55 protein-coding genes (1 of these 55 only partly in view) are annotated in these 48,571 nt (G+C 72.6%); 16 read left to right on the top strand and 39 right to left on the bottom strand.

Annotated elements, in window-relative coordinates; all coding sequences use genetic code 11:
• The 3 genes in view from AC2YHB_RS21290 to mshB are tightly spaced (at most 20 nt apart) and all read right to left on the bottom strand, a layout consistent with a single transcriptional unit that may run on beyond the window.
• A protein-coding gene (locus AC2YHB_RS21290; RefSeq protein ID WP_487354602.1) for a VanW family protein crosses the window boundary here: on the bottom strand, positions 1-141 show its start. The gene continues 1,656 nt to the left of window position 1, outside the view; 141 of the gene's 1,797 nt are visible here — the first part of the coding sequence; it begins with the start codon at positions 139-141; the stop codon falls past the left edge of the window.
• A 16-nt stretch (positions 142-157) separates the two neighbouring features.
• Positions 158-523 (bottom strand): hypothetical protein, encoded by a 366-nt coding sequence (locus AC2YHB_RS21295; protein WP_487354576.1) that lies wholly within the window; start codon positions 521-523, stop codon positions 158-160.
• A gap of 20 nt (positions 524-543) precedes the next feature.
• Entirely contained in the window at positions 544-1,467 is a 924-nt protein-coding gene (gene mshB / locus AC2YHB_RS21300) for an N-acetyl-1-D-myo-inositol-2-amino-2-deoxy-alpha-D-glucopyranoside deacetylase (RefSeq protein WP_487354577.1), read from the bottom strand.
• A 25-nt stretch (positions 1,468-1,492) separates the two neighbouring features.
• On the opposite strand from mshB, the gene AC2YHB_RS21305 reads away from it, so the two are divergent.
• Positions 1,493-2,530: a hypothetical protein gene (locus tag AC2YHB_RS21305; protein ID WP_487354578.1), complete on the top strand. Its 1,038-nt coding sequence runs from the start codon at positions 1,493-1,495 to the stop codon at positions 2,528-2,530.
• A gap of 12 nt (positions 2,531-2,542) precedes the next feature.
• On the opposite strand, the gene AC2YHB_RS21310 is transcribed toward AC2YHB_RS21305, so the two are convergent.
• Entirely contained in the window at positions 2,543-2,824 is a 282-nt protein-coding gene (locus tag AC2YHB_RS21310) for a hypothetical protein (protein WP_036548031.1), read from the bottom strand.
• A gap of 41 nt (positions 2,825-2,865) precedes the next feature.
• Here AC2YHB_RS21310 and AC2YHB_RS21315 point away from each other — a divergent pair, with 41 nt between their 5' ends.
• The 5 genes from AC2YHB_RS21315 to AC2YHB_RS21335 all read left to right on the top strand — a co-directional run bounded on the left by AC2YHB_RS21315 (position 2,866) and on the right by AC2YHB_RS21335 (position 7,538).
• Positions 2,866-3,906, top strand: coding sequence for a hypothetical protein (locus AC2YHB_RS21315; protein ID WP_487354579.1), 1,041 nt, complete (start codon positions 2,866-2,868; stop codon positions 3,904-3,906).
• Positions 3,907-4,031: 125 nt separating this feature from the next.
• Positions 4,032-5,135 (top strand): ABC transporter substrate-binding protein, encoded by a 1,104-nt coding sequence (locus AC2YHB_RS21320; RefSeq protein ID WP_036548027.1) that lies wholly within the window; start codon positions 4,032-4,034, stop codon positions 5,133-5,135.
• A 2-nt stretch (positions 5,136-5,137) separates the two neighbouring features.
• Complete coding sequence (locus AC2YHB_RS21325) at positions 5,138-5,923, top strand: ABC transporter ATP-binding protein (RefSeq protein ID WP_179649998.1); 786 nt, start codon at positions 5,138-5,140, stop codon at positions 5,921-5,923.
• Positions 5,920-6,729: an ABC transporter permease gene (locus tag AC2YHB_RS21330; protein ID WP_036548021.1), complete on the top strand. Its 810-nt coding sequence runs from the start codon at positions 5,920-5,922 to the stop codon at positions 6,727-6,729. The genes AC2YHB_RS21325 and AC2YHB_RS21330 overlap by 4 nt, the downstream gene beginning before the upstream one ends.
• Positions 6,726-7,538, top strand: a complete 813-nt coding sequence (locus AC2YHB_RS21335) for an ABC transporter permease (RefSeq protein ID WP_487354580.1) — start codon at positions 6,726-6,728, stop codon at positions 7,536-7,538. Before AC2YHB_RS21330 ends, AC2YHB_RS21335 begins: the two co-directional genes overlap by 4 nt.
• Before the next feature lie 34 nt (positions 7,539-7,572).
• On the opposite strand, the gene AC2YHB_RS21340 is transcribed toward AC2YHB_RS21335, so the two are convergent.
• From AC2YHB_RS21340 to AC2YHB_RS21350, 3 genes are all read right to left on the bottom strand, one after another.
• Positions 7,573-9,384: a CocE/NonD family hydrolase gene (locus tag AC2YHB_RS21340; protein WP_487354581.1), complete on the bottom strand. Its 1,812-nt coding sequence runs from the start codon at positions 9,382-9,384 to the stop codon at positions 7,573-7,575.
• Between the two features lie 70 nt (positions 9,385-9,454).
• The gene (locus AC2YHB_RS21345; protein WP_179649994.1) at positions 9,455-10,105 is read right to left on the bottom strand and encodes a LysE family translocator; all 651 of its coding nucleotides are present in this window, start codon (positions 10,103-10,105) and stop codon (positions 9,455-9,457) included.
• 55 nt (positions 10,106-10,160) lie between these two features.
• Entirely contained in the window at positions 10,161-11,150 is a 990-nt protein-coding gene (locus AC2YHB_RS21350; protein ID WP_487354582.1) for an SDR family NAD(P)-dependent oxidoreductase, read from the bottom strand.
• 52 nt (positions 11,151-11,202) lie between these two features.
• Here AC2YHB_RS21350 and AC2YHB_RS21355 point away from each other — a divergent pair, with 52 nt between their 5' ends.
• Positions 11,203-11,562 (top strand): hypothetical protein, encoded by a 360-nt coding sequence (locus AC2YHB_RS21355; RefSeq protein ID WP_487354583.1) that lies wholly within the window; start codon positions 11,203-11,205, stop codon positions 11,560-11,562.
• Positions 11,563-11,581: 19 nt separating this feature from the next.
• On the opposite strand, the gene AC2YHB_RS21360 is transcribed toward AC2YHB_RS21355, so the two are convergent.
• The gene (locus AC2YHB_RS21360; RefSeq protein WP_179649990.1) at positions 11,582-11,932 is read right to left on the bottom strand and encodes a VOC family protein; all 351 of its coding nucleotides are present in this window, start codon (positions 11,930-11,932) and stop codon (positions 11,582-11,584) included.
• A 9-nt stretch (positions 11,933-11,941) separates the two neighbouring features.
• A complete protein-coding gene (locus AC2YHB_RS21365) occupies positions 11,942-12,823 on the bottom strand; it encodes a LysR family transcriptional regulator ArgP (RefSeq protein WP_487354584.1) in 882 nt (293 codons plus the stop codon).
• Between the two features lie 80 nt (positions 12,824-12,903).
• On the opposite strand from AC2YHB_RS21365, the gene AC2YHB_RS21370 reads away from it, so the two are divergent.
• Positions 12,904-13,518 (top strand): LysE/ArgO family amino acid transporter, encoded by a 615-nt coding sequence (locus AC2YHB_RS21370; RefSeq protein WP_487354585.1) that lies wholly within the window; start codon positions 12,904-12,906, stop codon positions 13,516-13,518.
• A gap of 9 nt (positions 13,519-13,527) precedes the next feature.
• On the opposite strand, the gene AC2YHB_RS21375 is transcribed toward AC2YHB_RS21370, so the two are convergent.
• Positions 13,528-14,160 carry a hypothetical protein gene (locus AC2YHB_RS21375; protein ID WP_487354586.1) on the bottom strand — a complete coding sequence of 211 codons (633 nt, stop codon included), beginning with the start codon at positions 14,158-14,160 and terminating at the stop codon, positions 13,528-13,530.
• A 48-nt stretch (positions 14,161-14,208) separates the two neighbouring features.
• Here AC2YHB_RS21375 and AC2YHB_RS21380 point away from each other — a divergent pair, with 48 nt between their 5' ends.
• On the top strand, positions 14,209-15,408 hold the full coding sequence (locus AC2YHB_RS21380) for a hypothetical protein (protein ID WP_487354587.1): 1,200 nt from the start codon (positions 14,209-14,211) through the stop codon (positions 15,406-15,408).
• A 41-nt stretch (positions 15,409-15,449) separates the two neighbouring features.
• Here AC2YHB_RS21380 and ychF read toward each other — a convergent pair whose 3' ends face one another.
• From ychF to AC2YHB_RS21395, 3 genes are all read right to left on the bottom strand, one after another.
• Positions 15,450-16,523, bottom strand: coding sequence for a redox-regulated ATPase YchF (gene ychF / locus AC2YHB_RS21385; protein WP_036547993.1), 1,074 nt, complete (start codon positions 16,521-16,523; stop codon positions 15,450-15,452).
• Between the two features lie 68 nt (positions 16,524-16,591).
• Positions 16,592-17,413 (bottom strand): zinc metalloprotease, encoded by an 822-nt coding sequence (locus tag AC2YHB_RS21390; protein WP_036547990.1) that lies wholly within the window; start codon positions 17,411-17,413, stop codon positions 16,592-16,594.
• 147 nt (positions 17,414-17,560) lie between these two features.
• Positions 17,561-18,646: an oxygenase MpaB family protein gene (locus AC2YHB_RS21395; RefSeq protein ID WP_487354588.1), complete on the bottom strand. Its 1,086-nt coding sequence runs from the start codon at positions 18,644-18,646 to the stop codon at positions 17,561-17,563.
• Between the two features lie 73 nt (positions 18,647-18,719).
• On the opposite strand from AC2YHB_RS21395, the gene AC2YHB_RS21400 reads away from it, so the two are divergent.
• Positions 18,720-19,352: a TetR/AcrR family transcriptional regulator gene (locus AC2YHB_RS21400; RefSeq protein WP_207009442.1), complete on the top strand. Its 633-nt coding sequence runs from the start codon at positions 18,720-18,722 to the stop codon at positions 19,350-19,352.
• A 7-nt stretch (positions 19,353-19,359) separates the two neighbouring features.
• On the opposite strand, the gene AC2YHB_RS21405 is transcribed toward AC2YHB_RS21400, so the two are convergent.
• Genes AC2YHB_RS21405 through AC2YHB_RS21425 form a run of 5 tightly spaced genes read right to left on the bottom strand, consistent with a single transcriptional unit; the run spans position 19,360 to position 23,353 of the window.
• Positions 19,360-20,049: a RibD family protein gene (locus AC2YHB_RS21405; protein WP_487354589.1), complete on the bottom strand. Its 690-nt coding sequence runs from the start codon at positions 20,047-20,049 to the stop codon at positions 19,360-19,362.
• The gene (locus AC2YHB_RS21410) at positions 20,022-20,921 is read right to left on the bottom strand and encodes a lysylphosphatidylglycerol synthase transmembrane domain-containing protein (RefSeq protein WP_487354603.1); all 900 of its coding nucleotides are present in this window, start codon (positions 20,919-20,921) and stop codon (positions 20,022-20,024) included. Before AC2YHB_RS21410 ends, AC2YHB_RS21405 begins: the two co-directional genes overlap by 28 nt.
• 9 nt (positions 20,922-20,930) lie before the next feature.
• Positions 20,931-21,953 carry a glycosyltransferase family 4 protein gene (locus tag AC2YHB_RS21415; protein ID WP_487354590.1) on the bottom strand — a complete coding sequence of 341 codons (1,023 nt, stop codon included), beginning with the start codon at positions 21,951-21,953 and terminating at the stop codon, positions 20,931-20,933.
• Positions 21,950-22,363 carry a 6-pyruvoyl trahydropterin synthase family protein gene (locus tag AC2YHB_RS21420; protein WP_487354591.1) on the bottom strand — a complete coding sequence of 138 codons (414 nt, stop codon included), beginning with the start codon at positions 22,361-22,363 and terminating at the stop codon, positions 21,950-21,952. The genes AC2YHB_RS21415 and AC2YHB_RS21420 overlap by 4 nt, the downstream gene beginning before the upstream one ends.
• Entirely contained in the window at positions 22,364-23,353 is a 990-nt protein-coding gene (locus tag AC2YHB_RS21425) for a zinc-dependent alcohol dehydrogenase (protein ID WP_487354592.1), read from the bottom strand.
• A 123-nt stretch (positions 23,354-23,476) separates the two neighbouring features.
• Here AC2YHB_RS21425 and AC2YHB_RS21430 point away from each other — a divergent pair, with 123 nt between their 5' ends.
• Positions 23,477-25,618, top strand: a complete 2,142-nt coding sequence (locus AC2YHB_RS21430; RefSeq protein WP_487354593.1) for a CDP-alcohol phosphatidyltransferase family protein — start codon at positions 23,477-23,479, stop codon at positions 25,616-25,618.
• A gap of 66 nt (positions 25,619-25,684) precedes the next feature.
• The gene (locus AC2YHB_RS21435; protein WP_179649964.1) at positions 25,685-26,074 is read left to right on the top strand and encodes a hypothetical protein; all 390 of its coding nucleotides are present in this window, start codon (positions 25,685-25,687) and stop codon (positions 26,072-26,074) included.
• On the opposite strand, the gene AC2YHB_RS21440 is transcribed toward AC2YHB_RS21435, so the two are convergent.
• Positions 26,047-26,730, bottom strand: coding sequence for an anti-sigma factor family protein (locus AC2YHB_RS21440; protein WP_179649962.1), 684 nt, complete (start codon positions 26,728-26,730; stop codon positions 26,047-26,049). The genes AC2YHB_RS21435 and AC2YHB_RS21440 overlap by 28 nt on opposite strands.
• Complete coding sequence (locus tag AC2YHB_RS21445) at positions 26,727-27,239, bottom strand: sigma-70 family RNA polymerase sigma factor (RefSeq protein ID WP_179649960.1); 513 nt, start codon at positions 27,237-27,239, stop codon at positions 26,727-26,729. Before AC2YHB_RS21445 ends, AC2YHB_RS21440 begins: the two co-directional genes overlap by 4 nt.
• A 71-nt stretch (positions 27,240-27,310) precedes the next feature.
• Here AC2YHB_RS21445 and AC2YHB_RS21450 point away from each other — a divergent pair, with 71 nt between their 5' ends.
• Positions 27,311-28,093 carry an exodeoxyribonuclease III gene (locus AC2YHB_RS21450; protein WP_179649958.1) on the top strand — a complete coding sequence of 261 codons (783 nt, stop codon included), beginning with the start codon at positions 27,311-27,313 and terminating at the stop codon, positions 28,091-28,093.
• A gap of 3 nt (positions 28,094-28,096) precedes the next feature.
• Here AC2YHB_RS21450 and AC2YHB_RS21455 read toward each other — a convergent pair whose 3' ends face one another.
• The 8 genes from AC2YHB_RS21455 to AC2YHB_RS21490 form a co-directional block, all read right to left on the bottom strand.
• Positions 28,097-28,882: a glucosamine-6-phosphate deaminase gene (locus tag AC2YHB_RS21455; RefSeq protein ID WP_179649956.1), complete on the bottom strand. Its 786-nt coding sequence runs from the start codon at positions 28,880-28,882 to the stop codon at positions 28,097-28,099.
• Positions 28,882-29,985 carry an N-acetylglucosamine-6-phosphate deacetylase gene (nagA, locus tag AC2YHB_RS21460; RefSeq protein ID WP_179649954.1) on the bottom strand — a complete coding sequence of 368 codons (1,104 nt, stop codon included), beginning with the start codon at positions 29,983-29,985 and terminating at the stop codon, positions 28,882-28,884. Before nagA ends, AC2YHB_RS21455 begins: the two co-directional genes overlap by 1 nt.
• A complete protein-coding gene (locus AC2YHB_RS21465; protein ID WP_036547953.1) occupies positions 29,978-30,883 on the bottom strand; it encodes an ROK family protein in 906 nt (301 codons plus the stop codon). The genes nagA and AC2YHB_RS21465 overlap by 8 nt, the downstream gene beginning before the upstream one ends.
• Positions 30,880-32,295, bottom strand: a complete 1,416-nt coding sequence (locus AC2YHB_RS21470) for a glycoside hydrolase family 3 protein (RefSeq protein WP_179649953.1) — start codon at positions 32,293-32,295, stop codon at positions 30,880-30,882. Before AC2YHB_RS21470 ends, AC2YHB_RS21465 begins: the two co-directional genes overlap by 4 nt.
• Complete coding sequence (locus tag AC2YHB_RS21475; RefSeq protein WP_487354594.1) at positions 32,292-33,134, bottom strand: carbohydrate ABC transporter permease; 843 nt, start codon at positions 33,132-33,134, stop codon at positions 32,292-32,294. The genes AC2YHB_RS21470 and AC2YHB_RS21475 overlap by 4 nt, the downstream gene beginning before the upstream one ends.
• A complete protein-coding gene (locus AC2YHB_RS21480) occupies positions 33,134-33,991 on the bottom strand; it encodes a carbohydrate ABC transporter permease (RefSeq protein ID WP_487354595.1) in 858 nt (285 codons plus the stop codon). Before AC2YHB_RS21480 ends, AC2YHB_RS21475 begins: the two co-directional genes overlap by 1 nt.
• Positions 33,992-34,285: 294 nt before the next feature.
• Positions 34,286-35,557: an extracellular solute-binding protein gene (locus AC2YHB_RS21485; protein WP_487354596.1), complete on the bottom strand. Its 1,272-nt coding sequence runs from the start codon at positions 35,555-35,557 to the stop codon at positions 34,286-34,288.
• Positions 35,558-35,634: 77 nt separating this feature from the next.
• Complete coding sequence (locus AC2YHB_RS21490; RefSeq protein ID WP_487354597.1) at positions 35,635-36,759, bottom strand: ROK family transcriptional regulator; 1,125 nt, start codon at positions 36,757-36,759, stop codon at positions 35,635-35,637.
• A 92-nt stretch (positions 36,760-36,851) separates the two neighbouring features.
• Between AC2YHB_RS21490 and AC2YHB_RS21495 the strand changes: the two genes are divergently transcribed.
• Positions 36,852-37,970 (top strand): ABC transporter ATP-binding protein, encoded by a 1,119-nt coding sequence (locus AC2YHB_RS21495; protein ID WP_179649945.1) that lies wholly within the window; start codon positions 36,852-36,854, stop codon positions 37,968-37,970.
• Positions 37,971-37,979: 9 nt separating this feature from the next.
• Complete coding sequence (locus AC2YHB_RS21500) at positions 37,980-38,399, top strand: DUF6542 domain-containing protein (protein ID WP_179649944.1); 420 nt, start codon at positions 37,980-37,982, stop codon at positions 38,397-38,399.
• Positions 38,400-38,527: 128 nt separating this feature from the next.
• On the opposite strand, the gene AC2YHB_RS21505 is transcribed toward AC2YHB_RS21500, so the two are convergent.
• Positions 38,528-39,148 (bottom strand): L-threonylcarbamoyladenylate synthase, encoded by a 621-nt coding sequence (locus tag AC2YHB_RS21505; RefSeq protein WP_036547942.1) that lies wholly within the window; start codon positions 39,146-39,148, stop codon positions 38,528-38,530.
• Complete coding sequence (locus tag AC2YHB_RS21510) at positions 39,148-40,164, bottom strand: 4-hydroxy-3-methylbut-2-enyl diphosphate reductase (RefSeq protein WP_179649942.1); 1,017 nt, start codon at positions 40,162-40,164, stop codon at positions 39,148-39,150. Before AC2YHB_RS21510 ends, AC2YHB_RS21505 begins: the two co-directional genes overlap by 1 nt.
• Positions 40,165-40,258: 94 nt before the next feature.
• On the opposite strand from AC2YHB_RS21510, the gene AC2YHB_RS21515 reads away from it, so the two are divergent.
• Entirely contained in the window at positions 40,259-40,942 is a 684-nt protein-coding gene (locus AC2YHB_RS21515; RefSeq protein WP_487354598.1) for a hypothetical protein, read from the top strand.
• An 80-nt stretch (positions 40,943-41,022) separates the two neighbouring features.
• Here AC2YHB_RS21515 and rplQ read toward each other — a convergent pair whose 3' ends face one another.
• The 9 genes from rplQ to AC2YHB_RS21560 all read right to left on the bottom strand — a co-directional run.
• Complete coding sequence (rplQ, locus tag AC2YHB_RS21520) at positions 41,023-41,598, bottom strand: 50S ribosomal protein L17 (RefSeq protein ID WP_487354599.1); 576 nt, start codon at positions 41,596-41,598, stop codon at positions 41,023-41,025.
• Positions 41,599-41,864: 266 nt separating this feature from the next.
• The gene (locus AC2YHB_RS21525) at positions 41,865-42,887 is read right to left on the bottom strand and encodes a DNA-directed RNA polymerase subunit alpha (protein ID WP_036547935.1); all 1,023 of its coding nucleotides are present in this window, start codon (positions 42,885-42,887) and stop codon (positions 41,865-41,867) included.
• Positions 42,888-42,999: 112 nt separating this feature from the next.
• Positions 43,000-43,608, bottom strand: coding sequence for a 30S ribosomal protein S4 (gene rpsD / locus AC2YHB_RS21530; RefSeq protein ID WP_036547932.1), 609 nt, complete (start codon positions 43,606-43,608; stop codon positions 43,000-43,002).
• Positions 43,609-43,640: 32 nt separating this feature from the next.
• Positions 43,641-44,045 (bottom strand): 30S ribosomal protein S11, encoded by a 405-nt coding sequence (gene rpsK, locus AC2YHB_RS21535; protein WP_028656371.1) that lies wholly within the window; start codon positions 44,043-44,045, stop codon positions 43,641-43,643.
• Positions 44,046-44,106: 61 nt separating this feature from the next.
• On the bottom strand, positions 44,107-44,481 hold the full coding sequence (rpsM, locus tag AC2YHB_RS21540) for a 30S ribosomal protein S13 (protein ID WP_036547929.1): 375 nt from the start codon (positions 44,479-44,481) through the stop codon (positions 44,107-44,109).
• A gap of 172 nt (positions 44,482-44,653) precedes the next feature.
• Positions 44,654-44,767: a 50S ribosomal protein L36 gene (gene rpmJ / locus AC2YHB_RS21545; protein ID WP_004008316.1), complete on the bottom strand. Its 114-nt coding sequence runs from the start codon at positions 44,765-44,767 to the stop codon at positions 44,654-44,656.
• 111 nt (positions 44,768-44,878) lie between these two features.
• Positions 44,879-45,100, bottom strand: coding sequence for a translation initiation factor IF-1 (gene infA, locus AC2YHB_RS21550; RefSeq protein WP_028656368.1), 222 nt, complete (start codon positions 45,098-45,100; stop codon positions 44,879-44,881).
• Between the two features lie 176 nt (positions 45,101-45,276).
• Positions 45,277-46,323 carry an LLM class flavin-dependent oxidoreductase gene (locus AC2YHB_RS21555; protein WP_487354600.1) on the bottom strand — a complete coding sequence of 349 codons (1,047 nt, stop codon included), beginning with the start codon at positions 46,321-46,323 and terminating at the stop codon, positions 45,277-45,279.
• A gap of 109 nt (positions 46,324-46,432) precedes the next feature.
• The coding region (locus tag AC2YHB_RS21560; protein ID WP_487354601.1) for an ATP-binding cassette domain-containing protein at positions 46,433-48,571 on the bottom strand (2,139 nt) is incomplete at its 5' end.

A 48,571-nucleotide genomic window follows, 5' to 3' on the forward strand; every position in this document is an offset into this window, starting at 1 on the left:
CTTGTCGGCGGCCACGGCGTGCGCGGCGGCGTACCCGCCGCCCACCAGGAGGAGGAGCACCACGACGACCACGGCGACCAGGCGGCCGCCCGGGCGCTCCCGCTTGGTGCTGCCGGCGTCCTGCGCGACGTCCTCCCACATGCCCACGGGCGCCATCCTAGGGAGCCGTCTCCACTCCTCCTGAATCCCCGGCGGGGCGGCCGCGGCGCACCAGACCCACGAAGCCGCCCGCCAGGACGACCATCCCCACCAGCAGCAGGGCGTAGCCGGACGCGTCGGACGACACGAGGTAGTCCCCCTCGGGACGCTCGGTGGTCGCCTGCCACAGCACGACCACCCAGCCGACCGCGAAGGACAGCCGCGACCACCAGCCCGGCGGCAGGGCGACCAGCAGCGCGAAGGTGGTCACCACGCCCAGGACCAGGCCCCACGCGTAGTCGTGCAGCAGCACGGCGCAGGTCGAGACGGCCGCACCGCCGAGGAGGCACAGGACGGCGAGCGGTGCGCGCCGCAGGTGCGCCATGGCGTCGTACCGGGTCCGGGTCAGGCGGGGATGCCCGCGAAGAGGTCCGTCTCCCAGCCGCGCTCGGCGTCGGTCTCGCCGGCCGCGCCCTTGACGAGGCGGTACTGCTCGCGACCGAAGGCCTCCGCGCCCTTGTTGTTGGACAGCGCGAAGAAGGGCCCGTCGGTGGTGATCTGGGTGGCGTGCGCGCGCAGCGCGTCGAGCTTCTGCGGGACGTAGGCGCTCGCGTCGACCTCGCACGAGATGTCCTCGTCGGGGCGGAAGATCGGCGGCAGGTCGCCGTCGGGGTCCATCCCCTCGAAGGTCGTCGTGTCACCGGCCTCGCGGAGGCGGCGCAGGCTCTCGCGGACCCGGCTCTCCGACATCGCGCCCCAGTAGATCTTCGCGATCTCCCAGGCCTCCCCCAGGTCGCGCCGGTACGACGGCGCGGCGGCCAGCTGGGCGGCGTACATCGCGACCCGGTGGGCCTGGATGTGGTCCGGGTGGCCGTAGCCGCCGAACTCGTCGTAGGTGACGAGCACCTGCGGCCGGACCTCACGGATGACGGCGACGAGGTGGTTGGCGGCCTCGGTGAGGTCGGCGTTCCAGAAGGCGTTCTCGTGGACGTCGTCGGCAGCGACGGCGTGGCCCTTCTCGTGCCACTTCATCCCGGAGTCGCGGTAGGTGCCGAAGCCGCCGAGGAAGCGGTGGTCGGTCACGCCCAGCGCCTTCATGGCGGCGTCGAGCTCGTCCCGGCGGTGCTCGCCGAGGCGGTCCTCCTGGTCCGCCGCCAGGTGGACCAGCTCGGGCACCAGGACCTCGCCCATCTCCCCCGCGGTGCAGGTGACCAGGGTGACGCCGCGACCCTCGGCGACGTACTTCGCCATCGTGGCGCCCTGGCCGATCGACTCGTCGTCGGGGTGGGCGTGGACGAGCAGCAACCGGTGGGCCGGGGTGTCGGTCATGAGATCGAGCGTAATGATGGTCTCCATGACGCACTCTCTCGGGCGCCTCGCCGTGGTCACCACCGCGCTCACCCTGCTCTCGAGCGGCCTCGCCGGCTGCGGGCTGCTCGACGGGAGCACGCCCGTCGAGGACGCGCTGGAGTACCTGCCGGCGTCCACGACCGCGCTCACCTTCACCGACCGCGCGGCCATGGACGACCGGCTGGACCTCGACGACCTGGCGACCCCGGCCTCCGAGGACGAGCTGGCCGACTGGGGCCGGGCCCAGCAGGACGAGGGCTACGGCACCGAGCTCAGCGCGTGGGTCGCCGTCATGCAGGAGGCCGCGTTCAGCGACCTGGACGTCGAGTGGGAGGCATCCGGGACCTCCGTCGACGACGGCCGGGTCCGGGTCTGGAAGCTGGACGACGACGTCGACTTCGGCAAGATCGCCGACGACCTCGAGGACGCCGGCTACGAGCACGGCACGTCGGGTGACGTCGAGACCTTCGAGACCTCGCTGGAGAGCGCCGACGAGAGCGGCCTGTACGGCGGCCGCTACCCCGGCATCCTGACCTCGCTCGCGCTCGTCCCCGACGAGCACCTCGTGCTGTCCGGCGCCGTCGAGCTCGCGATCGACGTCGCCAACGACGACGAGGACTCGCTGTCCGACGAGGGCAGCTTCGACGACCTGCTCGACCGTGCCCCGGACGCCGGCGACCTCGAGTTCGCGGCGCTCAGCCTCGAGGGGCTGTGCGGTCTCGGTGACCGGGTGACGCCCGAGCAGGCCGCCCAGGAGTTCGAGGGCCTGTCCCACCCCGACCGCGGCGAGGCACTGTTCGCCGACCCGGACGCAGTGACGGCCGTGCGCCTCTTCGGCGACGACAACGACGCCGAGAGCGACGCGAAGGGGCTCGAGACCTATCTCGACGAGCGCGCCTCGACGCGGGGCTTCGACGTCGGCCTCGACGTGCAGGCCGACGGCGACGCCGTGACCGCCGAGGGCTCCTTCGACGACCGGCGGGCGATGGTGCAGGCGTGGTCCCGGGCCGACGGCCCGTTCGCCTGCCCGCTCGGCAAGTGACCCGCCCGGTGACTACTCCGGGCGCTTGATCCGCTTCGGCTGGTCGGGGAGCGGCAGGACGAGCGGCGGTGCCGCCGGCTCCGCCTCGTCGTCGTAGTCCAGCCAGCCGTCGTACATCTCGACCAGCATGTCGAGCTGGATCTCCGGGGCGTCCGTGACGACGGCCCACGGGTGGTCCTCGTCGTCGTCCTCGCCGGCCAGGCGCTCGCGGACCACCTCGGCGGCGTACCCGCCCCGCACCAGCGCCGCGGCGGCCGAACGCGCCTGCTCCTCGTCGAAGAAGATGCCCCTCACGTGCCCATGATGACGCAGGCACCTCGGCTACCGTGACGCCCGTGGCCGGACTGCACCTGACCCGCACCGAGGAGAACGTCGCCGAGATCGACGCCCTGGCCGCGGCCCTCGCCGCGGACGGCGGCGGACGGGTCGGGATCAGCGGCCTCGCGCCCGACCTCGCCCGGCGGCTGCGCCGCACCTTCGCGCCGACGCCGCGCCTGCTCGGCCGCAAGGTCTCCCGTGCCTACACGTGGGAGGGCCACGACCGGCGCGACCCGACCTGGATGCCGCAGGGCATCACCACGTCGGTGGCGACGGGCTTCCGCGAGCGGCACGGCCACGACGTGCTCGCGACGTCGTGGTACTCCAAGCAGGGCCAGGGCTCGCGGATCAGCATCGTCGACGTCGAGCGCCGCCGCTACGCGCACGTGCTGCTGGTGACGCCGACGCTGAAGGACGGTGTGCCCGGCCTCGGCCCGCTGAAGGTGCACGCGGGCGGCATCGTGTGGCACGGCGGCTACCTGCACGTCGGAGGCACCGGCAAGGGACTCTTCACCTGCCGGATGGACGACATCCTGCGGGTGCCCGCCGGGTCGTCGTACGAGACCTTCGGGCACCGCTACGTGCTGCCCGTGCGCTTCGTCTACCGCGGCCAGAACGAGGAGGGTACGACGCGGCTGCGCTTCTCGTTCTTCACCGTCGACCGCAGCGCGGCCGACCCGGCGCTGGTCGTCGGCGAGTACGGCTCGCTGAAGCAGACCCGGCGGATCGCCCGCTTCGCCCTCGACCCGGCGACGCAGCTCCTCGTCGGCGACGCGGAGGGACGTTACGTGCCGGAGATCGACGACCGGGGCCAGGCCCGGATGCAGGGCGTCTCCGTCGTCGACGGCACCTACTACGCGACCGCCTCGCGCACGCCGCTCTTCCCGGGCTCGATGTTCGTCGGCGCCCCGGGCCGCTTCCGCGAGCTGCGGTGGGCCACCCCGATCGGCCCCGAGGACCTGGTCTGGTGGCCGGAGACGGAGTCGCTGTGGTCGGTCACCGAGCACCCGCACCGGCGCTGGGTTTTCGCGATGAGGCGCAGCAGCCTGGGGCGCTGACACCGGGAACTTAACCTCCCCGAAACCGTCCGACCCGGCGCTGAAATCCCGGTCTCCTAGCGTCGCCGTGCAGGCAACGTCCCCGTTGCTTCTCGGTGGCAGGCACCAGCCCACAGGAGACCCCCATGACCCACGCGTCCACCCGTTCCCGCCGCGGCCTCCGCGCCCTCGCCGCCGCCACGGCATCCGTCGTCGGCCTGGTCGGCCTCGCGGCGTGCGGCAGCGACGACGCCTCGGACGGTGGCGGCGACGGCCACGGTGACATCAGCGTCCAGTACTCGTGGATCAAGAACGAGGAGTTCGCCGGCGAGTTCTACGCCGAGGACAAGGGCTACTACGCCGACGCCGGCTTCTCGAAGGTCAGCGGGATCTCCGGCCCCGACACCGGTGTCGCCAAGCTGCTCAGCGGCACGGTCCAGGTCGCGCTCAGCGACGCCGCGTCGATCGGCGCCGCGATCGCCAACGAGGACGCACCGCTGAAGATCATCGGCGCGACCTTCCAGAAGAACCCGTTCACCATCCTGTCCCTCAAGGACGGCGCGGACATCAAGACGCCCGCCGACCTCAAGGGCAAGAAGATCGGCGTCCAGGACTCCAACGCCAGCGTCTTCGAGGCGATCCTCAACGCCAACGGCATCTCCAAGGACGAGGTCGAGGTCGTGCCCGTCGACTTCGACCCGACCCCGCTGATGGAGGGCAAGGTCGACGGCTTCATGGCCTACCTGACCAACGAGGCGATCACCGTCGAGCTGGCCGGCCACGAGGTCACCAACCTGCCGTACGCCGACAACGGGGTCCCCTACGTCGCCGAGACGTTCAGCGTCACCGACCAGTACCTCGCCGAGAACAAGGCGCTCCTCAAGGACTTCCTGATCGCCGAGATCAAGGGCTGGACCGACGTCTTCAAGAACTCCACCGACGACACCGTCGGACTGATCACGGAGTTCTACAACAGGGCCGCGTCCGACAACGCCGACGGCCTCGAGGCGACCTTCGGCGCGCTCGACCCGAAGAAGACCGGGATGGGCCTGGAGGCGGAGAAGCTGCTGATCTCCACCGCCGACACCGAGGCCAACGGACTGTTCACGATCACCGACGAGCTCAAGGAGCAGACCGTCGCCTCGCTGAAGGCGGCCGGCTGGGAGGTCAGCGTCGACGACCTCTTCGACACGAGCATCATCGACGAGATCTACGAGGAGCAGCCCGAGCTGAAGAAGTACCTCCCCTGACGATGGCGACCGGCATCCACGTCTCCGGGCTCTCGAAGACCTTCAGGGCGGGCCGCGGGCGCACCGTGACCGCACTGGAGGGCGCCGAGCTCCACACCGGGCAGGGCTCGTTCCTGGCCCTGCTCGGTCCCTCGGGGTGCGGCAAGTCGACGATCCTGCGCATCCTCGCCGACCTCGAGCACCCGACGTCCGGCACCGCGCTCGTCGACGGCCGCACCCCGGCCGAGCTGCGCCGCGACAGCGAGCTCGGCATCGCCTTCCAGGACCACGCGCTGCTCCCGTGGCGCAGCGTCACGAAGAACATCCGCCTCCCGTTCGAGGTCGCCGGGCGCGACGTCGACAAGGAGTACGTCGACGAGCTGATCGCGCTCGTCGGGCTCCGCGGCTTCGAGGACAGCAAGCCGGCCCAGCTCTCCGGCGGCATGCGCCAGCGCGTCTCGATCGCCCGGGCGCTCGCCCTCAAGCCGTCGGTGCTGCTGCTCGACGAGCCGTTCGGGGCGCTCGACGACATGACGCGGCAGAACCTCAACCTCGAGCTGCTGCGGATCTGGACCGAGAAGCCGGCGACCACGCTGCTGGTCACGCACGGCATCTCGGAGGCGATCTTCCTCTCCGACCAGGTGGCGGTGATGTCGCCGCGGCCCGGCCGGATCAAGGCGATCATCGACGTCGACCTGCCGCGGCCCCGCACGCCGGACCTGATGCGCACGCCGGAGTTCCACGCCCTGGTGGACCAGGCGTCCGAGCTGCTGTTCGGCGCCGACGGCCGCGCGGACGCCGAGTCGTGAACCCGTCGCGCCGGGTGCCGGGCTGGCTGGCCAGCATCCTCGGCACCGTCGGCCTGGTCCTGGCGTGGTGGCTGTTCTCGGTGCTCGCCTTCCGGCCCGACCCCGGGACGACGTACGACCCCGTGCCGTCGCCGCTCGCGGTCGGCCGCCAGATCCTCGACGACGGCCTGTCGGCGTACTGGGACTTCTTCTCGGTCACCGTTCACGAGGCGGCGGTCGGCTTCCTCTGGGGCAACGGGCTCGCCCTGCTGCTCGCCGCGACGGTGCTGCTGGTGCCGCGGATCGAGCCGATCGTGGTCCAGGTCGCCGTCGTGTCCTACTGCCTGCCGCTCGTGGCGGTCGGCGGCATCTCGATCGTCGCCCTCGGCGGCGCCACGGAGCCCGGCGACCCGTCGACGACGGCGATCTTCCTCGCGGCGCTCTCGGTCTTCTTCACCACCGTCGTCGGCGCCCTGCTCGGCTTCAAGGCCGCCGACCGGGCGAGCCTGGACGTCGTCCGGGTCTTCGGCGGCGGCCGGGTGCGGCAGCTGGTGAAGGTGCGCCTCGTCGCGGCGCTGCCCGCGGTCCTCAACGCGCTGCAGGTGGCCGTGCCGACCTCGCTGCTCGGCGCGGTGCTCGGGGAGTACATGGGCGCGACCGACCGCAGCGTGGGCATCACCCTGATCCGGCTGCAGGGCCAGCTCGACTCGGTCCGGGTCTGGGCGGTCTTCCTGCTGTGCGCCCTCGTTGCGCTGGCGGGCTACGCCGCCTTCGGCCTGCTGGCCCGGCTGGTCACCCCGTGGGTGTCGGGACGGGGCACCGCATGAGCCGCGCGATCGGGCGCTCGCTGCTCAACGCGCTGGTCACCGTGCTCGTGGTCCTCGCGCTCTGGCAGGCCGTGGTCAGCTTCGCCGGCGTCTCCCCGTACGTCGCCAAGGGACCCCTGGACGTCTTCCGGTTCCTGTTCGTCGACGAGGCCGGCGCCGCGCCGGGCCGGCTGGCCGCGGACCACCGCGACGCGCTGCGCCCGCTCACCACGCAGACCCTGCGCGACGCGGGGCTGGGCTTCGGCGTCGGCATGGCCATCGCCGTCGCGCTCGCCGGGGCGTTCTCGCTGTCGAAGACCGTCGAGGCCGGGGTGCTCCCCCTCGCCCTGCTCCTGCGCAGCGTCCCGCTGGTGTCGATCTCGCCGGTCATCATCCTGATCACCGGCCGCGGCACGACCGCCTCGGTGGCGGTCATCGGCAGCATCGTGGTGCTCTTCCCGGCCCTCGCCTCGGCGCTCTTCGGGCTCGGCCGGGCCAGCAGGGAGAGCCTCGACCTGGTCCACGTGTACGGCGGCGGCAACGCCACCGCGCTGCGCAAGGTCGCGATCCCCGGCGCCCTGCCCTCCCTGTTCGCCGCCGCCCGGGTCTCCGTGCCCGGCGCGGTCACCGGCGCGCTGCTCGCCGAGTGGCTCTCGACGGGCAAGGGCATCGGCGGCTCGATCCAGAAGTTCAGTGCGGCGGCGAAGTTCGACGACCTCTGGGCGTCGGTCGCGATCATCACCGCGATCACGCTGCTGCTCTACAACCTCGTGCAGCTGCTCGAGAACGTCGTGCTGGCGCGGATGGGGATGTCCCAGCAGCAGCCCTGACCGCTCCAGCCCGGACCGCTCCAGCCCGGACCGGTCAGGGGACGATCGGCAGGCTGAGCGTCTGCGCCGAGCCGGACGCGATGGACACCGGCGTCGCCACCAGGCCACCGCGGTAGTTGACCGAGCCGCCCGCGACGACCAGCCGCAGCCGGTGGCCGGCCGCGAACTCGTGCACGATCGCGGGCACCTGCACCGTGAACGGCCTGGTGACGTCGGGGACCCGCACCGGCGCCTCGAGCCCGTTGATCAGCCGCGCGGTGCCGTCGGGGGCGACGTCGACGACCTTCACGAAGAGCACCAGCTGCCCGGCCGGACCGAGCGCCTGGGTCAGCGCCGCGCTCGGGGCGCCGACCTGGATCCGCACCGTCGGCGAGCCCGCGACCCGCAACGGCGCCGTCAGGGCCGGTGTCGACCAGCTCGCGAAGGTGCCGGGCTGGTCGGTGACGAGATCGGTCACCGGGGCGGTGAAGCTGCCGAACACGTCCATCTCGTCCAGCCGGGTGGGCAGGCCCGCCGCGGTCGTGACGAACGACTGCGAGCCCGGAGCGGTCGCCGTCGTACCGGTCACGAGGGAGCCGGCGCCCGACAGGCGCCAGGTCCGTCGTACTCCCACGGGGAAGGCGGACGACGTCGCGTAGGCGGGCGTGGCGTTGCCGGAGTAGGCGACCCAGTCGCGGAAGTAGGCGAACTCGGGACCGGTGCTGACCGCCTTGCCCTTGAGGTGGCGCTCGTACCACTGCAGCACCCGGGTGCTGAGGTAGCCGGCGGACGGGTCGTCCCAGCTGACCTCGCCGGGTGCGCTCGCGCCGGAGTGCCCGCCGAGCATCCAGATCATCTTGGTCTCGGTGCCCTGCGCCTGCAGCGCGCGGTAGGTCGCCGTGGCCTCGTTGAGGTTGAAGAGGGTGTCGCGCTGGCCCTGGACGAGCAGGGTCGGCACCCGCACTTTCGCGACGTACGACGCCACGGACGCGTGCCGCAGCGAGGCGATGTCGCCCGGCTGGAGGTAGCCGGTGGTCCCGGCCGTGACGAGCGCCGGGCAGACGAACGCGGCGAAGTTGGGGCAGGGCACCGCGTCCGGCGGGACCTGCTGGTTCTGCACGTCGCCGGTGGCGCCCGTCGCGGAGAAGCCGAGGGCCCACATCAGCTTGGCCGCGCCGGGGGTCGAGGTGGAGACGCCCGAGGTCTGCGCGGTGTTGTTGGGGTCGAGGCTGTAGCTCAGGTCGTTCCAGGTGATCAGCGGGACGAGCGCGTCGACCCGGGCGTCCACGGATGCGACCGCGAACTGGAAGCCGCCGCCGTACGAGCCGCCGAAGGTCCCGACGCGCGGGTCGTCGGTGCGCGCGACGCCCTTGTGGTCGCGGGCGTCCTTCTGCACGACGGTGAGCGCCGGCGCGGGCTGCGTGTGCTCCTTGTCGAGGAAGGCGATGCCGGTGCGGCCGCCGAGATAGCTGACCAGCTGGCTGGCCGCCTTGCCGTCGACGTCGGGGTCGTCGAGCGTGATGACGCAGCTCGAGCCGCCGAAACCGAGGCCCGAGTACGACAGCACGGCGTACCCGCGCGAGGCGAGCGCCTTCGCCGTGGGCGCCTGGTCGTTCTTCGAGCCGTTGAAGCCGTTGGTCGTCAGCACCGCGGGCACCCGGTTGAGGCTGCTCGCACCGTTGGGGACGTAGACGTCGCCCACGATGTCGCAGGTCGTGCCGTTGTCCGGACCCACCATGACCTTGAAGTGCAGCGTGGTGACGGTGAACGGGTCGGCCGCGTGCGCCGACGGCGCCGGGACGAGCAGGCCGGCGGCGACGAGCACCGCGGCGAGGGTGGCGACCAGGGCTGATGTGACGCGCTTCACACCGGGAGAACGAGGCGTACGACGGCGTGGTTACGCGCCAGTAGCCTCCGGGGCCGCGCCCCCGGTCTGCTCAGTGGTTGTTCGTCGTCACCAGCGCGGCGCCGAGGCCGACCATCATCACGCCGCCGGCAGCCCCCAGGCCGTCGAGGCGCTGCGGCTTGCGGGCGAACCAGTCGCGCGCCCGGCCGGCGACCAGCGCCCAGCAGGCGTCGGAGCACACCGCCATCGTGCCGAACAGGACGCCGAGGAGGAGCAGCTGCGGCGCGGCAGGGGCCCCGTCGTCGATGAACTGCGGCAGGAAGGCGACGAAGAAGACGATCGTCTTGGGGTTGGTGGCGCCGACGAGGAAGCCCGTGCGCACCGACGCCAGGCTGCTGCTCGGGCGCGACACGTCGGCGCCTTCGTCGGCAGCCGCCAGCGCGGCCCGGGCGTCGCCACGGTGCCGGATCGCCTGGATGCCCAGGTAGGCGACATAGGCCGCGCCCGCGAGCTTGAGCACGGTGAACGCGGTCGCCGACGCAGCGACGACCGCCCCGAGGCCGACCGCCACGAGCACGACCTGGGCGACCAGGCCGAGCGCGTTGCCCACGACCGACAGCAGCGCGTCGCGACGACCGACCGTCAGCGCGCGGCCGATCGTGAACAGCAGGCTCGGCCCCGGCACCTGGATGAACAGGAACGAGGCGACCGCGAAGGCGGCGAGCTGGCTGGTCGACGGCATGCAGGCATTGTCCGACAACAGCCGGCCCTCGCGCGAGCCGATTCGCGCCGCCTGCTCACAGCACGAAGGGCGCCCCGGCCGCGTCGGTGACGTGCTCGGCCAGCCGTCGTACGGCCTCGGCCGGAGGCGGACGCTGGCCGGGGAACACGACCGGACGCAGCGCACGGTCGTGCCAGAAGTGCGGCGGACGGGAGTCGGGCCGGGTCGCCACCAGCCACACGGCGGTGTCCGCACCCTCCTCGGGCGTGCGGAGGAGCGGGCGCGTGAGCCGCTCGAAGCGCGGGAGGTGCTCGCTGACCCCCGGGGTGGCGGCCCACCCGGGGTGCATGCTCGCGAACAGGACCGGGTGCTCCGCCGTGCGCCGCGCCCACTCCTGCGCGAGCACGACCTGCATCCGCTTGGTGCGGGCATAGGCCCGCACGCCGTCGTAGGCCCCGGTGCGGTACTCGATGTCGTCGGCGTCGTCGGCGTGCAGGCGCGCGCCGTACATGCCGCCCGAGCTCATCCACACCACGCTCGGCGCCTCTGACGCCAGCAGCGCTGCCCCGAGCAGCGAGGTCATCAGGTGCGGTCCGAGCACGTGGACCGCGAGGGTGAGCTCGTGTCCCTGCGGGCTCGTCTCGCGGCGATCACCGGTCATCGTGCCGGCGTTGTGCAGGACCGCATCCAGCCGGTCCACCCGTGCGAGCAGCCCTGCCGACCACTGCCGGACGTCGTCGAGGTCGCCGACGTCGCAAGTCTCGCCCACCACCTCTCCGGACGGGACGACCGAGCGCAGGTCGGCGACCGTGGCGGCGACCTTGGCCTGGTTCCGCCCCAGGAGGTGGACGGTCGCGCCGAGCCGGAGGTAGCCCACCGCAGCAGCCCTGCCGATGCCCGAGGTGCCACCGGTGACGAGGACCCGGCGCCCCTCGAGCGCGCCCGGCTCGGGGTCGGCCGGCCACCAGGCGGCGCGCAGGCCGGCGCCCACCCGCGTGTAGCCGAGGAGCACCGTCCGGTCGAGCGAGGCGTCCGCCACCTTGGCGAGGGTCGAGCCGATTCCCATGTCCCGACCCTAGAGAGGTCAACAAGGCCTCCGGGCTGCCGATCAGGCAGGCATGGACCCGGCCGACCCGTCGCGCACGACCAGCGCCCCCGACTGCCCGCCGTGGTGCGTCACCAGCGCCGCCGAGCACGCGTACGACGACGCCGGCGCCTGGCTGCACGAGGGGCCGCGCTTCGGGCTGATCCGGACCTGGTGCCTCGACGGGGCGGAGCCGGTGTTCAGCGCCACCCTCGACGCCGGCGACGGGGACGCGGGCGAGCTCGATGCCGACGAGCTGCGCCGACTGGCGACCGACGCGCTGGACGCGGCCATGTGGATCGACCTGCAGAAGCGGCTCGGCCTCACCCGGATCGGCCGCTCCGTGGTGGAGCTGGTGCGCGAGGCGCACGACCGCGCCACCCGCAGCGCCTGAGCCCGACCGCCATCCACGCTCAGGCGGCCGCGGACTCCCCGCCGAACCCGATCTCGTTGCCGTCGGGGTCGCGGTAGGTCACCTTGCGCACGCCGTTGTCGTAGGTCTCGCTCGTGGCGGCCTCGATGCCACGGTCCGCGATCGCGTCGACCCAGCCGTCGAGGTCGTCGACGAACAGCGTGTGCCGGGCGTGGCCGGCGTGCTCGGGCAGGAGCTCGGTGAAGACGTAGCGGTGGTCCGCGAGCTCCCACACCGCCTCGATGTCGTTGGGCAGGAAGGACGGCGGCTCGCCGAGGAGCCGCGTGTACCAGTCGACCGCACGCTCGTGGTCGGTGACGGGGATGCCGGCGAACAGGTCGACGCTTGCCATGCCGCCACCTTAGGGACGCCGCGGCCCGAGGCCCAGAGCCGCGGCGGCGCGGACCTCGTCGGACAGCGCGGCGAGCGCCGGGCTGTCGAGGCGCCACCGCTGCCAGAAGAGGGGTACGTCGACCGGCCGCCCGCCGGGCAGCCGCACCAGCAGGCCGTCGGCCCGGTCGGGCTCCAGCTGTGGGGCCGGGATCATGCCCCAGCCCAGCCCCGCGCGGACCGCCTCGTGGAAGTCGGCCGTGCTCGGCACCCGGTGCACGACCGGCGGCCGGGTGGCGCCGTGGGCCGCCAGCACCTCGTCCTGGAGGTGGTCCTTCTCGTTGAACACGACCATCGGGATGCGCGCCCAGTCGACCGACCGCCCGCGCCGGTGCCGGTCGACCAGCCAGGGGGCGGCCGCCGGGGTGTAGCGCAGCCGGCCCAGCGGCTCGACCGCACAGCCCTGCACCGGCGCCCCCTCGGCCGTGACCGCGGCGAGCACGTCACCACGCCGCAGCAGGTCGTGCGAGTAGCCCTGGTCCTCGATCCTCAGCCGCAGCGCGACCGTCGGCAGGGTCGCCACGGCGCGCAGCACCGGGCGCAGCCAGGTCGCCAGCGAGTCGGCGTTGACCGCGACGGCGAGCTCGACCACCTCACCGGCGCCCAGCGTGGCAGCGGCCTCGGACGCCAGCAGGCGCAGCTGCCGGCCCAGCCGGACGAGCGGCTCCCCTGCCGCGGTCACGGTGGCGGGCGTCGTACGGCCGACGAGGACCTGGCCCGCCGCCTGCTCGAGCGCGCGCACGCGCTGGCTGACCGCGCTCGGCGTGACGTGGAGCCGCCGGGCCGCGGCCTCGAAGGTCCCCTCCTCCGAGATCGCGACGAGCGTCTCCAGCTGGGCGGGGTCGAAGCGCATGCTGATCAGGTTAAGCGCTGCTTCATCTTCCTTAGGAAGATTCGCTGGCCTGCATCCGATGACGCACCTACGGTCGAGCCGTGATCGCCCCTGCCGTCGCGGGCCTCCTGACCGCGCTCTCCCTCATCGTCGCCATCGGCGCGCAGAACGCGTTCGTCCTGCGGCAGGGCCTGCTCCGCTCGCACGTCGGCGGCGTCGTCCTCGTCTGCGCGCTCTCGGACGCCGTGCTCATCGCCGCCGGCATCGCCGGCATCGGCACCCTGGTCGACCACGCAGGCTGGGTGATCGACGTGGTCCGCTGGCTCGGCGTCGCCTTCCTGGTCTGGTACGCCGCCAGCTCCCTCCGCCGCGCCCTCCACCCCGAGTCGCTGGCGCCCCAGAACGGCAACCGTGACGAGACCCGGCGCAGCGTGCTCGCGCGGACCTTCGCGCTCACCTGGCTCAATCCGCACGTCTACCTCGACACGCTCCTGCTCATCGGCTCGGTCGCGGCCGCCCACGACGGCGGCGAGGTCGCCGGGCGCTGGTGGTTCGGCGCCGGGGCGGCGCTCGGCAGCGTGCTGTGGTTCTGCAGCCTCGGCTTCGGCGCCCGGCTCCTCGCTCCCCTGCTCGCCCGCCCGCGGGCGTGGCAGCTGCTGGAGGTCGCGATCGCGGTGACGATGCTCGTCGTGGCGTGGAAGCTCGCGACGGGGTGATCGGTCGGGTCAGCGCTTCACGTGCGGCGAGATCAACGCCGTGCGGACCGACATCCCCAGCTCGCGGGTGCGCAGGGTCGTGATCCGCCGGCCCGGCTGGACGGCGTCCTTGACCGCCGCGGCGTGCTCACCCAGCAGCGCGGCCGCGGCGTCGATGTCGGCGACCGTGTGGGTGAGGCCCCAGATCGTGGCCGGGCCCTCCCCCGTGACACCCGGAGCACCGACCACCTCGAGGATCACCTCGCCCAGCCGGTAGAAGACCTGGCGCACCGGGCCCCCACCCAGTTCGCCGTCACGCTCACGGCGCGGCTCGAGGCCGATGTCGCCGAGCGCCGCGACGGTTCGGGTGAGGTCCGGCGCCAGCAGGACGACGTGGTCGATGTGCGTCGTACCGTTGGGGTGGCCGGCCGGCTCTGCCGCGGGCTCGTCCGTCGCGGTCGTGGGTACGCCGTCGACGTCGGCCCGCTCCTCCGGCAGCCCACGCAACGCCCAGCCCACCACGCCCTTGCCGGCCGCGTCGCCGAGCAGCCGGATGCGGACCGACCCGACCCGGCAGGTCCCGTCGTCGTCGACGGTGAAGCCGGCTGCCCGCCAGGCCTCGGGCGGGTCGGCGACGAGCAGCTCGGCGAGGGTCACGGGCACGAGGCGACCCTATCCGCGATCCCAGCCCCGCTGGCCTACGGTTCCTGCATGCAGCCGTGGGCCACTCGGAGCCGCCTTCCCCTCCTCGTCGACGTCCTCGGCGGCACGGAGGCGGACGACGCCGTACGCCGCCTCCTCCACGCCTTCGGTGACGATCCCGTCCACGTCACGGAGCACCGCCTCGGCGTACCCGCGACCGAGGTGCGCAGGCTGCGCTTCGCCTCGGGCGGCGAGATCGTGCTCCAGGACGGCGCGGTGCTCGCCGTGATCCTGCACGCCAAGCCGCCCTCCGACGGTGCGGGGGTGGTCGACCTGTCGACGTGGGTCGACGGGCTCACGAACGCGGCGACGTTGAAGCAGGTCGAGACCGCGTTCGGCCTGAAGGACCAGTTCTCCGGGTTCCGCAGCCCGTACTTCAAGGTCGGCGCCGGCTTCGCCCAACTCCGCTTCGGCGACGCCGGCGACAAGGGCTCGTGGAAGGAGCCCGGGCACCTCGTCAGCATCGTCGTCACCGCCGGGCAGCCCGGACGGGTGCGTCCGCCGGATGCCGACGAGTGCCCGGCCTGCAGCACGCTGCCCGCGATCGACGAGCAGGGCGGCCTCGACCTGGCTGCGACCCTGGAGCGGCTGCGGACCGCCGTGGCGGCGGAGCAGGTCAAGCAGGACCCGGCGTGGGTGCCGCTCGACGACCTCGAGGAGCTCCACGCCTCGGGGCTGATGAGGCTCGTGGAGAGCCAGCTGACCTGCCGGACCTGCCACCGGGTCATCTGCCTGACGCTGCACCGCGACGGGCCGCCGACCTTCGGCTACCACGGACCGAACGAGGCCAGGGAGCGGCCGATGGAGCGGATCCCGCCCGTCGAGCAGTGGGCGTCACGGGCCCGGCAGGAGCAGGCGAGGGAGGCGATGCAGTACGTCGACCACCGTCCGGGCGGCTGGTTCCTGGTCCGCCAGGGCGACGCCCTCTACCTGGACGCGCGCTACTCCTACAGCGCGATCATCGACGACTCCGCGTTGATCGAACTGGGCGCCGTCGAGCGCGAGGACTACCGCAGGCGTGGCCACCAGTACCTCGACGAGCTCGCCGAGCGGATCCACATGAGCGCGCCGTACCAGCCCGAGTCGCCGTACCACGCCCGCGACCTGTACCGCCGCGGCGACGGCACCGGTCGCGACTTCCGCGCCGAGGTCGGCGCGGCGATCAGCAACCACACCTGGCTCGCCGAGCAGCGCTCGCGCGAGCAGTGAGCTGACGCGCGGCTGGCCAGACGTCCGGGCAGAGGCGGTCCTCAGACGTTGAAGCGGAACTCCACCACGTCACCGTCGGCCATGACGTAGTCCTTGCCCTCCATGCGGACCTTGCCGGCCTCCTTGGCCTTGGCCATGGAGCCCGCGGCGACGAGGTCGTCGAAGGAGACGACCTCGGCCTTGATGAAGCCCTTCTCGAAGTCGGTGTGGATCACGCCGGCGGCCTGCGGGGCGGTGGCGCCCTTGGGGATCGTCCAGGCGCGCGACTCCTTGGGGCCGGCGGTGAGGTAGGTCTGCAGGCCGAGGGTGTCGAAGCCGACCCGGGCGAGGACCTCGAGGCCGGGCTCGGTGACGCCGGCCTCGGCGAGGAACTCGGCGGCCTCCTCGTCGTCGAGCTCGATCAGCTCGGACTCGAACTTGGCGTCGAGGAAGATCGCCTCGGCCGGCGCGACGAGCTCGCGCATGCGAGCCTTCAGCTCCTCGTCGGCCAGCTCGTCGGCGTCGCAGTTGAAGACGTAGATGAACGGCTTGGCGGTGAGCAGCGAGAGCTCGCGCAGCAGGGTCCGGTCGATGTCGGTGGCGATGATCGGCGTACCGGCCTCCAGCGCCTCCTTGGCGGCCTTGGCGGCCTCCAGGTTGGCGACCAGCTCCTTGACCTTGCGCGACTCCTTCTCGAGGCGTACGACGGACTTCTCGACCGTCTCGAGGTCGGCGAGGATCAGCTCGGTCTGGATCGTGGAGATGTCGTTGCCGGGGTTGACCTCGCCGTCGACGTGGGTGACGTCCTCGTCGCGGAAGACGCGGGTCACCTGGCAGATGGCGGCGGACTCGCGGATGTGCGCGAGGAACTTGTTGCCCAGGCCCTCGCCCTGCGAGGCACCCCGGACGATGCCGGCGATGTCGACGAACTCGACGGTGGCGGGCAGCTGGCGCTCGGAGCCGAAGATCTCGGCGAGCTGCGCGAGCCGCGGATCGGGCACGCCGACGACGCCCACGTTGGGCTCGATGGTGGCGAACGGGTAGTTCGCCGCGAGGACGTCGTTCTTGGTCAGCGCGTTGAAGAGCGTCGACTTGCCCGCGTTGGGGAGACCGACGATTCCGATGGTGAGTGCCACGGGCGGCGATTCTATGGCCGTACGACGAGGCGGCCCGAATCAACGATCGGGCCGCCTCGCCGGCAGGATCACGAACCGTAGAGCGCGCGGACCCCTGCGGCGTCGGACGCCTGGAACTCCAGGTCGCTCGAACCGCCGTTGCACTGCGGGTAGTGCATGATCGAGGAGGAGTCGTACGGCGTCAGCGGGCGCCAGTTGTTGTCCTCGAAGCAGGTGCCCGACTCGGGGCGGGTGTGCTCGTGGCGGAAGCCGAGCGTGTGGCCCAGCTCGTGGCCCAGGATGTCGCCGGGCTCCCAGTTGCCGGAGGTCCAGATCGAGTCGTCGACGAGGACGTTGCGCTGGCGCTTCGACGTGCTCGGGAAGAACGCCCGGGCGATGTACTGCGACGTCTGGACCGGCTCCACCGAGAACAGCACGCTGTTGTTGCGGGTGGTGCAGCTGCCGTCCTGGGCCGCGACGTAGACGAAGTTGACCTTCGACGAGGCGGCCTCCCAGAGACCGGCGCCGGCAGCCATCGCGTTGACGATGTCGTCGTGGCGGGTGCCGAACTTGGTGCTGACGCAGTAGGTCAGGTTGGCGACCTGGGACGCGCTCCACTTGTCGTCGACGCCGCCGACGGTGTTGACGATCAGGCCGTCGGCCTGGGTGTCCTCGGGCCCGACGAGGCGCTCGTAGAACTTCTTGAGGTCGCCGTCGGTCGAGATCGCCTCGTCACCGTTGACGACATAGGCGCCGTCGACGTCGACGTACGTCGAGGCCTTGAACTCCTTGTAGGTCGGGATCGCCGACCCGTCGCCGTTCGCCGATGCGGCGGAGACGGTGGCACCGGCGAACGCGGCCACGAGACACGCTGCGCCGGCGGAGATCCTGCTGGTCCGGGTAGAGAACATCCAAGAACCTTTCTTCCGAGAGTGGAACTGCCACATCGAAACGCCGATCGACTCCCGCCGACAAGAGATCTTGCGGTTCAGAAACGCGCAGGGTCCGTGGCTGCACGAATGTGAGCCACGGACCCTGCGTCCGTCGTACGGGTGCGGTCAGGCGGTCTGCATCGTCCCGATGTGCTGCTCGGACTCGACCAGGCCCTCGTCGGACGGCTTCACGCCCTGGTTGAAGACGCGGTCGCGCTGCTTCTCGCGGACGTCGTGGTGCGCCTCGGCCGGGATCGCGAAGCCGAAGTGCTCCTGGGCCTCGCGCACGCCCCAGACCCGCGGGCTCCGCGGGGGGATCCCGAGGATCGCGGGCGCGGCGATCTCGACGGCTTGCGGCGCGAGCAGGTCGAACAGCGCCAGCCGGGCGTTCATCGAGCGCTCGAAGAGCTTGTGCAACGCCTTGTTGCCGACCAGCGCGACCAGGTCGACGACCCGACCCTGGCGCAGGTTGGCCATGTCGCGCATGTACCGCGGGTACGTCGAGATGACGCCCTTGCTCATCAGCCACATGGCCGGGGCGAGCGCCTTCTTCTGCCAGCCCGGCATGCTCGGCGGCAGCGCGACCGACAACGGCATGATGAAGTGGATCATGTCCTGCGCGGCCTCGGACGCGGCCAGCCGCGGGCGCCACTCCTCGAAGTAGCGGTGCACCTCGGCACGGTTGGCCGGCACCTCCGCCGGGTCGATCGTCTGCAGCTTCGCGATCTCGGCGCACTCCGCCCAGAACTGGTCCTCCTCGGCGGGCGTGAGCCTGCCGGGGCCGAACATCTCGTAGCACTTGAGGATGGAGTGCCACGCCGTGACGTGGATCCACAGCTGCGACGAGGCGCTGTTGGCGTCGTACGTGCTGCCGGTGACGGGGTCGTGGCCGACCGCCTTCGAGTGCACCTTGACCAGCACGTCGGCGGCCCTCGCGGTCTGCTCGGCGCCGCCGAAGAGCTGCATCGCGAAGTAGCGCAGGGTGCGTCCGTAGCGGGTCGAGGGCCGGTACTTCACGCCGCCGGACTGCACGACCGCGGCCGCCAGGTTGGGGTCGAAGTGCTCGATCGTGACGGCACGCGCGAAGCCGAGCACGTACGACGTCGGGTGCGACCACACCTTCCACGAGACGGAGTCGGGGCCGAGGAAGCCGTAGTCGGCCATCGGCTCGTACTTCGCGAGCATCTGCTTGCGGGTCTGGACACCCAGCATCGGGCTCTCCTCATCTGATTGCTACACCTGCGTAGGTTCACGAACTTTACACCAGTGGAATATTGTCAACCACGTGAACGACGTCACGCCGGCTCCCAAGCGGCGCTACGCGAAGCGGCTCCCCGTGGAGAAGCGCCGCGAGCACCTGCTCGACGCCGCGCTGCGCGTGCTGGTCCGCGACGGCTACGACCGGGTCACCATCGAGGCGATCGCCCGGGAGGCCGACGTGACGCGGCCCGTCGTCTACGCGGCGTACGACGGCCTGGAGCCCCTGCTCCACGCCCTCCTCGACCGCACGCAGCGCCGAGCGCTGGCCTCGGCCCTGCAGCTGATGCCGGCGCGCACCTTCGAAGGAGACGTCGACGACTGGGTCCTGGCGGCCGCCGGCGGGCTGATCGACGCCGTGCAGCACGAACCCGACGTGTGGCGCCCGGTCCTCGGCCTGACCCAGAACGCACCGGCGATCGTGCGGGACCGGATCGACTCGACCCGCGAGCTGATCCGCGGCTACGTCGCCGACGCGCTCCAGGTCGGCCTCGAGCGGCGCGGCGGCCCGGACGTCGACGTCGACGTGCTCGCGCACCTGGTGATGATCACGGCCGAGCACTTCGGGCGGCTGGTGCTCGACCAGCCCGAGAGGTACGACAAGGAGCGCCTCGTCGGCGCGCTCGAGGGCCTGCTGAGCGCCACGCTCCCCCAGCCCTGAGCGGCGCTCAGCCCGGGAACCGCTCCGACAGCGCGTAGCGCAGCAGCGCCACGTCACCGATCGCGCGCGTCTCCACCAGGCTCGCCCGTCGCCCCGCGTGCCACGGGAAGCCGCCGTCGCCGACGAACCGGGGCGCGCGGGAGTCGCCCACGAAGAAGGGCGCCACGACGAGCTGCAGCTCGTCGGCGAGGCCCGCCGAGAGGAACTGGGTGTGCACGGTCCCGCCGCCCTCGACCATCAGCCGGCGCACGCCCCGCGAGCCGAGGTCGGCGACCAGGTCGGCCATCCGCACCTCGGCGCCGAGCCCGACCACCTTGGCCTGCGAGCCGACCCGGCTCTCGAGCCCGGGCACCGTGGCGTCGGGGCAGTACACGAGCTTCTCGCCGTCGCCGGCGGCGAAGAAGCGCGCCTCCGGGGAGAGGTCGCCGCCCGAGCTCAGCGTCACCTTCGTGGGCCCCTCGGGCCGGCCCTCCGCGACACGTCGCCGGCGCCGCTCCTCCGAGCGAACCAGCAGCCGCGGGTCGTCCCTGCGGACCGTGCCCGCACCGACCAGGATCGCGTCACAGCCGGCCCGCACCGCGTCGACGCGGTCGAAGTCGGCGTCGTTCGAGAGCAGCAGCCGCTCGCCGCCGGCGCTGTCGAGGTAGCCGTCGAGGGAGATGCAGCAGCTCAGGAGGATGTAGGGGTGCTCGCCCATGTCCGACCTCCCTTCGCCCGCTCCGGGCCGGTCGTCGGCACGCTCCGCAGGACCAGCAGGCCGGGCAGGGTCGCCACCAGCGACAGGATGCCGAAGACGACCGCGACCTCCACCCCGGTGGCCGCCCCCAGGCCGGCGGCGCCGAAGGCCGCGGCGGCGGCACCCTCACGCGGCCCCCACCCGGCGATGCCGAGCGGGATCGCGGAGGCCAGCAGCACGACCAGCGCGAGCGCGGCCAGGTCCGCACCGGGTGCCGTGACGCCTGCCGTCCGTGCGGCGACGACGAACACGGACAGGTGGCCGGCGGCGGCGAGCGCCGAGAGCAGCACCACCTCCGGCCAGACCCCACCGAGCACGGCGCGGGCCTCGCGTCGGGCGGCGACCAGCACCACCACCGCGGCGAGCACGACGAACGCCAGCACCCCGAGCACCCACCCGCGCAGCGCGTGCGGCAGCAACGGGACGCACGCGACGGCCAGCGCGACCTGCACCGCCTGACCGCTCGCCCGGTCCCAGACGACCGAGCGCAGCCCGCGGCCGAGCGCGCCGGCGTCCCGGCCGTGCCGGTACCCACGGTGGACGTCGCCGGCGACCCCGCCGGGCAGGGTCGCGTTGAGCACCTGCGCCCGGTAGCAGGCCCGGTAGGCCGCGCCGATCGGGAGTCCGACCCCCAGTCCTCCCGCGACCAGGCTCCAGCGACGCGCGCAGCAGGCGGTCGTGGCGGCGGTGACGACCAGGGCGTACGCGATCGCCCGGGGATCGGTGCGGGCGAGCCCGTCGAGGAAGGGCTGGGGTCCCACGCGCAGCAGCAGCACGGCCAGCACCGCAGCGCCCGCCAGCAGCCGGATCCTCGTCCCGCGCGTCCCGTCGATGGCCGCCTCCTACCCCTCACCCACGTGTACGACGCCGGGCCCGATCCGGTTCAGCACGCCCGCCACGCACGCCGCGGTGCGGCCCCAGCCCGGCAGCTGCCCGCGCCGCTCGGCCGCGGCCGATCGCCAGTGGTGCCGCAGGGCGGCGTCGGTGAGCCAGCCGCGCAGGGCGCCCGCCAACGCGGCCGGCCGGTCGAGCGGGACCACCGCGCCGGGCAGGCTCCCGTCGGGGGCGGTGCCGAGCGCCTCGGGGTGCCCGCCGACGTCGGTGACGACCGCGGGGAGACCGCACGCGAGGCCCTCGGCGAGCGCCATGCCCCAGGACTCCCGTCTCGACGGGGCCACCACCAGGTCGCTGTCCGCCCGCACCGCGTCGAGGGCGGCGGGCGCGAGCGGCCCGGTCAGCTCGAGGCGGTCGGCGATCCCCAACGTGCCGGCCCGCTCGACCAACGCGTCGACGAACGACGGCGCCAGGTCGAGCGCGCCCACCCACCGGCACCGCCACTCGAGGTCGCGGAGGTCTGCGAGCGCGGCCAGCAGGTCGTCGTACCCCTTGGCGGGGGTGACCGGGCCGACGGTGAGGAGCCGGCCGCCGGCCGGGGACCCGGCCGCGAGGGGTCGCGGGTCGACGCCCGGGACCGCCACGTGCACCCGGTCGGGCGGCGCCTCGGTGTGGTCGAGCACCCAGCGGCGCGACCACGCGCTCGTGGTCACCACGGCCCGCGCCGCGCCGAGCACGTCCGGCTCGAAGGGCCCCGACCCGGGCATGTGCAGCAGAACCACGAGCCGCAGCCGGTCGCGCTCCGCCAGCAGCGCCCGGGTCGTCGACGCGACCAGGCCGTCGACCAGCACGAGGGCATCGTCCGGCAGCCCGGCGAGCGCCCGGCCCGGCCCGTCGTCGCCGACCCGGTGCTCGCGCACCGTCCACCCCCGCGCGACCAGCGCGGAGGCGAGCCGGCGGTCGTAGACGTTCCCGCCGCTGGGTCGCTGCGGGTCGTCGATGCCGGCGGGCACGAGGAGGTGCAGGGTCACAGGGACCGCTCGTAGCTGGCCCACGCGACGTGCGACTCGTGCAGGGTGACCTGGATGCCGGTCAGGGCCCTCCCACCCGGACCGAGGTCACCGGCTGAGGCGCGGTCGGCGAGCCGGTCGGCCACCCAGCGCGCCAGCACCTCCGTCGAGGTGTTCTGCCCGGCGAGGCCGACCTCGTCGTCCGCACGCTCGTCGTCGAGGTTGCGGTAGTGGAGGCGACCGAGCACCTCGTGGAGGACCTCCGTGGCGCGGCCGATGTCGACGAGGATGCCGTCGACATCGAGCTCCGGCCCGGCGAAGGTCGCGTCGACGACGAAGGTCGCGCCGTGCAGCCGTTGGGCCGGTCCGAACACCTCGCCTTGCAGGCTGTGCGCCACCATGATGTGGTCGCGGACGGTCACCCGGAACATTCAGTCCTCCTGGCCATGGTCGGAGTAGTCGATCGAGTGGCACAGCCCCGGCAGGTCGCCGGACGCGATCCGCGCCATCACCCCGGGCAGCTCCGCGAACGGCGACGAGCCGGTCAGCAGCGCGTCGAAGGCCGGGTCGCGGAGCAGCTCGAGGGCCAGCGCGAGCCGGTCGCGGTGGGTGCGCGAGCCCCTCCGGGCCGGGGCCACCGCCCCGACCTGGCTGCTGCGCAGCGTGAGCCGCCCGGAGTGGAACGCCTCCCCCAGCGGTACGGCGACCGGCCGGTCGCCGTACCAGGACAGGTCCAGCACCGTCCCCTCCGGCTCGACGAGCTCGAGCGCCCGGCGCAGCCCGGCCTCGGTCGCGCTGGCGTGCACCACGAGGTCGCTGCGCCCGGGCTCCTCGTCCGGCCCCGCGAAGCCGGCACCGAGGGCGGCGGCGACCTCGGCACGGGTGGGGTCGGTGTCGACGAGCGTCACCGTCGCGCCGGGCACGCGCGCCGCCAGCCGGGCGACGCAGCACCCGACCAGCCCGGCCCCGACCACGGTCACGTGGTCGCCCAGCAGCGGCGGGGCGTCCCACAGCGCGTTGAGCGCCGTCTCGACCGTGCCGGCGAGCACCGCACGCCCGGCGGGGACGCCGTCGGGCACGGGCACGACCGCGGCAGCCGGCACGACATAGGCCGTCTGGTGGGGGTGGAGGCAGAAGACGGTGCGCCCGAGCAGGTCGTCGGGCCCACGCTCGACCACACCGACGCTGAGGTAGCCGTACTTGACCGGCCCCGGGAAATCACCCTCCTGGAAGGGCGCGCGCATCGTGGCGTGCTGGCTGGGCGGGACCCGGCCGGCGAGGACCAACGACTCGGTGCCGCGACTGATCCCGGAGCGCAGCGCGCGCACCAGCACCTCGTCCGGCCCCGGCTCGGGCAGCGCGGCCGAGCGGATCTCCCCCCGTCCCGGCTCCGTGACCCAGTAGGCCAGCGCGTCGACCACCCTCAGCTCCCTTCCCGGTCCGTTGAACCCAGGTCCCCGGTCCGTCGTACCACTCCTTGCGACCTAGGACACGGAGGTGCGATGGATCGGGTTCACCTTGCCCTTCGCGGACCGGCGGACCGGGTGACCGCGGTGCGCGCGGTGCTGGCGCTCGGGGTGGCCGTGCTGACCCTGCGCGGGCTCGTCACGCCGCTGGACGGGCGGTGGACGGCGGTGCTGGTGGGCACCAGCGCCGTGGCGCTGGTGCTGGACGCGGTGGACGGGTACGTCGCGCGTCGTACCGGCACCGTGAGCGCCTCCGGTGCGCGCTTCGACATGGAGACCGACGCCTTTCTGATCGCCGTCCTGAGCGTGCACGTGGCTCCCCTGCTCGGCTGGTGGGTGCTGGCGATCGGAGCGATGCGCTACGCCTACGTCCTCGCCGCCCGCGCCTGGCCGTGGCTGCGCCGGCCCACCCCACCGCGCTACTGGGCGAAGGTGGTCGCCGCGGTGCAGGGCATCGTGCTGACCGTCGCCTCGGCGACCCTCCTCCCCGACCCGACGGCCCGCTTCCTGCTGGCGGCCGCGCTGCTCCTCCTCGTCGAGTCCTTCGGCCACGACGTCGTGTGGCAGTGGCGGCACCGGTACGACGCCAAGGACGCGCCGCTGCCGGCCGGCACCACCGGCCCGACGCCCCGGATGCTCACCCTGGCGGCGGTCGCCGTCCTCTGGGTCACCCTGGCCCCGCCCCGGGTCGTCGACGGGGTCACGCCCGGCGACTTCGCCCGGATCCCCGTCGAGGGCGTCGCGCTGGCCGCGCTCGCGATCGTGCTGCCGCGCCGCGGGCGGCGGGCAGCGGCGGTGGTGGTCGGCGTGGTCGTGACCGCGCTGGCCGTGCTCCGCGCGCTCGGGCTGGGCTTCGACCTCTACCTGGGCCGCTCCTTCCACGTGCTCGGCGACTGGTCCTACCTGCCGAAGGGCGCCGAGGTCGTCCGCGACACCGAGGGCCTGCCCGTCGCCGTCCTCGCGGTCGTCGGCGTGGTGGCGGTCGTCGGGGTGCTGGCCGCGGTGCTGACCTGGTCGGCCGCCCGGGTCGCGCGGACGGCCGCCGAGCACCCGCGCCCGACCGCGCGCACGCTGGTCGCGCTCGGCACCGCGTGGCTCGTCTGCGCGGCCGTCGGCGGCCCGGTCGGCGGCGTCAACGCGGCCGGCTCGGCGGGGCTCGTCGTCGACACCGTCGACCAGGTGCGCGCCGACCACCGCGACACCGGGGTGTTCGCGCGCGAACTGCGCTCCGACGCCTTCGCCGGCACGCCCGGCGACCAGCTGCTGCGCGGCCTGCGTGGCAAGGACGTGCTGCTGGTGTGGTTCGAGAGCTACGGCCGGGTGGCCCTGGAGGGCAGCTGGTTCGCGCCGTCGGTCGTCGACGTCCTCGAGGAGGGCGGGCGCGAGCTGTCCGCCGCCGGCTACCGGTCCCGCAGCGCCTTCCTCACCTCCCCCACCTTCGGCGCGGGCAGCTGGCTCGCCCACGGCACCTTCCAGTCGGGCGCGTGGGCCGACGGCGAGCGCCGCTACGGCCAGCTCCTCGACAGCGACCGGCTCAGCCTGACCCGCGCGTTCTCGGCCGCGGGCTGGCGCACCGTCTTCGACGTCCCGGCCAACACCCGCGACTGGCCCGAGGGAGCGGCGTACTACGGCTTCGACCAGCTCTACGACTCCCGCAACGTCGGCTACCGCGGGCCGGAGTTCGGCTACGCCTCGATGCCCGACCAGTACACCCTCGACCACCTCCGGCGCACCGAGCTCACCCCCGGGCAGCGCCCGCGCGTCTTCGCCGAGGTCGACCTCGTCTCCAGCCACCACCCGTGGGCGCCGGTGCCGGAGCTGGTGCCGTGGTCGGAGGTCGGCGACGGCTCCGTGTACGACGGCATACCCGACCGCGGCGGGGAGGCGGTCGACGGCCACCGGGACCCCGGGGGTGCGCAGCGCAACTACGCCGCCTCCGTCCGCTACACGTGGCGCACGCTGATCTCGTTCCTGATGACCTACCCGGACCCCGACCGGGTCGTGATCGTCGTCGGCGACCACCAGCCGCACTCCTTCGTCACCGGCCGCGACGCCGGGCGCGACGTGCCGATCTCGGTGATCGCGCAGGACCCCGACGTGCTCCGACGGATCGACGGCTGGGGGTGGCAGGCCGGCGTGCTGCCCGGGCCCGACGCGCCGGTGGCGCGGATGGACACGATGCGCGACCGGATCCTGACCGCCTTCGGGCCGGGACGCTGAACCGGGAGCCGCGTGCCGTCGTACTCCCATCGTGAGGCTTTCGGCAATCGAGGATCGGAGAACGCGATGGTGATGCGTGCGGTGGGTGCACTGGCAGCCGTGGTGACGGCCGTGGTCCACCTCTACCTGTGGTTCGACGGCGTGCGCGACCAGGGCACGGTCGGCCAGCTCTTCCTGGTCAACGTGGTCGCCGGCGCGGTGATCGCGGTGCTGCTGGTCGCTTGGCGCAGCTGGGTCCCGCTGTTCCTGCTGGCCGGCCTGGGCGCGACCACGCTCGCGGCCTTCGTCATCTCCACCACGGCGGGCCTCTACGGCATCCACACCACGTGGGACAGCTGGTACGCGTGGGTCGCCGCGATCTCCGAGATCGGCGCCGTGGTCGTCGCCGTGGCCGCGGCCGTCACCGAGGGGTGGGTCGGCTCACTCGCTCACTCGTCGAGGCGGAGCACCGAGTAGCCGTTCGCGGTCTGCACCTCGACCGTGGCGATCTCGGCGGGCGCCAGCGCGGTGGCCATCGTGACGTGGACCTCCTCGCCCGGCTCGGTCCGCCAGGTGCCGACCTGCTCGCTGCGGCCGTCGGCCGCGCGCACGACGAGGACGTAGGTCTCCTCACCGCTGAGCGGGCCCTCGTAGGTGCAGGTCAGGTCGATCCGGGTCCCCCACCGGCGCCCGGTCAGGGAGACCCAGCCCGACGACTCCGTGCCGAGCGGCGCCATCCGCTGCGCGGCGGCCAGCTCGGGGTCGGCCGCCCCGGGGGTGGTCGGCGGGGAGTCGTCGCCGATCGTCGTACCGATGCCGAGCGCGACGAACGCGAGCAGGACCGCGGCCGCCGTCCCGACGACGGCCCTCAGGACGCGGCGCCGGCCGCGCGAGCGGCGGGCCTCGGCCACCATCGACGGCAGCAGCGTCGGCGGCACCGGCTCGGCCGGGCCGAGCTGCTCGACGACGTCGGCCTCCACCCGGCCCAGCAGTCCCGGGATGCCGGCGAGGTCGCGCAGCGCACGGGTGCACTCGTCGCAGCCGGACAGGTGGCGCTCGTAGTCGGCCCGCTCCCCCGCCGCCATCGCGCCGAGGACGTAGACCCCGTCCAAGTGGGCGTACGAGCAGCTCATGACGCCACCCCCGTCTCCTCGAGGATCAGCCGCAGGGCGCGCAGCGCGTAGTGGGTGCGGGACTTCACGGTTCCTTCCGGGATGTCGAGACGGCGGGCGGCCTCGGCCACCGAGCGACCGCGGTAGTAGCACTCGACGAGCACCGCACGGTGCTCCGGCGAGAGCTGGCGCAGCGCGTCGGCGACCACCCACGACAGCAGCAGCTCGTCGGTCCGGTCGTCACCGGCCTCGTCGAACGGCGGGTCCGCCGTCGCGAACTCGCGCATCCCGCGCCGGGAGCGCCACTCGTCGATCACGATGTTGCGTGCGACCGTGAACAGCCACGAGCGCACCGAGCCGCGGCTCTCGGTCAGCACCGCGGCGTTGCGCCACGCACGGAGCATCGTCTCCTGAGCGACGTCCTCCGCCCGGGCCCGGTCGTTGGCGGTGAGGTGCAGGCAGAAGCCCCACAGGGCCGACGCATGGTCGTCGTACAGCACCTGCATCGCCGTGGCCGGGTCCTCGTCCATGCGCACCTCCCTGCCGGGGATACGACGCGACCGTCTGCTGGGTTCAACTCCCTGCAGACTAGGGTTGCCCGGTGCGACTGGCCACCTGGAACGTCAACTCCCTCCGCACGCGGATCGACCGCGTCGAGGCCTTCCTCGACCGGCACGACATCGACGTGCTCGCGCTGCAGGAGACCAAGGCCCGCGAGGAGCAGCTGCCGCTGATGGGCCTGCAGGCCCGCGGCTACGAGGTCGCCGCCCACGGCCTCAACCAGTGGAACGGCGTCGCCCTGATCAGCCGGGTCGGCCTCGACGACGTCACCGTCGGCTTCCCCGAGCAGCCCGGCTTCGGCGAGGCGCTGGAGGTCGAGGCGCGGGCGCTGGCCGCGACGTGCGGCGGCGTAAGGGTCTGGAGCCTGTACGTCCCCAACGGCCGCAAGCCCGACGACCCGCACTACGTCTACAAGCTCGACTGGCTGGCCCGGCTGCGCGCCGCCGCGGACTCGTGGCTGGACGTCCCGACCGCGCTGGTCGGCGACTGGAACATCTGCCCCACCGACGACGACGTCTTCGACGTGGCCCAGTTCAAGAACTCCACCCACGTCACCCCCGCCGAGCGCGCCGCCTTCCAGGCGTTCCTCGACGGCGGCTGGTCCGAGGTCACGCGCAGCTTTGCGCCCGGGTACACCTACTGGGACTACTACCGCCAGCGCTTCGAGCGCGACCGCGGCCTGAAGATCGACTTCGTCCTCGGCTCCGCGCCGTTCGCCGAGCGGGTCACCGGGGCGTTCATCGACCGCGAGGAGCGCGACCCGACCGTGTACGCCGGCGCGCCGTCCGACCACGCGCCGGTGGTCGTCGACCTCGCGGACTGAGGGCTACAGGCCCTGCCAGGCCGGCTTGGCGTCGTACACCTCGCGGTAGTGGTCGCGGCGGGCCAGTCCTGCGGCGGCGGGACCGTCGCAGAGCACCGTCACGTGCGGGTGCAGCTGCAGCACCGACGCCGGGCAGGACGCGGTCAGCGGTCCCTCGACGGCGGCGGCCAGTGCGGCGGCCTTGCCGGCACCGGTCACGAGGAGCAGGAGGTGGCGCGCTCGCAGGATGGTGCCGAGGCCCTGGGTGAGCACGTGGCGGGGCACCTCGTCGATCGACCCAAAGAAGCGCGCGTTGTCGCGGCGGGTCTCCTCGGTCAGCGTCTTGAGCCGGGTCAGTGAGCCGAGCGACGAGCCGGGCTCGTTGAAGGCGAGGTGGCCGTCGCTGCCGATGCCCAGGACCTGCACGTCCACGCCGCCGGCGGCCGCCAACGCGGCCTCGTAGCGCTCGCCCGCCGTCGGCAGCCCCTCGGGCGTGGGGTCGGGACCGTGGACCCGTCCGGGCGCGATGCCGAGGGCATCGGTGAGCTCGCGGGCGATCGTGGCGCGGTAGGACTCGGGGTGGCCGGGCGGCAGGCCGATGTACTCGTCGAGGTTGAAGCACCGCACGGCGTCGTACGACGGCCCGGCGCCTGCGACGTGGCGGCGCACCAGCTCGCGGTAGGTCGGGAGCGGGGTCGACCCCGTCGCCAGCCCGAGCACCGGCGAGGTCCGGGCGCGGACCACGGTCTCGATGACGTCGGCCGCGAGTCGGGCCACGTCGTCGCTCGTCTCCAGGGGGACGACCTCCATCAGTCACCTCCGTGCAGCAGGCGGCCACCGACGATCGTGGCGACCACGCGCAGGTCGTCGTCGACCAGCGTCAGGTCGCCGCGGGCGCCGACGCCGAGGTGCCCGCGGGCGGGGTCGCCGACGACGTCCGCCGCGACCGTCGTGCAGCCGGCGACGGCGTCAGCGAGCGAGCAGCCGGTCGCGGCCCGGAGCACCCGCAGGCACTGCGCGAGGTCGGCGGCGGAGCCGGCGAGGGTGCCGTCCTCGAGGCGGACCGTGCCGTCGGCGACGACCACGGGCTGGTCGCCGAGCCGGGCCGGCCCGTCGGGCATCCCGAGGGCGGCGGTGCAGTCGGTGACCACGAGGAACCGCCCCCTGCCCAGGGCGTTCCAGTAGGCGCCCAGGGTGGCGTCGTGGAGGTGGTGGCCGTCGGCGATCACCCCGGCCACGAGCCGCTCGTCGGCCAGCGCGGCCCCGACCGGCCCGGGCACCCGGCCGCCGAGCGGGGGCATGGCGTTGCCGAGGTGGGTGACGAGCCGCGCGCCCCGGTCCACCGCCGCGCCGACCTCGTCCGCGCTCGCCTCGGTGTGGCCGACCGCGACGACCACGCCCCGGTCCACCAGCGCATCGACGACGTCGAGCGCCCCGGGCAGCTCGGGGGCGAGGGTCACCAGCGCGACGCCCGCCGCCCGCGACCAGCCCTCGACCAGCTCGGCCGACGGCGGGCGCAACCAGGTCTCGGGGTGCGCCCCCTTGCGGGCGGTCGCGATCATCGGTCCCTCGAAGTGCAGGCCCAGGGGCTCGGCGCCGGACCAGCCGGCCGGCGGTCCCTCGGCCAGCACGGCCAGCGCCCTCGACCGTGCGTCCGGCGCGGACGTGATGACCGTCGGCAGGAAGGCCGTCACGCCGAAGCTGGGCAGCGCAGCCGCGACCTCCCAGAGTCGTTCGGGCTCGAGGGTCAGGTCGATGCCGGCCGCCCCGTTGACCTGCAGGTCGAGGAAGCCGGGGAGGACGTGGAGCCCGCTGGCGTCGTACACGGGGGTGGCGGGGGCGGGCGCCGCGGCCACCACGCCGTCGACCACGGCGACGTCGACCGAGCCCCCGACGACGTACAGGTCAGCCATCCCGGCTCCCGAGGAGCGCGGCGCCCAGGGCAGCGACGGGGACGTCCTGCGGCGCCAGCCGGACCCGGCCGGCGAGGTCGAGCGAGGCGAGGAAGGGCGAGCCCGTGGCCTGCTCGGCCAACGCGTGCGCGACCGCGACCCGCAGCCGCTCGCCCACGTGGGCCACCCCGCCGCCGAGCACGACGACCTCCGGGTCGACCGTCAGCGCGACGAGCCGGACCGCGTCGGCGACGTGGGCGGCGAACCGGTCGCGCACCGCCTCCGCCGAGGGGTCCCCGCCGGCGGCGGCATCGAAGAGGGCCTGCGCCGGCGGACGGTCGGCGGAGGGCCACAGCGCGGCGAGCGCGGACCCGGACGCGACCGTCTCCAGGCAGCCGACCTGCCCGCACTCGCAGGCGATGCCCGCGGGGTCGACCGGGATGTGCCCGATCTCGCCCGCGGCGTTGCGCGCACCGCGCCGCAGCACGCCGTCGAGGACCGTCGCGGCGGCGAGGCCGGTGCCGATGCTGAGGTAGACGAGGTCGTCCTGCCCGATCAGGGTCGCGACGCCGAGGGCGGCGGCGTTGGCGTCGTTGTCGAGCACGACCCGCATCCCGGTGGCCTCGCCCAGGCGCGCGCTGAACGGGAATCCGTCGTCGACGCCGAGGTTGACCGCGTGGGTGACCGTGCCGTTCGCCGTGTCGACCAGCCCCGGGATGCCGACGCCGACGGCACCGTCGAGCACGAGGCCGGACTCGGTCCGCAGCCGGGCCACGACGTCCGCCGCGGCGGCGACCACCCCGTCGCCACCGGCCGGGCTGCCGGTCCGTACCTCCGCCAGCACCTCGCCGTCCGGCCGGGCGACCACGCCCAGGATCTTGGTGGCGCCGATGTCCAGCCCCACGAGCAACCCGGTCACCGCTGCCAACCTGCCTCTCGCAAGATCTCCTCGACCGCCGCGATCGACGGTCCGCTGTTGCCCCGCGTGCACACCCGGGCGTGCGGGGCGTCCGCCCAGCCGGTGCGCGGGCCGGGCCAGCCCCACTCGACGACGAGCACCGGCCCCCTCGCCGCCGCGAGCATCGCGGCGACTCCCGGCCGCCGGTGCCCGTCCCTCACCTGTACGACGACCGGCCCGTCCGGCAGCCGGTCGCCCTCGCCCACGACGAGGTCGGCGGCCACGCCCCAGCGGCCCTCGCCGACGGCGATATTGGCCTCGGTCGCGATACTCACCACGCGGGCGCCGGAGAGGTCCGGGAGCGTGCCCTCGACGACGCAGGCCCGGCGCGCCGCCGCGACCATCTCCGACACCTCGACGGAGAAACCCTCACACTTCGGCGGAGAAACCCTCACACTTCGGCGCAGGACGGCCACCCGGTCGGCGGCTTCGACCAGGCGGGCGAGTGGCAGGCGGCCCTGGGCGACGGCGGCCACGATCGCGGCCTGGATGTCGCGCACCAGGGTGGCCGGCTTGTCGGGTCCGGTGCAGAGGAGGTCGACACCGGCGACCAGCGCCTCGACCGCGGCCTCGGGGATCGAGCGGTCGCCGGACGCGCCGGCCATGTCGAGGGCGTCGCTGACGATCGCGCCGTAGAAGCCGAGCTCGTCGCGCAGCAGCCCGAGGACGGGGGCACTCAGCGTCGCCGGCAGTGCCGGGTCGAGCGCCGGCACCACCAGGTGCGACGTCATCACCGCCGCGGCCCCGGCCCCGACCGCGGCGGCGAAGGGCACCAGCTCGCGCTCGCGCAGCGTCGCCGGCGTGGCGTCGACGACCGGCAGCGCGAGGTGGCTGTCCTGGGCGGTGTCGCCGTGGCCGGGGAAGTGCTTCACGCACGCCGCGACGCCCGCGGACTGCAGCCCGTCCACCCAGGCCGCCACGTGCCGCGCGACGAGGGAGGGGGCCGCGCCGAAGCTCCGCGTGCCGATGACCGGGTTGTCCGGGTTGCTGTTGACGTCGGCGACCGGGCCGAGGTCGAGGTCGATGCCGACCGATGCCAGCTCCGCACCGACCGCGGCGCCGACCCCACGGGTCAGCTCCTCGTCGTCGACGGCGCCGAGCACGGCTGGCCCGGGCACCGGGCTGGCGTCCCGGCTGTGCAGCCGGGTGACGTCGCCGCCCTCCTCGTCCGTGGCGACGATCGCCCCCGGCCGGGCCGCGCGCACCGCCGCGACCAGGCTCGCCGCGTCGTCGAGCGAGCCGGTGAGGTTGGACCCGAACAGGCAGACCCCGCCGAGCCCCTCCTCGAGGAGGGCCGCCCACTCCGCCGGCAGGGACGGTCCCTCGAAGGACGCCAGCTGGACCCGCAGGGCCAGCTCTCCGACCACGCTCATCCCTTCACCGCGCCCGCGGTGATGCCCGAGACCATCCGCCGCTGCACGACCAGGAAGAAGATGATCACCGGGATCGTGATCAGCGTCGAGGACGCCATGATCGCGCCCCAGTCGACGCCACGGCTGCGCGAGTCGGTGAACGCGACCAGCCACACCGGCAGCGTCTCCTTCGCCGGGTCGGTCATCACGACGACCGCCAGCGTGAACTCGTTCCACGCCTGGATGAACCCGAAGACGCCGGTCGCCACCAGGCCGGGCGCGAGCAGCGGCAGGGTGACCTTGAAGAACGCCTGGGTCCGCGAGCAGCCGTCCATCATCGCGGCCTCCTCGAGCTCGCGGGGCACCCCGTCGACGAACCCACGCAGGGTCCACACGGTGAACGGGAGCACGCTGGCGACGTACACGATGGTGAGGCCGATGACGGAGTTGAGCAGGCCCATCCCGTCGAGCATCCTGTACTGGCTGATGAACAGCGCCTCGGCCGGGATCATCTGGATCACCAGCAACGTCAGGATGAAGGTACGACGTCCGCGGAACCGGAAGCGGCTCACCGCGACCGCCGCCAGGAAGGCGAAGAGCAGGGCCACCCCGACGGTCAGCAGGGTGACGGTCAGGCTGGTGACCAGCGCGTCGGTGAACGAGCCGTCGGCGAAGACCCGGCGGTAGTTGTCGAGGGTGCCGCCGGTCGGGACGAAGACGGGCTCCTCGCCCTTGATCCGGTTGCGCGGCAGGAACGAGCGGCTGACCATCCAGTAGACCGGGAAGACGCAGGCGAGGAAGACGAGGATCCCCACCAGGTCCGCGCCGACGCGGACGGGCAACGAGGTACGGCGGGCCATCAGGCGTCCCTCTCCTGCTTCAGCATCATCCGGACGTAGGGCGCGGTGAGCACGACGGTCAGCAGCAGCATGAACATCGCGGCCGCGGCGGCCATCCCGAAGTCGCCGCCCTTGATCCCGAGCGTGTAGACGTAGGTGCCGAGCAGGTTGGTGTCCTTGCTGACCCCGCCGGCCTTCTGGAGCGTGTAGATCTGGGTGAAGACGCGCAGGTCCCAGATGACCTGCAGCAGGACGACGACCAGCAGCACCGGCCGGATCGACGGCAGCACCACGTGGACGAACCGCTGACGGGCCCCGGCGCCGTCGATCTGCGCGGCCTCGACGACATCCTCGGGGACCTGGGTGAGGGCGGCGTACAGGGTGAACGCGACGAACGGGACGCTCATCCACACCACCACGAGCGTGGCGACGAGGAAGAACGACCACGGGTCGAGGAGCCAGCTGTGGCCGTCGAAGTCGCCGCCGAGCGCGGTGAGGAACCAGTTCACGACGCCGTACTCGGTGTCGAAGAGGAACTGCCAGACCGTCATCGCCGCGACCACCGGCATCGCCCACGCGAGCAGCAGCCCGCACTGGGTGAGGATCCGGGTCACCTTGCTCATCCGGGTCATCAGCAGCGCCAGACCCAGCCCGATCGCGAAGGTGAGGCCGGCGTTGACGAAGCAGAAGGCGACCGTGCGGAGCACGACCGGCCACAGCTCGCCGTTGCCGAGGAGCTCGCGGTAGTTGCCCAGGCCGATCCACTCCGGCGCCTGGCCGAACTGCTGGGCCAGGCCGAACTCCTGCAACGACAGGACCACCTGCCGCACGAGCGGGTAGCCCAGTGCCAGCCCGAGGGCCAGGCTCGCCGGGAGCACCAGCCCCAGGGCGGGGCCGGTAAACCTCGGTGGATGCCCCGGCCGTCCAGTGCGTGCGATGGCAAGGCGCCGGTGCGCAGGCAGACTGGACGTCTTTCCAGCATCGGCAACGCCGCCAGCGTGCGTGCTGGGCGGGCGGGGCGCCGCCAGGGCTTGCCGGACGCGCCCTGGGAGCGGTGTCCGGCGCGCGGTGCCGCGTGCCACGTCTTCTCCTCTTCTCCGGTACGGCGCCCGGCCGGTCCAGGACCGACCGGGCGCCGTGCTCAGTGTGACCCGCGAGCCGGATCGGCTGGGTCAGTTCAACTCTGCGGTGATGGTCTCGTCGGCCTCGGCCGCGAGCTTCGCCACGTCGCCGCCCTGGGCGATCTCGCTGTAGAGGTCCTCGAGCACGAACTTGCCCTCCACGGTCGCCCACACGGCCGCGGCCGGGGTGAGCTTCGCGTTCGAGGCCGCCTCGACGGTCGCCCGGGCGAACTCGTCGTCACCGAGCTTGCTGGCGAAGGACTCGCGGGCGGGCGTGAGGCCGGCCTCGGCGAGGATCGTCTGGTACTCGTCGCTCAGCATCAGCGCCAGCACCTTGCGCGACAGGTCCTGGTTGGGCGACTTCGCCGAGATGGCGATGTCGGAGCCACCGAGGAGGACCGGTGCCGGTCCGCCGTCGGAGCCGGGCAGCGCGAAGACGCCGACGTTCTTCGCCAGCTTCGGGCAGCCGCTCTTCGGGTCGGTGAGCATGCCGTAGACCCAGCCGGGGCGGGACATCATGCCGATCTTGCCCGCGCAGAACGGGGTCACCGGGTCGGCCTCGTTGGCGTCGGCGGGCGCGCCCGAGGCGGCGTCGTACAGGTCCTGGAACGCGGTCAGGCCGGCGATCGACTCGGGCGTCGAGAGCGTGCCCTTCCAGCCGTCGCCGTCGGGAGCGGCGAAGTCGCCGCCGGCGTCCCAGAGCAGCGCCGCGCCGTCACGCCAGTCCTTGCCCGGCAGCCAGTAGCCGGAGAAGTCGGCCTTGCCGCTCTTCTCCTTCAGCTTCGTGGCGGCGTCGACGAACTCGTCCATCGTGGTGGGCACGGCGGTGATGCCGGCGTCCTCGAAGAGGTCCTTGCGGTAGAAGACGTACGTCGACCCGGCGTAGTAGGGCACCGCGTAGGTCTTGCCGTCGACGGTCGCGCCGTCGACGAAGCCGGGCAGCAGGTCGTCGCCACCGAGGTCGGCCAGGTCGTCGGTCAGGTCGCTGAACGCACCGACGGTGGTGAAGGTCGGCGCCTGGGTGTTGCCGACCTCGACCACGTCGGGGGTCTGGTCGGCCGAGGTCAGCGCGGTGGTGAGCCGCTCGACGAGGCCCGCCCACTCCTGCTGCTCGATGGTCAGCGTGGAGCCGGGGTTCTGCTCCTCGAAGGTCTTCTTCAGCCAGTCACGGGCCGGCTGCGGGGTGTCCGCGCCGTTGAGCCACACGACGAGGTCGGCCTTGTCCGGGCCGCCACCCTTCGAGTCGCCGTCGTCCTCGGAGCCGCACGCGCTGGCCACGGCCAGCAGGGCGGTGGTGGCCGCAACCGCCAGGGTCTTCTTCACAAACCTGTTGGAGATGCGCACTGCTTCGTTCCCTTCGATCTGTCTTGCTGGGGGTCTGGGGGGAAGTGCGCCCGGCGTCAGGAGACGCCGAGCTCACCCGAGAGGACGACGCCGGTGGCGCCGATCAGGACGCCGTCGTCACCGAGGGTCGAGACCCGGACGGTGAAGCCGGCGGAGGAGACCGGCATGACCCGGTCCCGGACGGTGGCCTCGGCGTGCTCGGCGAGCGGGCCGACGAGGTCCGCCGGTCCGCTGAGCACGACCTCACCGAGGTTGAGGGTGGCGACGACCGGCGCGAGCGCCTGCCCGAGCCGTACGCCGGCGTCCCGCAGCACGTCGTCCGCGGAACCCTCCGCGACCCGGCGGCGCAGCCGCGGCACGGCCACGAAGGTCTCCAGGCAGCCGGGCCGGCCGCACGCGCAGGTCTCGCCGTCGGGGTCGACCTGCACGTGGCCGATCTCGCCGGCAGCACCGCCGTTGCCGTGGAGCACGGCTCCGCCGACCACGAGGCCGGCGCCGACACCGGTGCTGAGCCGGAGCAGCAGGAGGCCCCCCTCGCCACCGCCGCCGAAGGTGTACTCCCCCATCACCGCGGTGTTGGCGTCGTTGGCGACGTACACCGGGAGGTCGAGGGAGGCGCCCAGGGACTCGGCGAGCGCGAGGTCGTGCCAGCCGAGGTTGGGCGCGTCGAGCACCACGCCCTCGGGGCTGACGACACCCGGGGTCGCGACGGCGACGCCGAGCAGCGGTCGGGAGCTGCGCTCGACCAGGCCGGTCGCGATCTCCTCGACCAGCGCGGCGGCGTCCTCGCCCCGCCGGCCCTCCAGCGGTCGGGCGTCGCGCTCGACGACCTCGCCGGCGAGCGTGAGCACGGCACCGACGACCTGGTCGTCCACGGAGAGGTCGATCGCGACGACGTGCTTGGCGTCCGGCACCAGGCCCACCAGCGTCGGCGGCTTGCCCACGCGGGTCTCGGCCGGCGCGCCCAGCTCCTCGAGCAGGCCCTCGGCGATCATCTCGGCCACCAGGTCGGACACGGTGACCCGGGTCAGGCCGGAGCTGCGGGCGAGGTCGGCCCGGCTCGCCGGACCCTCGGCGAAGAGCTCCTGGAGGAGCATCGCGCGGTGGTGCCGACGGGAGTCGGCCCGCCGGAGCTTGATCCGGTCTCGGGGGGCCCGGGAGGTGGGGCTGCGCCAGGACATGTTTGTTAGTTCACCATACTTACATATAAGGTGCAAGCATTCCGTGCGATCCAGGTCACATCGAGGACCGCAACGAGCGAGCAGGAGCAGCGATGGCAACCATCACCTTCGAGGCCGCCCAGCGGTGGTACGACGGCGCCGACGCCCCCGCCGTCCCCGGCATCGACCTCGTCGTCGAGGACGGCGAGTTCCTCGTGCTGGTCGGGCCCTCCGGGTGCGGCAAGACCACCACCCTGCGGATGCTGGCGGGCCTGGAGGAGGTCGACTCGGGCCGGATCCTGATCGGCGATCGCGACGTCACCCGGCTCCCCCCGCGCGACCGCGACATCGCGATGGTCTTCCAGAGCTACGCGCTCTACCCGCACAAGTCCGTGCGCGACAACCTCGGCTTCGCGCTGAAGATGGCGAAGACCCCGCGCGAGGAGCGCGAGCGCCGGGTCGAGGAGGCCGCCGCGCTGCTCGGCCTCACCGAGCTGCTGGACCGCAAGCCCAAGGCGCTCTCCGGCGGCCAGCGCCAGCGGGTGGCCATGGGACGCGCGATCGTCCGGGAGCCCCAGGTCTTCTGCATGGACGAGCCGCTGTCCAACCTCGACGCCAAGATGCGGGTGCAGACGCGCAGCGACATCGCGCAGCTGCAGCGCAAGCTCGGCGTCACCACCGTCTACGTCACCCACGACCAGGTCGAGGCGATGACGATGGGCGACCGGGTCGCGGTGATGGACCGCGGCGAGATCCAGCAGGTCGACACCCCCCTCGCGCTCTACGACCGGCCGGCCAACCTCTTCGTCGCCGGCTTCATCGGCTCCCCGCAGATGAACCTGCTCGCCGCCCGCGTCGAGGCCGGCGCGGTCTGGCTGGGCGGCCACGAGGTGCCGCTCGACGCCGCCACGCGCTCCGCACTCACGCCGAGCGTCACCGTCGGCGTGCGTCCCGAGGCGTGGCGCCTCGTCGGCGCCGGCGAGGGCGTGCCGATGCGGGTCCACCTGGTCGAGGAGCTCGGCTCGGAGGGATTCGCCCACGGCACCGCCGAGCTCGACGGTCGTGAGGTCACCGTGGCCGTACGGGTTCCCTCACGCGGCGAGGTCTCCCCCGACGACGTACTCCACCTCGCGGTGCCGCCGGGTGCCGCGCACCTGTTCGACAGCGAGACCGGACGACGCCTCGAGGGCGTCGCCGCCCAAATCCGCGGGACCAGCCTCACGAAGTCCTAGTTTGGAGGGGTGACCACCGCGCCCGCCCGGCCCGCCACCCTCTGGGAGGCCGGCACCCGCCCCGCCGGGGGTGCGCTGCGGCTCGCGACGGCGCTGCTGGTCACCGCGGCCGTGGCCGACCTGGTGCTCTCCGACGGCCTGGGCCTGTTCTACGACCTCGTCTTCGCCACGATCTGCGTCGTCCTCGCGCTGACGGTGCGTCCGAGCGACTTCTTCCCCGTCGGCGTCTTCCCGCCGCTGGCGATGCTGGTCGTCGTCCTGCTGCTCGCGATCAGCGAGCCGCAGGCGGTGGCCGACGCCCGCGACGGTGTCGTCCAGGCGACCGTCTCCGGGCTGAGCAGCCACGCCGTCGCCCTGGCCCTCGGGTACGCCGCCTGCCTCGCCCTGCTGCTCGTGCGCCGCCAGTTCCTGGCGGCCCACCCCCGCTGAGCTCCACTGCAGGCTTGCCGCCAGGCAATCCCGCCCTTCGCCCACGCCAACTGCGGCGCGGCAGCGCGGCGAGAGCCGCTCGCCGCAGCTTGCTGCCGCTCAGCGGCGAAGCCGCTCTCGCGCCATGTTCAGACGAAGCGGTCGGGGTCGCCGGCGCCGCGGCGGATGACCTCGGGCGCGCCCTCGGACCAGTCGACGACGGTGGTCGGCTCGGCCGGGGTCTCCCCCGCCTCGACGACGATGTCGACCTCGTGGTCGAGGTCCTCCTTGATCTCCCAGCCCATCGTGCGCGGCTCGGTCTCGCCGGGGAGGATCAGCGTCGAGGTCAGCAACGGCTCGCCCAGCTCGGCGAGCAGCGCCTGCACGAAGACGTGGTCGGGGATGCGGACGCCGACCGTGCGCTTCTTCGGGTGCAGCAGCCGCTTCGGCACCTCCGGCATCGCCGGCAGGATGAAGGTGTAGGGGCCCGGCGTCGCGGAGCGGATCGCACGGAACGCCGAGTTGTCGACGTGGACCATCTGCCCCAGCTGCGAGAAGTCCTTGCACACCAGCGTGAAGTGGTGCTTGTCGTCGAGCCCACGGATCCTCAGGATCCGGTCGCGTCCCTCACGGTTGCCGATCCGGCAGCCCAGGGCGTAGCCGGAGTCGGTCGGGTAGGCGATCAGCGCGTCGTCGTTCAGCGCGTCGACGATCTGCTGCAGCAGTCGCGGCTGCGGGTTGTCCGGGTGGACGTCGAGGTAGCGGGCCATCAGAGCCGGACGGCCGTCTTCGTGCTGCGGCCGGCGGCCTTGAGGTCGCGGTGCAGCTCCTTGGGCAGCGAGAAGGCCAGGGTCTCCTCCGCCGTCTGCACGGCGCGCGCGTCGGGGTAGCCGCGCTCGGCGAGATAGGCCAGCACCTCGGTGACGAGGTGGTCGGGCACCGAGGCGCCCGAGGTGACGCTGACGGTCGCGGCGCCGTCGAGCCAGGACTCGTCGAGCTCCGACACGTCGTCGATGCGGTACGACGCCTTGGCGCCGGCCTCGAGGGCCACCTCGACGAGGCGCACCGAGTTGGAGGAGTTGGCCGAGCCCACCACGATCACCAGGTCGGCCGCCGCGCCGATCTCCTTGACCGCGACCTGGCGGTTCTGGGTGGCGTAGCAGATGTCGTCGCTGGGCGGGTCCTCGAGCTGGGGGAACTTGGCCCGCAGCCGGCGTACGGTCTCCATCGTCTCGTCGACGCTGAGCGTGGTCTGCGAGAGCCACGCCAGCTTGGCGTCGGCCGGGAACTCGAGCTTGTCGACGTCGTCGGGGTGCTCGACCAGGACCGTCTGGTCCGGCGCCTCGCCGGCCGTGCCCTCGACCTCCTCGTGACCGGCGTGGCCGATCAGCAGGATGGTGTAGCCGTCGGCCGCGAAGCGGACCGCCTCGCGGTGCACCTTGGTCACCAGCGGGCAGGTCGCGTCGATGGTCTTGAGGTCGCGCTCGGCGGCCTCGTTGACGACGGCCGGCGAGACGCCGTGGGCGGAGAAGACCACGCGCGCGCCCGCGGGCACCTCGTCGAGCTCCTCGACGAAGATCGCGCCCCGCGCCTCGAGGTTGGCCACGACGTGCTTGTTGTGGACGATCTGCTTGCGCACGTAGACGGGTGAGCCGTAGAGGTCGAGCGCCTGCTCGACGGTCACGACCGCCCGGTCCACGCCGGCGCAGTAGCCCCGGGGCGCGGCCAGCAGCACCTCACGCTCGCTGTCCTCGAGCAGGCGCGGGCTCCCCAGGTCGATCGTCATGGCTCCAGTCTACGGACGGGCGACCGGTGAGCCGAGTTCACGGACGTGCGCGCACCTGTGTTTGCCGACGGCCACGGTCCGGCACGATGCCCCCATGTCCTTCGCTCCTCCGCCGCCGCCGGCGCCGTACCCCGGCGCTCCCCACCCGGCCACCCCGACGCCGTCCGGCGCCCCCGCCGTGCCCGGCTCCGTGGCGATGCTGCTGCTCGCCATCGTCCTGGCCGTGGACTTCGTGACGGCGGTCGTCCCGTACTGGGCCGGGCGCGACGGCCTGCCCTTGAGCGACCGCGCGACCCTGGCACTGTCCGTCGTGCCCTTCCTCCTGTACGCCGGCGCGCTGGCCGTCATCGGCCGCGACGGGCTGCGCCGCGGGCTCGCTGCCGGACTCGCGCTCTTCCTCGTCCCCCTGCACCTGGCGTTCTGGTTCGTCATCCGCCACGAGATCCGGACGTCCTACGCGCCGGACGAGTTCCGCGTCCTGGTCACCGCGCAGGGCGTGCTGATCGGCACCGCCCTGGTCGCCGCGTGGTGCATCGCCCGGCGGACCAGCGCCTGGTGGCTGCCGGCGCTGGCGCTCGCCCCGATCCTGGTGATCGCACAGTCCTTCGGCGCCGACGACGTCGGACGCCGGATCGGCGAGCTCGCCGGCGACCTGGCGCCCGGAGCGGGCTCGGCCTTCGTCCTCACCGGTGCGCTGTGGTGGGTCTGGACCACGACCCCGCTGCTGCTGACCGGCCTGGCCTGCTGGTTGCTCGACGCCGTCCTGCGGCGCCGCTGAGGCTCCCGGCACGAGCCGGGAAAAGGCCGACGGCCCGTCACCCTCGCGGGTGACGGGCCGTCGTACGTGGAGCGCAGGCGTCAGGCCTTGTCGGCGTCCTCGGTGGTCTCCTCGGCGGGAGCCTCCTCGGCAGCCTCCTCGGCGACCTCGGCCTCGGGGGCCTCGACCTCAGCAGCCTCGGTCTCCTCGACCTCGGTCTCGACGACCTCGGCCTCGGGGGCCTCCTCCACCGGAGCCGGAGCGGCCTCGGCGGCCGGCTTCGCCTTCGGGGCGGACGGGGTGAACGCCTCGGTCACCAGCTCGATGACCGCCATGGGGGCGTTGTCGCCCGCACGGTTGCCGACCTTGGTGATCCGGGTGTAGCCGCCGGGACGGTCCGAGAACGTCGGCGCGATCTCCGTGAAGAGGGTGTGCACGACACCCTTGTCGCGGATGACCTTGAGGACCTCGCGGCGCTGGTGCAGCGGGTTCTCGCCGGCGTCGGCCTTCTTCGCCTTCGTGATCAGCTTCTCGGCGTACGGACGCAGCAGGCGCGCCTTGGCCTCGGTCGTCGTGATCCGGCCGTGCTCGAACAGAGCGGTGGCCAGGTTCGACAGGATGAGGCGCTGGTGCGCCGGGCTGCCGCCGAGGCGGGGACCCTTCTTGGGCTTGGGCATCTCGATCTCTCTTTCCTGCCCGGCCGTACGAGGTACCGGGTGCTAGGTCCGGCCGTGTGAGGTACCGGGTTTCCAAGCCGGAACGGGTCCGTTCCGGCGGTGCTACGAGTGTTGCGGCGGTCTTGCCGCCAGACCAGGTCTGGACCTACGCAAGCCAACCGCGGCGTGGCAGCGTGTCGCCCGGCGGCGAAGCCGCCTCGGGTGACGACCCCGGGCCCGAAGGGTCCGGGCGAGTCACCCGAGGGGCGACACGCTCACGCCATCAATCAGAACTGCTCGTCCTCGACGAACGACTCGTCGTCGTCCTCGTCGTCCGAGTAGTTGGCCAGGGCGGCCGACGGGTCGAAGCCCGGGGCGCTGTCCTTGAGGGACAGACCCATCTCGTGCAGCTTGGCCTTGACCTCGTCGATGGACTTCGCGCCGAAGTTGCGGATGTCCAGCAGGTCCTGCTCGGAGCGGCTGATGAGCTCACCCACGGTGTGGATGCCCTCGCGCTTGAGGCAGTTGTAGGACCGGACGGTCAGCTGCAGGTCCTCGACCGGGAGGGCGAGGTCGGCGGCGAGCTGCTCGTCGACGGGCGACGGGCCGATGTCGATGCCCTCGGCCTCGACGTTGAGCTCACGGGCCAGGCCGAAGAGCTCGACCAGCGTCTTGCCGGCCGACGCGATCGCGTCGCGGGGCAGGATCGACGGCTTGGTCTCGACGTCGATGACGAGCTTGTCGAAGTCGGTGCGCTGCTCGACACGGGTGGCCTCGACCTTGTAGGTCACCTTGAGGACCGGGCTGTAGATCGAGTCGACCGGGATCCGGCCGATCTCGTTGTCGGCGCCCTTGTTCTGGACGGCCGAGACGTAGCCGCGGCCGCGCTCCACGACGAGCTCGAGCTCGAGCTTGCCGTTGTCGGAGAGGGTGGCGATCTTCAGGTCGGGGTTGTGCACCTCGACACCGGCCGGCGGAGCGATGTCCGCGGCGGTGACGTCACCGGCACCCGACTTGCGCAGGTACATGGTGACCGGCTCGTCGTGCTCGGAGGAGACGACGAGACCCTTGAGGTTGAGGATGATCTCGGTGACGTCTTCCTTGACGCCCTCGATCGTGGAGAACTCGTGGAGGACGCCGTCGATCTTGATGCTCGTGACCGAGGCACCGGGGATCGAGGACAGGAGGGTACGACGCAGCGAGTTGCCGAGCGTGTAGCCGAAGCCGGGCTCGAGCGGCTCGATGACGAAGCGCGACCGGAACTGGTCGACGCTCTCCTCCGAGAGGCTGGGGCGCTGTGCGATGAGCACTTGTTTCTTTCCTTTCCGGGCCGACCGCTATATGAGGACCCAGAGCTGTTGCGGAGTAGGGAGAGAAAGGCGTGGGCGGTCGGGGGCGTCGCCGCCCCCGACCGCGGGGGCACTACTTCTTGGAGTAGTACTCCACGATGAGCTGCTCCTGGATCGGCATGTCGATCTGCTCGCGCACAGGCACCGAGTGGACCAGGATCCGCATGCGGTTCGGGAGCGCCTCGAGCCAGGCCGGGACGATCCGCTCGCCGTGCGTCTCACGGGCCACGATGAACGGCGTCATCTCGAGCGACTTCTCGCGCACGTCGATGATGTCGTACTGGGTGACCTGGAAGGACGGGATATCGACCTTCTTGCCGTTGACCAGGAAGTGACCGTGGGTCACCAGCTGGCGGGCGTGGCGGCGGGTCCGGGCGAAGCCGGCGCGGTAGACCACGTTGTCGAGGCGGCACTCCAGCAGCTGGAGCAGGTTCTCGCCGGTCTTGCCCTGGCGACGGGCAGCCTCGACGTAGTACTTGTGGAACTGCTTCTCGAGCACGCCGTAGGTGAAGCGGGCCTTCTGCTTCTCCTGCAGCTGGTTGCGGTACTCGCTCTCCTTGATCCGCGCCCGGCCGTGCTGGCCCGGCGGGTAGGGGCGCTTCTCGAAGGCGGCGTCGCCACCGACGAGGTCGACGCCGAGACGGCGCGACTTCTTGGTCAGGGGTCCGGTGTAACGGGCCATGTCGGTTCTCCTCTAAGTCTTTGTCGTGCGCGTCAGACGCGGCGGCGCTTCGGCGGGCGGCAGCCGTTGTGCGGGGCGGGGGTCACGTCCTGGATGGTGCCGACCTCGAGGCCGATCGCACCCAGCGAGCGGATCGCCGTCTCGCGACCCGAGCCCGGGCCCTTGACGAAGACGTCGATCTTCTTCATGCCGTGATCCATCGCCCGACGGCCCGCGGCCTCGGCGGCCATCTGAGCGGCGTACGGGGTGGACTTGCGGGAGCCCTTGAAGCCGACGGTGCCGGCAGAGGCCCACGAGATCACCGCACCGGTCGGGTCGGTGATCGTGACGATCGTGTTGTTGAACGTGCTCTTGATGTGGGCCTCGCCCTGAGCGACGTTCTTCTTCTCCTTGCGGCGGACCTTCTTGGCCGCGCCCGCACGAGCCTTGGGAGGCATGCGTTATCTCCTTGAGAAAGCTGGTCTGTGGTGAGAGGCGGTGCTGAGCCGGAGGCTCAGATCACTTCGCCTTCTTCTTGCCGGCAACCGTGCGCTTCGGGCCCTTGCGGGTACGAGCGTTGGTCTTGGTGCGCTGACCGCGGACCGGAAGGCCCATGCGGTGACGGCGACCCTGGTAGCTGCCGATCTCGATCTTGCGACGGATGTCGGCCTGGACCTCGCGACGGAGGTCACCCTCGATCTTGAAGTTCGCTTCGATCTCGTCACGGAGCTTGACCAGCTCCTCGTCACCCAGCTCGTGGACGCGGAGGTCCGGGCTGACGCCGGTGGCCTCCAGCAGCTGCTGGGCGCGGGTACGGCCGATGCCGTAGATGTAGGTGAGAGCGACCTCGATGCGCTTGTCGCGCGGCAGGTCGACTCCGACGAGGCGAGCCATGAAGGCTTCCTTTCAAACGGTTGCGGTGGTGTGGTCGTGATGCGTCCGGGCCTTCTCGCCCAGCTCCGGCCATCCGCGCCGGAGGTGGTTCGCCGTCATGTCGATGGGACTGGCGGCTAAGCGATCACGTTGATGAGTGTGTTCAGTTGTGGGCCCCGGAGGGCCGGCCTGCTCAGCCCTGGCGCTGCTTGTGGCGCGGGTTCTCGCAGATCACCATGACGCGGCCGTGGCGACGGATCACCTTGCACTTGTCACAGATCGGCTTCACGCTCGGGTTGACCTTCATGTCAGCCCTTTCTTGCTAGTGGCGGCGAAAATCCGCCCGGCAGCGTGTCGGGAGGTGAGCGACGGCAGCTTGCTGCCCCTGTCATCTCACCGGAGACACGCTCGGGCACATTTACTTGTACCGGTAGACGATCCGACCGCGGGAGAGGTCGTAGGGAGAGAGCTCCACCACCACGCGGTCCTCGGGGAGGATCCGGATGTAGTGCTGACGCATCTTTCCGCTGATGTGAGCCAGGACCTTGTGGCCGTTGCTCAGCTCCACGCGGAACATGGCGTTCGGAAGGGCCTCCACGACGGAGCCCTCCATCTCGATGACGCCTTCTTTCTTCGCCATGTCTCACAATCTGCTCGGGGATGATGTCTACCGTCCGGCCCGGGAACCTCTCCCCTCCCTCGCGGGAGACGGAGTGGACCTCGTGGGCTCGTGCACCACACACGGAACCCACGTTGGACCGACACGCCAGTCTATGGGCAGGCGCCAACGAAACCCCAATCGGCGAGGACCGCGCCTCAGCCCCCGAGGAGCTCCAGGGTCCGCACCCGGGCCGGGGCGGTGCGCGGGTCGGTGCCGGCGAACGCGCCGCCGACCGGGTTGACCATCACCTCGTCGACGCCGTACGCCGCCGCGAGGGAGGCGAGCTCGTCGCGGGCCGACGCGGCGTCACCGATCACCCAGCGCTTCCGCATCGCCTCGATGAGCGCGTCGTGCGCCTCGGGCAGGCCCGCCTCGACGATCGTCTCGGCGTCCTCGACCGTGCGCTGGGCGACCAGCGGCTGGCCGGTGCGCAGGGCGAGCATCTGGAGCAGCTGCGGGAGCGCCTGGCGCTGCGCCTCCTCGACGGTGTCGGCGACCGAGGCGTTCACGGTGAGGAAGGTCCGCGGCTCGTCCAGCTCCGGCGAGGGCTGGAAGGTCGAGCGGTAGAGCTCGAGGGCCTCGGCGGTGCCGGAGCCGGAGAAGTGGTGGGCGAAGACGTAGGGCATGCCCTTCGCGGCCGCCAGGCGGGCGGAGTAGTCCGAGGAGCCGAGCAGCCACACCTGTGGCACCGTCTGCGCGACCGGGGTGGCCTTGAGGACGTGCTGGCCGCCGCGCAGGGCCAGCCCGACCCCGCCCGGCTCCATCATGGCGAGCACGTTGTCGACGTACTCGGGGAAGCGGGCGACGGCCTCGTCGTCCACCCCGCCGGCGCCGTGGCGCAGCGCCCAGCTCGTGACCGGGTCGCTGCCGGGGGCGCGCCCGATGCCGAGGTCGATCCGTCCCGGGAAGGCCGCCTCGAGCAGCGCGAACTGCTCGGCGACCACGAGCGGCGCGTGGTTGGGCAGCATCACGCCGCCGGAACCGACCCGGATCCGCTCCGTTGCGCCGGCGAACAGGCCGATCAGGACGGGCGGGTTGGTCGCGGCCACGGCCGGCATGTTGTGGTGCTCGGCCACCCAGAACCGGCGGTAGCCGAGGCGGTCGGCCGTGCGGGCCAGCTCGACGGAGGCCGCGATGGCGTCGCCGGTGGTCTGGTCGCTGCGGACGGGGACGAGGTCGAGGACGGAGAGCGCGAGGGACATCCTCGACCCAATGCCGTGGACGGCCCCCGCATTCCCGGGGGACGTCGCTCGTTCGTCGAGGAGGTCGCGCAGCGACCGTCACGAGACGTGGCGCCTTGGTGCAGCGGGCTCAGTCGTCGGAGGTGGCGCTGCGACGCACGAGGAGCAGGCCGACGACGTACGAGACCAGGCACAGCAGGCCGAGCACCAGCAGGTCCATCACGTAGTGGACGCCGCCGCCGAGCGCGATCCAGTCCTCCTTGTCGGTGCCCTCCGTCTCGCGGACCAGGTCCATGGCGGACGCCGCGCCGGCGTACCCCCAGCGCGACGGCGACAGCCAGGCGATCTGCTCGAGGCCGGGGCGGCCGGCGATCTCGAAGAGCGCGCCGGACAGGACCAGCTGGAGCATGACCAGGCCGACGAGGGCCGGCATCGTCTGCTCGGTGCTGGTGACCAGCGCCGAGAGCGCGAGGCCGATCACGACCATCGTGAAGGACAGCGCGGCGATGGCGATCCCGACCCGGAGGGTGCCGAGGTCGCCGTCGGCGCCGGGCAGCCCGACCGTGGCCAGGAAGGTCACCACCAGGCCCTGGAAGAACGCGGCGGTGCTGAGGACCATCACCTTGCTGGTGAAGTAGACGCCGGGCGAGAGGCCGACGGCGTACTCACGCTTGAAGATGGGCCGCTCCCCCACCAGCTCCCGGATGGCGAGCGCGGTGCCCATCAGGCAGGCGGCCACGATCAGCACGATCAGGCGTTGGGACGCCTCCCCGGTCGAGAAGGACTCGACGATCGAGCCGTCGGGAAGCGTGTTCTCCCGACGTGACACGTCGAGCGAGAGGCCGTGGTCGCCCGGCACGAGCCGGCTGAGGCCGCCGAGGATGAGCGGCAGCAGCACCAGCATCCCGAGCAGGAGCTTGTCGGCGAAGACGACCGCCAGGTTCCGCTTGACCAGGGTCGCCAGCTGGCGGGACACCGACTGCCGCGGCGGAGCCGGTACGGTGGCGTACGGCTGCCGCTGCAGCGCGGCCGTGTCGACGGCGTGCTGCGGCACCGGGATCCGCTGCCAGAGGTCCGGGTCGTCGAGCAGGTCGAAGACCTCGGGGTAGTTGGTCTTGCCGAAGTGGGCGAGCACCCCGTCGGGCGGCCCGAAGTAGGCGATCCGCCCACCGGGCGCCAGCACGAGCACGTTGTCGCAGACGTCGAGGGCGAGCACCGAGTGGGTGACGACCATGACCACGCGGCCGTCGTCGGCGAGGCTGCGCAGCTGGCGCATGACCTCGAGGTCGAGGCCCGGGTCGAGGCCGGAGGTGGGCTCGTCGAGGAAGAGCAGCGGCGGTGCGGTGAGCAGCTCGGTGGCGATCGAGACCCGCTTGCGCTGGCCGCCCGAGAGCTGGGTGCCGATCCGGTTGTCCATCCGCTGCACGAGCTGGAGCTGGTTGGCGACGTGGTTGACCCGCGCGTCCCACTCCTGCGCCGTGGTGTCCGGGGGCAGCCGCAGCTGGGCGGCGAACCGCAGGCCCTGCTTGACCTTCAGCTGCGGGTGGAGGATGTCCTGCTGCGGGACGAGGCCGATCTGGAAGCGCAGCTGGTCGTAGTGCTGGTAGAGGTCGTGGCCCTGCCAGATCACCCGGCCGTGGCTCGCCGGCTTCAGCCCGGTGAGGGCGCCCAGCAGCGTCGACTTGCCCGCACCCGACGGACCGATCACCGCGGTGAGGCTCTTCGGCTCGAGCTTGAAGGAGATGTTCTCGATCAGGCGCTTGCCGCCGCCGACGACCTGGGTCAGCCCGTCGGCGTACAGGGTGAACTCGTGGGCGGTCGCCGAGGCGACCAACTGCTGGCCGTCCCACCGGAAGGTCTGGTTGCCGACGATGACCTCGGAGCCCACCGGCATCTGCACGGCACCCTCGACCCGGTGCCCGTTGACGAAGGTGCCGTTGAACGAGCCGAGGTCGTGCAGGACCGCCAGCGTCTGCGCGGTCGGCGGGTCCAGGCGTGCGTGGCGGCGGCTCACCAGCGGGTCGTCCAGCACGATGTCGTTGGAGTGCTCGCGGCCGATGGTCAACGACCGGCCGGCCTGCAGCTGCTGCGGCAGCACGACCGAGTGGCCGTGCGGCAGCTGGCCCGGAGGAAGGACGCCGACCGGGCGCCAGGCATCGGCCGGGGCGCCGCTGGCGGGCAGCTGCGGCGGGGGCAGGTTCTTCCAGAACTCACCGCCGAGCGGCGCCTGCGGCTGGGGCGGCTGCTGCTGCGGCACCGGTCGGGACGA

It is taken from the genome of Nocardioides sp. SRI_004 (genome assembly GCF_057586415.1).

Coding starts and splice junctions, on each gene's coding strand:
- AC2YHB_RS21295 (WP_487354576.1), bottom strand. CDS start 523: ATGGCGCACCTGCGGCGCGCACCGCTCGCCGTCCTGTGCCTCCTCGGC.
- mshB (WP_487354577.1), bottom strand. CDS start 1,467: ATGACCGACACCCCGGCCCACCGGTTGCTGCTCGTCCACGCCCACCCC.
- AC2YHB_RS21305 (WP_487354578.1), top strand. CDS start 1,493: ATGACGCACTCTCTCGGGCGCCTCGCCGTGGTCACCACCGCGCTCACC.
- AC2YHB_RS21320 (WP_036548027.1), top strand. CDS start 4,032: ATGACCCACGCGTCCACCCGTTCCCGCCGCGGCCTCCGCGCCCTCGCC.
- AC2YHB_RS21325 (WP_179649998.1), top strand. CDS start 5,138: ATGGCGACCGGCATCCACGTCTCCGGGCTCTCGAAGACCTTCAGGGCG.
- AC2YHB_RS21335 (WP_487354580.1), top strand. CDS start 6,726: ATGAGCCGCGCGATCGGGCGCTCGCTGCTCAACGCGCTGGTCACCGTG.
- AC2YHB_RS21345 (WP_179649994.1), bottom strand. CDS start 10,105: ATGCCGTCGACCAGCCAGCTCGCCGCCTTCGCGGTCGCCTCGTTCCTG.
- AC2YHB_RS21350 (WP_487354582.1), bottom strand. CDS start 11,150: ATGGGAATCGGCTCGACCCTCGCCAAGGTGGCGGACGCCTCGCTCGAC.
- AC2YHB_RS21355 (WP_487354583.1), top strand. CDS start 11,203: ATGGACCCGGCCGACCCGTCGCGCACGACCAGCGCCCCCGACTGCCCG.
- AC2YHB_RS21360 (WP_179649990.1), bottom strand. CDS start 11,932: ATGGCAAGCGTCGACCTGTTCGCCGGCATCCCCGTCACCGACCACGAG.
- AC2YHB_RS21365 (WP_487354584.1), bottom strand. CDS start 12,823: ATGCGCTTCGACCCCGCCCAGCTGGAGACGCTCGTCGCGATCTCGGAG.
- AC2YHB_RS21380 (WP_487354587.1), top strand. CDS start 14,209: ATGCAGCCGTGGGCCACTCGGAGCCGCCTTCCCCTCCTCGTCGACGTC.
- AC2YHB_RS21390 (WP_036547990.1), bottom strand. CDS start 17,413: ATGTTCTCTACCCGGACCAGCAGGATCTCCGCCGGCGCAGCGTGTCTC.
- AC2YHB_RS21395 (WP_487354588.1), bottom strand. CDS start 18,646: ATGCTGGGTGTCCAGACCCGCAAGCAGATGCTCGCGAAGTACGAGCCG.
- AC2YHB_RS21405 (WP_487354589.1), bottom strand. CDS start 20,049: ATGGGCGAGCACCCCTACATCCTCCTGAGCTGCTGCATCTCCCTCGAC.
- AC2YHB_RS21420 (WP_487354591.1), bottom strand. CDS start 22,363: ATGTTCCGGGTGACCGTCCGCGACCACATCATGGTGGCGCACAGCCTG.
- AC2YHB_RS21435 (WP_179649964.1), top strand. CDS start 25,685: ATGGTGATGCGTGCGGTGGGTGCACTGGCAGCCGTGGTGACGGCCGTG.
- AC2YHB_RS21440 (WP_179649962.1), bottom strand. CDS start 26,730: ATGAGCTGCTCGTACGCCCACTTGGACGGGGTCTACGTCCTCGGCGCG.
- AC2YHB_RS21445 (WP_179649960.1), bottom strand. CDS start 27,239: ATGGACGAGGACCCGGCCACGGCGATGCAGGTGCTGTACGACGACCAT.
- AC2YHB_RS21455 (WP_179649956.1), bottom strand. CDS start 28,882: ATGGAGGTCGTCCCCCTGGAGACGAGCGACGACGTGGCCCGACTCGCG.
- nagA (WP_179649954.1), bottom strand. CDS start 29,985: ATGGCTGACCTGTACGTCGTCGGGGGCTCGGTCGACGTCGCCGTGGTC.
- AC2YHB_RS21470 (WP_179649953.1), bottom strand. CDS start 32,295: ATGAGCGTGGTCGGAGAGCTGGCCCTGCGGGTCCAGCTGGCGTCCTTC.
- AC2YHB_RS21475 (WP_487354594.1), bottom strand. CDS start 33,134: ATGGCCCGCCGTACCTCGTTGCCCGTCCGCGTCGGCGCGGACCTGGTG.
- AC2YHB_RS21490 (WP_487354597.1), bottom strand. CDS start 36,759: ATGTCCTGGCGCAGCCCCACCTCCCGGGCCCCCCGAGACCGGATCAAG.
- AC2YHB_RS21495 (WP_179649945.1), top strand. CDS start 36,852: ATGGCAACCATCACCTTCGAGGCCGCCCAGCGGTGGTACGACGGCGCC.
- AC2YHB_RS21505 (WP_036547942.1), bottom strand. CDS start 39,148: ATGGCCCGCTACCTCGACGTCCACCCGGACAACCCGCAGCCGCGACTG.
- AC2YHB_RS21510 (WP_179649942.1), bottom strand. CDS start 40,164: ATGACGATCGACCTGGGGAGCCCGCGCCTGCTCGAGGACAGCGAGCGT.
- AC2YHB_RS21515 (WP_487354598.1), top strand. CDS start 40,259: ATGTCCTTCGCTCCTCCGCCGCCGCCGGCGCCGTACCCCGGCGCTCCC.
- rplQ (WP_487354599.1), bottom strand. CDS start 41,598: ATGCCCAAGCCCAAGAAGGGTCCCCGCCTCGGCGGCAGCCCGGCGCAC.
- rpsD (WP_036547932.1), bottom strand. CDS start 43,608: ATGGCCCGTTACACCGGACCCCTGACCAAGAAGTCGCGCCGTCTCGGC.
- rpsK (WP_028656371.1), bottom strand. CDS start 44,045: ATGCCTCCCAAGGCTCGTGCGGGCGCGGCCAAGAAGGTCCGCCGCAAG.
- rpsM (WP_036547929.1), bottom strand. CDS start 44,481: ATGGCTCGCCTCGTCGGAGTCGACCTGCCGCGCGACAAGCGCATCGAG.
- rpmJ (WP_004008316.1), bottom strand. CDS start 44,767: ATGAAGGTCAACCCGAGCGTGAAGCCGATCTGTGACAAGTGCAAGGTG.
- infA (WP_028656368.1), bottom strand. CDS start 45,100: ATGGCGAAGAAAGAAGGCGTCATCGAGATGGAGGGCTCCGTCGTGGAG.
- AC2YHB_RS21555 (WP_487354600.1), bottom strand. CDS start 46,323: ATGTCCCTCGCGCTCTCCGTCCTCGACCTCGTCCCCGTCCGCAGCGAC.